Source organism: Actinocorallia aurantiaca (genome assembly GCF_039533685.1).
Lineage (GTDB): Bacteria > Actinomycetota > Actinomycetes > Streptosporangiales > Streptosporangiaceae > Actinocorallia > Actinocorallia aurantiaca.
In genome coordinates this window covers 740,803-781,181 of record NZ_BAAATZ010000006.1, presented here as the reverse complement: position 1 = coordinate 781,181, position 40,379 = coordinate 740,803, and the positions used below count along the sequence as shown (strand labels likewise).

Annotated in this window: 43 protein-coding genes and 1 pseudogene (1 of these 44 running past the window's edge); 26 read left to right on the top strand and 18 right to left on the bottom strand. The window is 69.3% G+C overall.

Translation table 11 applies throughout. The annotated features are described in order from the left end of the window. Positions 1–655 precede the first annotated feature (655 nt). Both ABD327_RS10610 and ABD327_RS10605 read right to left on the bottom strand, forming a co-directional pair. Positions 656–1,051: a hypothetical protein gene (locus ABD327_RS10610; protein ID WP_344450096.1), complete on the bottom strand. Its 396-nt coding sequence runs from the start codon at positions 1,049–1,051 to the stop codon at positions 656–658. 545 nt (positions 1,052–1,596) lie between these two features. Then, positions 1,597–2,085, bottom strand: coding sequence for a DUF1579 family protein (locus ABD327_RS10605; RefSeq protein ID WP_344450095.1), 489 nt, complete (start codon positions 2,083–2,085; stop codon positions 1,597–1,599). A gap of 88 nt (positions 2,086–2,173) precedes the next feature. On the opposite strand from ABD327_RS10605, the gene ABD327_RS10600 reads away from it, so the two are divergent. Further along, positions 2,174–2,512, top strand: a complete 339-nt coding sequence (locus tag ABD327_RS10600) for an ArsR/SmtB family transcription factor (RefSeq protein ID WP_344450094.1) — start codon at positions 2,174–2,176, stop codon at positions 2,510–2,512. Next, positions 2,509–2,976, top strand: a complete 468-nt coding sequence (locus ABD327_RS10595; protein ID WP_344450093.1) for an SRPBCC family protein — start codon at positions 2,509–2,511, stop codon at positions 2,974–2,976. Before ABD327_RS10600 ends, ABD327_RS10595 begins: the two co-directional genes overlap by 4 nt. A gap of 67 nt (positions 2,977–3,043) precedes the next feature. On the opposite strand, the pseudogene ABD327_RS10590 reads toward ABD327_RS10595, so the two are convergent. The 3 genes and pseudogenes from ABD327_RS10590 to ABD327_RS10580 form a co-directional block, all read right to left on the bottom strand. Further along, a pseudogene (locus tag ABD327_RS10590) lies at positions 3,044–3,199 on the bottom strand (IS3 family transposase); the annotation flags it as partial. Between the two features lie 76 nt (positions 3,200–3,275). After that, positions 3,276–3,833 carry a hypothetical protein gene (locus tag ABD327_RS10585; protein WP_344450092.1) on the bottom strand — a complete coding sequence of 186 codons (558 nt, stop codon included), beginning with the start codon at positions 3,831–3,833 and terminating at the stop codon, positions 3,276–3,278. Between the two features lie 86 nt (positions 3,834–3,919). After that, the gene (locus ABD327_RS10580; RefSeq protein ID WP_344450091.1) at positions 3,920–4,162 is read right to left on the bottom strand and encodes a hypothetical protein; all 243 of its coding nucleotides are present in this window, start codon (positions 4,160–4,162) and stop codon (positions 3,920–3,922) included. 250 nt (positions 4,163–4,412) lie between these two features. Here ABD327_RS10580 and ABD327_RS10575 point away from each other — a divergent pair, with 250 nt between their 5' ends. The 4 genes from ABD327_RS10575 to ABD327_RS10560 all read left to right on the top strand — a co-directional run bounded on the left by ABD327_RS10575 (position 4,413) and on the right by ABD327_RS10560 (position 8,153). Continuing rightward, positions 4,413–5,495, top strand: a complete 1,083-nt coding sequence (locus ABD327_RS10575; protein WP_344450090.1) for a DUF5753 domain-containing protein — start codon at positions 4,413–4,415, stop codon at positions 5,493–5,495. A gap of 105 nt (positions 5,496–5,600) precedes the next feature. Then, positions 5,601–6,437 (top strand): SAM-dependent methyltransferase, encoded by an 837-nt coding sequence (locus tag ABD327_RS10570; RefSeq protein ID WP_344450089.1) that lies wholly within the window; start codon positions 5,601–5,603, stop codon positions 6,435–6,437. Positions 6,438–6,768: 331 nt separating this feature from the next. Then, positions 6,769–7,956, top strand: coding sequence for a cytochrome P450 (locus ABD327_RS10565; protein ID WP_344450088.1), 1,188 nt, complete (start codon positions 6,769–6,771; stop codon positions 7,954–7,956). Beyond that, entirely contained in the window at positions 7,950–8,153 is a 204-nt protein-coding gene (locus ABD327_RS10560) for a ferredoxin (protein ID WP_344450087.1), read from the top strand. Before ABD327_RS10565 ends, ABD327_RS10560 begins: the two co-directional genes overlap by 7 nt. Before the next feature lie 27 nt (positions 8,154–8,180). On the opposite strand, the gene ABD327_RS10555 is transcribed toward ABD327_RS10560, so the two are convergent. Both ABD327_RS10555 and ABD327_RS10550 read right to left on the bottom strand, forming a co-directional pair. After that, entirely contained in the window at positions 8,181–8,702 is a 522-nt protein-coding gene (locus ABD327_RS10555) for a pyridoxamine 5'-phosphate oxidase family protein (protein ID WP_344450086.1), read from the bottom strand. Positions 8,703–8,746: 44 nt separating this feature from the next. Next, positions 8,747–9,409, bottom strand: coding sequence for a DUF899 domain-containing protein (locus ABD327_RS10550; protein ID WP_344450085.1), 663 nt, complete (start codon positions 9,407–9,409; stop codon positions 8,747–8,749). 96 nt (positions 9,410–9,505) lie between these two features. Here ABD327_RS10550 and ABD327_RS10545 point away from each other — a divergent pair, with 96 nt between their 5' ends. Both ABD327_RS10545 and ABD327_RS10540 read left to right on the top strand, forming a co-directional pair. Then, positions 9,506–9,970 (top strand): winged helix-turn-helix transcriptional regulator, encoded by a 465-nt coding sequence (locus tag ABD327_RS10545; protein ID WP_344450084.1) that lies wholly within the window; start codon positions 9,506–9,508, stop codon positions 9,968–9,970. 79 nt (positions 9,971–10,049) lie between these two features. Beyond that, positions 10,050–10,505: a MarR family winged helix-turn-helix transcriptional regulator gene (locus tag ABD327_RS10540; RefSeq protein WP_344450083.1), complete on the top strand. Its 456-nt coding sequence runs from the start codon at positions 10,050–10,052 to the stop codon at positions 10,503–10,505. A 16-nt stretch (positions 10,506–10,521) separates the two neighbouring features. On the opposite strand, the gene ABD327_RS10535 is transcribed toward ABD327_RS10540, so the two are convergent. Continuing rightward, positions 10,522–10,998 (bottom strand): nitroreductase family deazaflavin-dependent oxidoreductase, encoded by a 477-nt coding sequence (locus ABD327_RS10535; protein WP_344450082.1) that lies wholly within the window; start codon positions 10,996–10,998, stop codon positions 10,522–10,524. A gap of 142 nt (positions 10,999–11,140) precedes the next feature. Here ABD327_RS10535 and ABD327_RS10530 point away from each other — a divergent pair, with 142 nt between their 5' ends. Both ABD327_RS10530 and ABD327_RS10525 read left to right on the top strand, forming a co-directional pair. Then, on the top strand, positions 11,141–12,340 hold the full coding sequence (locus ABD327_RS10530) for a cytochrome P450 (protein WP_344450081.1): 1,200 nt from the start codon (positions 11,141–11,143) through the stop codon (positions 12,338–12,340). 83 nt (positions 12,341–12,423) lie between these two features. Then, positions 12,424–13,179 carry a TioE family transcriptional regulator gene (locus tag ABD327_RS10525; RefSeq protein ID WP_344450080.1) on the top strand — a complete coding sequence of 252 codons (756 nt, stop codon included), beginning with the start codon at positions 12,424–12,426 and terminating at the stop codon, positions 13,177–13,179. On the opposite strand, the gene ABD327_RS10520 is transcribed toward ABD327_RS10525, so the two are convergent. Further along, entirely contained in the window at positions 13,172–14,113 is a 942-nt protein-coding gene (locus tag ABD327_RS10520; protein WP_344450079.1) for a permease prefix domain 1-containing protein, read from the bottom strand. The genes ABD327_RS10525 and ABD327_RS10520 overlap by 8 nt on opposite strands. Beyond that, the gene (locus ABD327_RS10515) at positions 14,110–14,448 is read right to left on the bottom strand and encodes a PadR family transcriptional regulator (RefSeq protein WP_344450078.1); all 339 of its coding nucleotides are present in this window, start codon (positions 14,446–14,448) and stop codon (positions 14,110–14,112) included. Before ABD327_RS10515 ends, ABD327_RS10520 begins: the two co-directional genes overlap by 4 nt. 190 nt (positions 14,449–14,638) lie before the next feature. Here ABD327_RS10515 and ABD327_RS10510 point away from each other — a divergent pair, with 190 nt between their 5' ends. Then, positions 14,639–15,481 carry an undecaprenyl-diphosphate phosphatase gene (locus ABD327_RS10510; RefSeq protein WP_344450077.1) on the top strand — a complete coding sequence of 281 codons (843 nt, stop codon included), beginning with the start codon at positions 14,639–14,641 and terminating at the stop codon, positions 15,479–15,481. 3 nt (positions 15,482–15,484) lie between these two features. On the opposite strand, the gene ABD327_RS10505 is transcribed toward ABD327_RS10510, so the two are convergent. Further along, on the bottom strand, positions 15,485–16,228 hold the full coding sequence (locus tag ABD327_RS10505) for a maleate cis-trans isomerase family protein (RefSeq protein ID WP_344450076.1): 744 nt from the start codon (positions 16,226–16,228) through the stop codon (positions 15,485–15,487). A gap of 270 nt (positions 16,229–16,498) precedes the next feature. On the opposite strand from ABD327_RS10505, the gene ABD327_RS10500 reads away from it, so the two are divergent. The 12 genes from ABD327_RS10500 (at position 16,499) to ABD327_RS10445 (ending at position 28,943) form a co-directional block, all read left to right on the top strand. After that, positions 16,499–16,945, top strand: a complete 447-nt coding sequence (locus ABD327_RS10500) for a phage holin family protein (RefSeq protein ID WP_344450075.1) — start codon at positions 16,499–16,501, stop codon at positions 16,943–16,945. After that, positions 16,942–17,607 carry a DUF3618 domain-containing protein gene (locus tag ABD327_RS10495; protein ID WP_344450074.1) on the top strand — a complete coding sequence of 222 codons (666 nt, stop codon included), beginning with the start codon at positions 16,942–16,944 and terminating at the stop codon, positions 17,605–17,607. The genes ABD327_RS10500 and ABD327_RS10495 overlap by 4 nt, the downstream gene beginning before the upstream one ends. 24 nt (positions 17,608–17,631) lie before the next feature. After that, on the top strand, positions 17,632–18,675 hold the full coding sequence (locus tag ABD327_RS10490; RefSeq protein WP_425547086.1) for a YihY/virulence factor BrkB family protein: 1,044 nt from the start codon (positions 17,632–17,634) through the stop codon (positions 18,673–18,675). Between the two features lie 74 nt (positions 18,676–18,749). After that, entirely contained in the window at positions 18,750–19,997 is a 1,248-nt protein-coding gene (locus ABD327_RS10485) for a serine hydrolase domain-containing protein (protein WP_344450072.1), read from the top strand. Between the two features lie 178 nt (positions 19,998–20,175). Then, positions 20,176–21,264 carry a DNA alkylation repair protein gene (locus tag ABD327_RS10480; protein ID WP_344450071.1) on the top strand — a complete coding sequence of 363 codons (1,089 nt, stop codon included), beginning with the start codon at positions 20,176–20,178 and terminating at the stop codon, positions 21,262–21,264. Between the two features lie 212 nt (positions 21,265–21,476). After that, entirely contained in the window at positions 21,477–22,574 is a 1,098-nt protein-coding gene (locus ABD327_RS10475; RefSeq protein WP_344450070.1) for a zinc metalloprotease, read from the top strand. Continuing rightward, positions 22,571–22,888 (top strand): hypothetical protein, encoded by a 318-nt coding sequence (locus ABD327_RS10470; RefSeq protein WP_344450069.1) that lies wholly within the window; start codon positions 22,571–22,573, stop codon positions 22,886–22,888. The genes ABD327_RS10475 and ABD327_RS10470 overlap by 4 nt, the downstream gene beginning before the upstream one ends. A 10-nt stretch (positions 22,889–22,898) precedes the next feature. Further along, on the top strand, positions 22,899–24,893 hold the full coding sequence (locus ABD327_RS10465) for a DNA/RNA non-specific endonuclease (RefSeq protein ID WP_344450068.1): 1,995 nt from the start codon (positions 22,899–22,901) through the stop codon (positions 24,891–24,893). Positions 24,894–24,918: 25 nt separating this feature from the next. Further along, positions 24,919–25,866: a hypothetical protein gene (locus ABD327_RS10460; RefSeq protein ID WP_344450067.1), complete on the top strand. Its 948-nt coding sequence runs from the start codon at positions 24,919–24,921 to the stop codon at positions 25,864–25,866. After that, positions 25,863–26,774 (top strand): hypothetical protein, encoded by a 912-nt coding sequence (locus ABD327_RS10455; protein WP_344450066.1) that lies wholly within the window; start codon positions 25,863–25,865, stop codon positions 26,772–26,774. The genes ABD327_RS10460 and ABD327_RS10455 overlap by 4 nt, the downstream gene beginning before the upstream one ends. 160 nt (positions 26,775–26,934) lie before the next feature. After that, positions 26,935–28,005 (top strand): ligand-binding sensor domain-containing protein, encoded by a 1,071-nt coding sequence (locus tag ABD327_RS10450; RefSeq protein ID WP_344450065.1) that lies wholly within the window; start codon positions 26,935–26,937, stop codon positions 28,003–28,005. Positions 28,006–28,046: 41 nt separating this feature from the next. Further along, the gene (locus ABD327_RS10445) at positions 28,047–28,943 is read left to right on the top strand and encodes an LLM class flavin-dependent oxidoreductase (protein WP_344450064.1); all 897 of its coding nucleotides are present in this window, start codon (positions 28,047–28,049) and stop codon (positions 28,941–28,943) included. Positions 28,944–29,082: 139 nt separating this feature from the next. Here the strand turns inward: ABD327_RS10445 and ABD327_RS10440 are convergent, their stop codons facing one another. Together ABD327_RS10440 and ABD327_RS10435 are read right to left on the bottom strand one after the other, a co-directional pair. Further along, positions 29,083–30,663 (bottom strand): hypothetical protein, encoded by a 1,581-nt coding sequence (locus ABD327_RS10440; RefSeq protein WP_344450063.1) that lies wholly within the window; start codon positions 30,661–30,663, stop codon positions 29,083–29,085. 156 nt (positions 30,664–30,819) lie between these two features. Then, positions 30,820–31,602: an SAM-dependent methyltransferase gene (locus tag ABD327_RS10435; protein ID WP_344450062.1), complete on the bottom strand. Its 783-nt coding sequence runs from the start codon at positions 31,600–31,602 to the stop codon at positions 30,820–30,822. A gap of 202 nt (positions 31,603–31,804) precedes the next feature. Between ABD327_RS10435 and ABD327_RS10430 the strand changes: the two genes are divergently transcribed. Beyond that, the gene (locus tag ABD327_RS10430; protein ID WP_344450061.1) at positions 31,805–32,773 is read left to right on the top strand and encodes an SDR family oxidoreductase; all 969 of its coding nucleotides are present in this window, start codon (positions 31,805–31,807) and stop codon (positions 32,771–32,773) included. A gap of 27 nt (positions 32,774–32,800) precedes the next feature. Here the strand turns inward: ABD327_RS10430 and ABD327_RS10425 are convergent, their stop codons facing one another. Next, positions 32,801–33,505: a dienelactone hydrolase family protein gene (locus ABD327_RS10425; protein ID WP_344450060.1), complete on the bottom strand. Its 705-nt coding sequence runs from the start codon at positions 33,503–33,505 to the stop codon at positions 32,801–32,803. A gap of 104 nt (positions 33,506–33,609) precedes the next feature. Next, positions 33,610–35,010, bottom strand: coding sequence for a MocR-like pyridoxine biosynthesis transcription factor PdxR (gene pdxR, locus ABD327_RS10420; RefSeq protein ID WP_344450059.1), 1,401 nt, complete (start codon positions 35,008–35,010; stop codon positions 33,610–33,612). Between the two features lie 46 nt (positions 35,011–35,056). Between pdxR and ABD327_RS10415 the strand changes: the two genes are divergently transcribed. After that, positions 35,057–35,509, top strand: coding sequence for a carboxymuconolactone decarboxylase family protein (locus tag ABD327_RS10415; protein ID WP_344450058.1), 453 nt, complete (start codon positions 35,057–35,059; stop codon positions 35,507–35,509). A gap of 142 nt (positions 35,510–35,651) precedes the next feature. Continuing rightward, a complete protein-coding gene (locus ABD327_RS10410) occupies positions 35,652–36,878 on the top strand; it encodes an MFS transporter (protein ID WP_344450057.1) in 1,227 nt (408 codons plus the stop codon). A gap of 114 nt (positions 36,879–36,992) precedes the next feature. Here the strand turns inward: ABD327_RS10410 and ABD327_RS10405 are convergent, their stop codons facing one another. From ABD327_RS10405 to ABD327_RS10395, 3 genes are all read right to left on the bottom strand, one after another. Further along, a complete protein-coding gene (locus tag ABD327_RS10405; RefSeq protein ID WP_344450056.1) occupies positions 36,993–37,352 on the bottom strand; it encodes a hypothetical protein in 360 nt (119 codons plus the stop codon). Positions 37,353–37,584: 232 nt separating this feature from the next. Next, positions 37,585–39,210, bottom strand: a complete 1,626-nt coding sequence (locus ABD327_RS10400; RefSeq protein ID WP_344450055.1) for a protein kinase domain-containing protein — start codon at positions 39,208–39,210, stop codon at positions 37,585–37,587. Then, positions 39,207–40,379 carry the final stretch of a type I restriction endonuclease subunit R gene (locus tag ABD327_RS10395; RefSeq protein WP_344450054.1) on the bottom strand. 1,947 nt of this gene lie beyond the right edge of the window, so 1,173 of the gene's 3,120 nt are visible here — the last part of the coding sequence; its start codon lies off the right edge, out of view — the gene reads right to left on this strand; the stop codon is at positions 39,207–39,209. Before ABD327_RS10395 ends, ABD327_RS10400 begins: the two co-directional genes overlap by 4 nt.

Below are 40,379 nucleotides of genomic sequence, written 5' to 3'. Positions count from 1 at the left end.
AGGTTCTCCCGCAGTTCCCGTGCCAGGATGTGCAGCAGACTGTACCGCCGCCCAGAAATCAACGTTGCCTTTCGGGCTCGGCAGCATTGATAGTAGATCTAGGAGATGGGATACGTCGGGATCAGTGCTGATGTCACTGTGAGGACTCATGGTTCAGGACTGCCCTAGTATCATGATCAATTCCCAGTATTTGCCAGATCTGGTCACGGCATTGACTTCTAAAATCCGGCAAATCCCGCATTTAGATCGGCCTACCGCGTGAGTGGCAAGCTGGGAGGACGAGCAGGATTGCGAAAGGCTGCTGCGGACTTCCGGCGCTGGTCAGGGCGTGTTTATGGTTGGCAGGGATCTTGGGCTGCTTCGGAGAAGTAGGTCCGTTGCGAGTGCTGGCCGGATCGAGCTCGAAGCGGGGTCTCGCGACCCCCAGCCCCCTGCGGACCGGAGCGCTCGCCCGCGTGAATCCCTCTGCCAAACCGTCCTAACCGTTCGCGTGGCCGAGCGCGCCCCCGAACGAGCGTGCCAGGTAACTGGCCGGCGATGGTTGCTAGTACACCAAGCCTGGACCGATGTGGACGGGCATGGGCATGGGAGAAGCTGAAGGTCAGGTCAGCAAGTAGATCTGGACGATTGTGGATGGCTCTGATATTGCTACGGATCAGATGTCAACAGAAGAACTGCCCGCTTGCCCAGTAACCGAAGGTGTTGTTCTGATGGGGACTTGGTGGCGTTCGAGGTGCCTCTGAGCGTCGGCGTGCAGGGCTCTTAGGCGCGGCCAAATAGGGACGCCCTGGTCAGTATCGCGATGGTTGAGAAATGGTTGTGCGACTTGCATGAGCCGGACGAGGGGCAGAGCCCATATTTCCATAACATCTTTACGGCGGATGTATCTATTCTTGTAATAGATCCCGAGGACGTCGAAGTAGGCGAGCGAATTGTTGATCAGCTCGTACTCTTCTGGTGTCAAATCTTCAACACTGCGCCCGTCTTTGGCCATCTGATAGAGCAGACGGCGACCTCGCTGTCTGTCTGGGCTGACGAGCTGTTCGTGCATGCGAAGGAATAGATCTCGCTTGTCCTTCCGTCGACCGTGTACGAAAACGTACAGGCTTAGCACCAGCGCGACGCATGACAGAGCGATAGACATCCTAAGCCTCCAGGCTCTTGGTAGTTGCGATCTTCTAGGAGCAGCCGGTCAGCGGTTTAGACGTTCTAAGGGAGGCTCGCGGATTCTAAAGGTAAGGTGATTGAGCACAAAGGGTTAGGGGCCCGCCGACAGCGACAAGCAGGTAGGGAGAAGCAGGCACGGCTGCTGACCGAAGCTGAGACGGTGTGAGTGTCTAACTGGGTGACAACCGAGGCGTACGAGGGCGGACGCTGCCGGATGCTGAGGAACCGCTGATGCTGGCAGAGGGCTCGCGGGGGCTGCTAGAGATCTTGGGGAAGATGCTTCGCATCGAAGGGGTCAGGGGTTCGAATCCCCTCATCTCCACCCAGGTCAAAGGCCACTTCCGGCTCTCGGAAGTGGCCTTTTTAGTGCCCTGAGTGACTACGGGTTTCGGGCGAACAGGGGGTCCATGGTCTCGGCGCCTTCGAGGATCACGGGGCGGGGACAGCGCTGGAGCCGGGCATCTTCGTGAAGCTCATGTCCATCCAGTGCCGCCAGTTCGAGCCGTCGTCGGTGCGCTCCCATTCGGCCGTCATGGAGTCGCCGTCTTCGGCGATCACCAGCGTCGCCCGCTCCGTCTCGCCGGCGAACGTCCAGACGCCGTCGTCGTCGACGCTCGCCCGCATGGTGACGAACTCGCCGTGGTTGTCGAAGGAGCGCATGGGGTAGGTCCGGCTCGCCGGATCGTAGGGTCCGATCATCTCGATGACCTCGACGTGCTCATCATTCATGCGCACGTCCACACGGTGGATGAGGAAGTGTTCGCCCGCCAGCCACTCGTAGATGTCCGATCCGACGATGCGGATCTCCGGATCCGTCGGGGTGGCCGTTGTCCGCCCCTGCGAACGCCAGCGGCCGACGAGCGCGTTCAGCCGTCGGTTCTCCGGTCGCGGCACATGGGTGCTGTCATCTCCTGACATGGCGGATCCCTCGTCCTCGAAAGTATGTAAGATATTGCTTAAACACTTACACACTGTCCCGGCAGTGCGCAAACGAAGGCGGTGACCCATGGACGACGCGCTTCGCGCCGTGGCGGACCCGACCCGCCGCGCCATCCTCGTCCTGGTGCGGGATCGCGAGGTGTCGGCAGGCGAGATCGCCGAGCGCTTCCCCGAGATCAGTCGCCCCGCGGTGTCCCAGCACCTGCGAACGCTGGCGGCGGCCCGCCTCGTCGACGTCCGCCGCGCAGGCAACCGCCGCTTCTATCGGCTGCGTCCGGAGGGACTGGCCGAGGCGGTGACGTTCCTGGAGACCATGTGGTCCGCCTCGCTCAGCCGCCTCCAGCACGAAGCCGAGCAGGAAGAACACGCGCACACCGGCGACCAGGACGCGAAGGGATCGTTGTGAGCAGGACGATCGAGCAGACGCTGCACATCCGCGCGCGCCCCGAGACGGTCTGGCGGTTCTTCACCGACCCGGCACGCCTGGCGCGATGGTGGGGAACGGCCGAACTGGACGCCGGCCCCGGCGGCATCTTGCAGGTGGCGATGCACGAGGGTCCGCGCCCGGTGATGCGCGGCCGGTTCGTGGAGCTCGTGCCGTACGAACGCCTCGTCTTCACCTTCGGCTGGGAGGCCACCCCGGGCGCACCCGACATCCCACCGGAGTCCTCCCGAGTCGAAGTCACCCTGACCCCGGACGGCGACGGCACCGAGCTCACCCTGCGCCACAGCGACCTGCCGACCGTACTCGAGGAGGAGACCGGCGACGGCTGGGCGCACCTCCTCCACCGCCTGGCCGAAACGGCTGAACCCGGCGACCAGCCGCTGGACCAGGCACCAGGCCCGTGTGAGGAGGGCGAGCGGTGTTGAGCGTTGCGGGAGCGGCACCGTGCCCAGCGGTGGCGGGGCCGTTTTCTCAACTGATGTCGCCCCGGTTTCACGGACTCGCTGGTGAGGAGATCGGGCTCGACCGGGTGGTGGTTTCGAACTGTATCGGGGTCATCCAGTCCAGGGACGAGTGGCGTCGGCGGCGGTTGTAGAACCCTTCGATGTACTCGAAGATCGCGTTGGCGAGTTCGATGCGGGTGCGCCGGCGCTGCCGGTCGATCCAACGCAGTTCTCCGTCTCCTTGCCACGTCGGCTGGTCGTCAGGCGAACTACCCGGGGCTTCACAGGCCCCAGATCCAGGCCGGGGTGCGGCGGTGTTCTTTCGCGGTGATGCGGATGGGCCGGTAGGAGGAAGGGTCTAGGTGGCGGCTGTGGCGGGTGGCGTGCTGGTAGAGGGCGTTGGAGACGATCATGCCCAGGGCGGTGTCGGTGGTGCGGAGGGCTCGTTTGAAGGTGGCGCAGTCCAGGAGGCGGAAGAGCAGGATGAGGTCGTTGCTGGTGACGCCGTGGGCGTCGTGGTGGACCTCGCCGTAGTGGACGGCCAGGCGTAGGCGGAGCGGGGGCGCGGGGTCGTCCCCGTGGGGGCGGCGGAGGAGTGCGCGCAGGTGGTGGGCCAGAGGGTCCAGGAACAGGGTGGGGTCGGTGTCGGTGGGGGCGACTACCAGGGCGCCGTCGCCGCGGTCTTCGCGGTGGCATTCCCACCAGGGCAGGCCGGTCAGGTCGAAGGCTTCTTGGATGTGGTCGTACAGGCGGTTCCGTGCCTGGATCTGGGTGCGGGCGTCTGGACAGGCGGTGCTGAAACCGATGATGTCGGCGGCGAAGAGCGCGGACTTTCTCACCGTTGGAGCCCGGGAGGGGATTTCGGTCATCGGTGGAGGGAGAGGGGAGAGTCGGGGGCGGCTGGGTCTGCGGGGAGGGGGAGTGGTCATTTCGTGGGGCTCCCCGCATAAGGGGCTTCTAGCTGGTCGTCTTCCCAGAATGCCTCGATTTCGCCGGCCGAGAGTTCGGCTACGGGTACGGGGCGGAGGGTCCGGCCGGTGCGGATCGCCCAGACGGTGAACAGCGACAGGGACATGAGGGCGGCGTCGTTCGGCTTGGACGGGTCGGCGAGGGCGGGGTCGTCGAAGCCGGGGAGGACGGAGGGCGGTGGTGTGGCGAGTCGCAGCACGGGGCGGTCCCTTCTTCGGATGCCGCCCAGAGTGCAGGCCCGCACGGCTGCTCCGCCCCAGGAACGATCATCTCCGGGACTTCCGGATAAAAGCGGGAATCGCGGCATAGCCGACATACCCGCCTAGCATTAGCAAGCCCGGCCAAGCGGTCATATGCCTATTTAGTTTGGCGCTGGATGTCGGGTGCGGCAGGCCTTGCCGGGTGGGACCATGTGCGGGTCGATCACTGCAAGACCAGGATGTGTCGCCATGAACGAGCAGGAACGGGTCGCGGTCGCGAATGGATTTCGCGCCGCACTGGGTGTCGCGGTGGATCTCGCCACGCCCGAAGGGCTCCTGTCGCTGCAGAAGTTCTCGGAGAAGGCGCAGCGGATCCTGGCGCGGCGGAACATCAAGATCATGGTATTGGCTGATTCGACGGTTTCGGACAACCTGAACAAGTCCACCAGCCGACTGCCGAAGCGGTATTTCGTGCAGTCCCTGATCAGGGTCCTGCGAATGGCGATCGGGGAATGGGGCGGAGACCCCGACATGATCGGGACGTTGAGGCAGTGGACGATCTGGTACAACGACACGGTTCTGGCGATGTCCAGCGGGCGGCCCGCGCCCGAGATCGTCCTTCCGCGCCAGGTCGGCACGCGTGTTCCTCTGAGCCTGGTTCACGGGGGCACTGATGTAGGGAAGGGGCTCGGAGGCTCCTGGAGGGCGGACCCGCCGCCGGATCCGTGGGAGGAGTACGGCGACGCCGCGCCCGATCGGTTTCGGCGCTACCTCGATCTGGAGAGGGAGGCCCGCGTTTTCAAGGTCTACGAACCCCGGACAGTCCCCGAGCTGCTGCAGACGCGGGACTACGCCCGCGCGGTGATCGCTCACGCGCTGCCCGACGCCTCCGAGGAGACGGTCCGCCGGCATGTCGCCCTGCGGATGCGCCGCTTCGAGCTGCTGTACCGCAGGCCGGACAGGCCCGTCGGATGGTTCCTCCTGGAGAAGGCCGCGCTCTTCCACCCGGCCGTTTCGCCGGAGGTCATGCAGGACCAGTACCGGGCCCTCCTGCGCGCCATGAGTTCCCGGCGGGTGACCCTCCAGGTGCGGACGTCCCTGCCGCGCAGATCCGCACCCGCCGGTGAGGCGATGACGATTCTGCGGTTCGCCGATGGAGGCCGCTCTGACATCGTCTACCTTCCGGCGGACGGGCCGACGGGAACGGCGCGGGGAAGCATTCTGGACCAGCCGGAGGACTTTCAGGAATACGCGGTGAAATTCGCCAACATCGGCCGTGATTCCAAAGGCGAGGACTCCAGCAGGACATTCATCGAAGGGCTCCGCACCTGACGGCGGGAATTCGTCTCAGCCACTGGAATATGCCTGGTGGCGTACGGGATCTTGGGGCAAAATCACCCGAACACGATGATTGCACCCACGAGTACGGAGGCTGCCATGGGGACCGGCGATGACTCAAAAAGCTTTTTCGACGAAGCCGAAAAAGACCTGAGCGGCGGTATCGACACCACGGTTCCCCACTCCGCACGCGTCTGGAACTACTGGCTGGGCGGCAAGGACAACTTCCCCGTCGACCAGGAGGCCGGCGACCAGTACTTCGACGTCTTTCCGGGGATCGTGGACATCGCCCGGCTGAGTCGCCAGTTCCTCGCCCGCGCCGTCGGTCATCTCGCCACCGACGAGGGCGTCCGCCAGTTCCTCGACGTCGGGACCGGCCTGCCCACCGTCGACAACACCCACGAGGTCGCCCAGCGCGCGGCTCCCGACGCGAAGATCGTCTACGTCGACAACGACCCCCTCGTGCTCGCCCACGCCAACGGGCTGCTCAACAGCACGCCCGAGGGCGTCACCGCCTACATCGAAGCCGACCTGCACGACCCGGCCGACATCATCAGGCAGGCCCGCGAGACCCTCGACTTCGAGCAGCCCATCGCCCTCATGCTCATGGAGATCCTCGGTCACGTCCCCGACGACGAACGGGCACAGGAGATCGTCCATCAGCTCGTCGACGAGCTTCCCTCGGGGAGCTTCCTCGTCATCGCCGACGGTACCGACACCATCCCCGACACCCTCGACCAGGCCCAGGACGAATACGACGAGGGCGGCGCCGTTCCCTACGAACTCCGCAGCGCCGACCGCATCCTGCCCTTCTTCGCCACCGTCGACCTCCTCCCTCCCGGCCTCGTGCCGTGCCCGCAGTGGCGTCCCGAGATCGAGCCCGTCGGGCCGGTGCCCCCGGTCCAGCCGCTCGGCGGCATCGGACGGAAGAGCTGAGGCGGCAGGACGCTCCGGCCGTGTGGCGACGTCGTCGCGCCGGGCCTGCCTCCTGACTCCGCGCAGCGGCCCGGCTCGCACACGGGAGGGACGATTTCCAGGCGACGCGCGTCCTGAATGCGGTTATTCGGAGCCCGAGAGGTCCTGGGCATGGCAAACCGTGTATTCAGGCGTCGAGCTTTCGATTCGGTGTGACAGGTTCGAATCAGGTTAGGACGTACCGGGTGGCCGGTTTCAGCCTCGCACTGGGATGAAATTTTCGTTTTGAGAGTATTCTCATCGTTTTCCCCCGGCTTTACTGTCCTGAATCAAAGGACAGAAAGCGGGTGGCATGGAACAGCTGGAAGTTCCCAAGATGCCGTGGAAGCGAACGAACGGGTTCCATCCTCCGGAGGGCTTCGCGCAGCTCCGCGAGGGGCCGCCCGTGCGGGTGCGGCTGCCGAACGGGCAGGTCGCCTGGCTGGTGACGAAGCATGCCGATGTGCGGGCGGTGCTGAGCGATCCCCGGGTGAGCGCGAAGGACTCGCAGCCTCAGTTCCCCATGCTCATCGATCTGCCTCCGGGTGAGGGGATGTTCTCGTTCCTGCGGATGGACGATCCCGACCACGGGCGGTTGCGCCGGCTTCTGACGGCGGAGTTCACGATGCGGCGCGTCAACGCGATGCGGCCGGGGGTCGAGCAGGCGGTGGACGACCTCCTGGACGCGATGGTCGAGGCGGGGCCGGCGGCCGACCTCGTCAAGGACTTCGCGCTGCCTCTGCCCTCCCAGGTGATCTGCCAGCTCCTGGGCGTGCCCTACGAGGACCACGAGTTCTTCCAGGATCGCAGTGCGGCGGTGCTGGACCTGGCCGCGCCGCCCGAAGAGGTGGGCAAGGCGATGGGGGAGCTCGGCGGGTACCTGGCCGCCCTGGTCGCGGAGAAGGTGCGGACGCCGAGCGACGATCTGCTCGGGAGGGTCGCGGCCGCGATCCCCGAGGAGCGGCTGACGGAACGCGAACTGGTCGACATGGCGCTGCTGCTGCTGGTCGCCGGGCACGAGACGACGGCCAACATGATCGCGCTCGGGACGCTGACGCTGCTGCAGGAGCCCGGCAGGTGGGCGGAGCTGCACGCCGACCCCTCCCTCATCGGCTCCGCGAGCGAGGAGCTGCTGCGTTACCTGACGATCGTGCAGTTCGGGCTGGCGCGGACGCTGCTGGAGCCGCTCACCGTCGGCGGGGTGACGATGGGCGCCGGCGAGGGCCTCATCGCCTCGATCGCCTCGGCCAACCGGGACGGCGCGCACTTCCCCGACCCGGACTCCTTCGGCCTCGGCCGGGAGCAGGGCCAGCACCTGGCGTTCGGGTTCGGGATGCACCAGTGCCTGGGGGCCGCACTGGCGCGGCTGGAGATGAACATCGCCTTCGACCGCCTCACGGCGCGTTTCCCCGAATTGCGCCTGACGATCCCTCTCGAGGACGTGCCGTTCCGGTACGACCAGTTCGTCTACGGCATCGGTTCTCTGCCCGTCACATGGTGAGACTGCACGCGGATCCGGACCGGTGCCGCGGCACCGGCCAGTGCGTCTTCGTCGCCCCCGACCTGTTCGACCAGGACGACGGCCCCGAATACAAGGTGATCATCTTGGATCCCGAGCCCGCTTCCTCCCAGCTGCTCCTCGCCACCCGCGCCGTTCTCGCCTGCCCCAACCTCGCCCTCACCGTCTCCGACGGCTGACCGCCCCCTCGGCCGGGGATGAGGGAGTCATCCGAAGCGCCAACGTGTGGCGGTCAGGCCGTCTGCGCCGTAGCCGTAGGCGCGTACCGGAGTGATCCGGTAGAAGGCGTATTCGGGCGAGCCGGGAAGGTCGTCGTCCTGGACACGGCTGCCTCGTACCGTGAACTCCCACTCGTACTTGGCCTTGAAGGCCGCCGCTACCCGGTGCAGCAGGGCTTCGTCCTCCTCCCGGGCGGCGGTGCCTTCGATCACCAGGTCGAGGGCGGGGTCGGCGACGGTGATGACGCAGCGGGGGTTGCGGGCCAGATTCGCGGCCTTGCGGGAGGCCGGGCGGGTGGCGAACCACGGCGCCTCGTCCGCCCAGACCGGCATCAAGGGCATCGCGTGGGGACGGCCGTCGGGGCGTACGGTCGACAGCCAGCCCTTCGGAGCCGATCGCAGGCAGGCGCGGGCCTGCTCCCACGGTTTCACCGTCGCCGGTTCCGTGCTCATCGGGGTGGCGTCGCTTTCGCCGAACAGCAGTTCGGCGATGGGATCGGTGCGGGTCATGGCCGGCTTCTCCTCGGTCGGTGCGGATCTTCTCGGTTCGGGGGTCAGCGCGGATCGTCGCCGTATTCGTCGTGGAGGCGCCACCAGCCGTAGGGCGGGGTCTGCGGTCGGCCTTCGGGGGATTCCTCCCAGATCTCCTGCCTGCCGAACGGCGTCAGGTCCAGGAAGGTCCAGTTGCTTCCGAGGCGTTCGACTCCTCGTCCCGTGGTGGAGTAGGTGCGGTAGACGTCGTCGCCGTCGCGCAGGAAGACGTTGAGCGCGAATCCGTCGCCGGCTCCGACGTCGTCGTTGAAACCGGTTCCCAGCGAGGAGAACCACGGGACCGTCCAGCCCATGCGCTGCTTGAACCGCGTGATCTCGTCCAGCGGGCCGCGGGACACCAGGGCCAGCGAGACGTCCCGGGCGTGCAGGTGGGCCGGATGCCCGATGTTGTCGACGAACATCGAGCAGCCCGAGCAGAAGTCGTCGGAGCCGTGCCACATGAAGCAGTACGTGATGAGCTGGCTGCGGCCGTCGAACAGGTCGAGCAGGCTCGCCGGGCCTTCGGGGCCGTGGAACCGGTAGTCCTCGTCGACGCGGACCATCGGCAGGCGGCGCCGTTCGGCGGCCAGGGCGTCCATCGCCCGGGTGAGTTCCTTCTCCTTGGCCAGCAGCGCCTCCCGCGCGGCCTGCCATTGCCGTTCCGAGACGACCTGAGGGTGCTTCACGGCTGTTCCTCCAGTGACTTCCTTGAAGAAAGGGACTGGGTCCGACCCTACTCCAGTGACTTCCTTCAGGGAAGTGACTGGCTTTAGACTGCGCCCATGCAGCGAACCCGGTTCGGAGACATGGCCTGTTCGGTCGCCCGCACGCTCGACGTCATCGGAGAGCCGTGGTCGCCGCTGATCCTGCGCGACGTCTATGTCGGCATGGGCCGCTTCGACCAGCTTCAGCGCGACCTGGGGATCTCCAGCAAGGTGCTCACCGAACGGCTGAAGTGGCTGGTCGGCAACGGCGTACTGGAGCGCCGGGAGTACTCGAGCCGGCCCCCGCGCCACGAGTACGTGCTCACGGCGAAGGGGGAGGAGCTCTGCGACCTGCTCCTGGCGATGGTGCGCTGGGGCGACCGCTGGACGGCCGGCGAGGCGGGCCCTCCGGTGCTCTACCGGCACCGTGCCTGCGGTCGGATCGCCCATGCCGAACCGCACTGCTCGGAGTGCGGGCGACCGATGCACGCCACCGACGTCGACGTGTTGCCCGGCCCGGGCGCGAAGGCGGACCCGGCCTGAAGGAGAGTTGACTTGAAGGAAGGTTGAAGTTCTACCGTGATGACCGTTCCGTTCGGGAAGCCCGGAAAGTGAGGCCGTCATGGTGTTCAAGGAGTACCCGGTTCGGGAGCTGGCCGCTCAGCCCATCGGTTACTGGAGCGGGGAGACCTACCGCAGGGTGGTCGGCGCGCTGCGGGAGCAGTTGGCCGTGGAAGGGCTCACCCAGCCGCACTGGTGGACGCTCAACCACGTGGCGGGAGCGCCGGGGACGTGGACTCGTCCCGCGCTGTCGCGCAAGCTGGAGGTCTACGACGATCTCGGCATCGACTTCGACGGCGTCTACGACGACCTGGTGTCCCGGGGGTGGATGCGGGAGGACGGCGGGTCGCTGACACTGACCGAGGAGGGCGAGGCCGGTCGGCTGCGGGCCAAGGAGCGCAACCTGCGGGTCCACGAGCGCACGCATGAGGGCATCGAAGCGGCCGACTACGCCGCGGCGGTGAACGTGCTGAGGCGCATGGTGGACAACCTGGGTGGTGACGGCGACCTTCCCTGAAGCCCCCTCCGGGGCTTCAGCGCGGAGTGAGCTCCACGAAGGGGATCAGTTCGCGGCCGACCTGCTCGTAGTCGGGCGGGGTGCCGTCGACCCGGATGCCGCAGACGCGCATGAGGCGGCGGGCCAGGCGCGGGTGGCGGGCGGCGTACTCGACCATGGCGCGACCGGAGCGGGAGGGGTCCAGCGGGCGGGCGGTCGCCGAGTACAGGCGGCGTCCGATCTGGACGGTCACCTCGGGGTTGCGCAGGATGTTGCGGAACCACTGGGAGCCGCGTCCGAAACCGGAGGCGACCCGGACGACGTCGCCGTCCCTTCCCGCGACCTCCAGGACCACCTGCCGGGGCCGTCCGCTCTCGCGCCCGAGGTGGGTGAGCCGCAGGAACCGGCCGCCGAGCACCCATCCGAGTCCCGCCCGGTACAGGGTGAGCGGCATGCGCGCGGCGAGCTTCTTCATTCCTGAAGGAGACGGCGTCTCCTTGACCTTCTCTGCCATGTCCTCTCCTTTCTCCGGACCTACCATCCCCCTTCCCCGGAGTCCGGGCGCCGACCCGGTGAAACCGCCCGTCCCTCGGATATCCGAAAACTCGTGGCGTCAGCCTGTTGATCCGCGGGCGGATGTGTTTCAGATTGGCGGCATGAATGCTGAGGTCTTCCAGGGTTATGAGCAGCTGTCGGGCGAGTCGTGGCGGGATCCGTTCGGGATGTACGCGGCCCTGCGCGACCACGATCCGCTGCATCACGTCGAGCGAGGGGACTACTGGGTCCTGTCGCGGTTCGCGGACGTGTGGCGGGCGGCGCGGGACACCGCGACGTTCTCCTCCGCCGAGGGGCTGACCTTCTCCTACGGCGAGCGGGAGCGGATCGGCCTGCAGGAAGCGGCGCCGATGGTGATGCTGGATCCGCCCGAGCACACCGAGTTCCGCAGGCTGATCAGCCAGGGCTTCACGCCCCGGCGGGTGACCTCGATCGAGCCGCAGGTGCGGGCGTTCGTGCGAGAGCGCCTGGACGGGCTGGCCGGACGGGACGAGGCGGACATCGTCGCCGAGCTGTTCAAGCCTCTTCCCAGCTTCGTCGTCGCGCACTATCTGGGGGTGCCGGAGGCCGACAGGTCCAGGTTCGACCGGTGGACGGAGCTGACGGTCGCCGCCAACGGCGGCGGAGACGTCCTGGCCGCGGGGGACGCGGTCGCGGAGCTGTTCGCCTACTTCAGCGACCTCGTCGAACGCAGGCGGGCCGAGCCCGGAGACGACACGATCTCCGCGCTGAACGCCGTCTTCGGCGACGAGGACCCGCTGGGCCTGCTGCGCATCCTCGGTTTCGCGTTCACCATGGTCGCCGGAGGCAACGACACCACGACCGGCCTGCTGAGCGTCGGCTGCGGTCTGCTGTCGGCGCATCCCGACCAGAGGGACGCCCTGGCGAGGGACCCCTCCCTCATCCCCGACGCCATCGACGAGCTGCTGAGGTTGACGAGCCCCGTCCAGGGCCTGGCCCGAACCGCCACCCGCGACGTGGAGCTGCACGGCAAGGTGCTCCCGGCCGGACGTAAGGTGCTCCTCCTTTACGGTTCGGCCAACCGCGACCCCCGCGAGTTCGGCCCGGACGCCGAAGCCCTCGACATCACCCGCGGATCCCGCCGGATGCTGGCCCTGGGTCACGGCGCCCATCACTGCCTGGGCGCGGCGGCGGCCCGTCTCCAGGCCAGGGTCGTCCTGGAGGAGCTCCTCTCGCGCTACCCGCGCTTCGAGGTCGACACCGACCGCGGAGTCTTCGCCTCCGGCCACTTCGTCCGCCGCTTCCAGTCCCTGCCCTTCCGTCCGGGCCCGCCGGAGTGAGGACCGGGAGGGCACGGTCTGGCCTTGCGGTGCGGTTTCCCGTACCTTCGACCGGACCGTTGAACCTCCCCTTGAGACTTCTGATGAGCGACTCGAGACTCCGACCCGTTGACCTGGCCCGGGAGCACGGGCTTTCCACGCAGGCCGTCCGGAACTACGAGGACGCCGGGATCCTGCCGACGGCGGAGCGGAGCCCTCACGGATACCGGCTGTACGGACAGGTGCACGCGCAGGCGCTCAGGACGTTCCTCGCGCTCGTTCCCGGACACGGGCACCAGACGGCGGCCGACATCATGCGGGCCGCGAATCGGGGAGACCTGGAAATGGTCTTCCGGCTGATCGATCAGAGCCACGCCGCGCTTCTCCGCGACCGGCAGACCCTCGACGCCGTCACGCGCGCGCTGGGCGACCTCACCTCGCAGGAGGCTCCCGACCTGATGAGGGGTGACGTTCACATCGGATCCGTCGCCCGGCGGTTGGGGCTCCGGCCCGCGACGCTCCGGAAGTGGGAGAAGGCCGGGATAGTCCACCCGGAAAGGGATCCGGCCACCGATTACCGCACCTACACGGCCGCCGCGGTGAGGGACGCGCATCTCGCTCATCAGCTTCGGCGCGGCGGCTATCCGCTGGAGCGGATAGCTTCGGCGATCGAGCAGGTGCGCAATGCCGGAAGCGTCGAAGCGCTGGAGTCGACCCTCGAAGACTGGCGTTCCGGGCTCGCCCGGCGGAGTCTCTCGATGCTGAAAGCCTCGGCCGAGCTCGCCCGCCATCTCGACATGGAGTCCCGCGAAGCGGGGGCAGGGCGGTCTCCGGGAGGGGACGGGGTGAAGCTCAGCTGAGGGCTTCCCGGAAACGCTTGACCGCGTCGATCGCGCTCACGGCGAGCACGCCCAGGATCGCGATGGTGTAGAGCGAGTCCGGGACGGTCCAGCCGCCGTTGACGGTCGTGAGGAAGTCCGGGTTGAAGAACATGCGCTGGTAGAGGACCCAGGCGAGCGGGAGCGCGAACAGCGCCTCGGCGACGGCGTAGCCGACGGCCAGCGGGACGGTCCACCGGTGCACGGCGGCCCGGACCAGCTCGAAGGTCACGACGCCGGCGAGGCCCGCGAGGATCGGCCAGATCCAGCCCGACCACAGGGCGGGGTCGAGCACCGGGATCCCGTCGCCGTCGGCCTGGTAGGGCTTGAAGACGTGCTGCCAGACGATCAGTGCGAGCAGCAGGCTGTTCCAGGCCGCCGAGGCGTAGGCGGCCGCGTCCTGCCTGCCGGTCTCCGGCAGGTCGGACAGGTCGTCGGGGGTCCAGGCGCCGGGGCCGTAGACCGAGCGTTCGAGGGTGCGCGACCTCTCCACCACGACGAACACCAAGGTGAGCCAGGCGAACATCTGGGCGCCGACGGTGAGCACCGCGCCGATGCCGCCGGCGAGCGCCGAGGCGATGTCGCCGCCGTCGAGGACGTCGATCACCACGGACGCGGCGGCGACCACCGGCAGCACGGCGGACAACAGGACCTTCAGCAGCCGGATGTACGCCGGGTAGAACTCGGGCCCGATCAGGGAGAGCGGCCGGTCCGCGTAGCGGGCGGCGAGCCGGATCGGGTCGCCCATCTCGATGAGGACCTCGCGCTCGGCGGAGGCGGGGTCCTCCGCCCTGCGTGCTTCGACGGTGTCGGCGATCGTGGCGCGCAGTTCGTCGGCGACGTCGTCGCGCTGGTCGGTGGGGATTCGCCGGACGACCTCGTGTACGTAGCGTTCGGTCAGCGTGTTCGCGTTCAATGCTTCTCCTTCGTCAGTCGTGAGATCGAGGCGACGAGGTCCCGCCATTCGCGGACGAGCCCGGCACGCACCAGGGAGCCCTCGGGGCTGACCCGGTAGAACTTCCGCGGCCGGGACTCGTCGGTGTTCCACTCGCTGGTGAGCAGCCCCTGCTTCTCCAGCCTGCGCAGCAGCGGATAGAGGGTGTTGCCGTCGACGGCGACTCCCGCGTCGTTGAGCGTCTCCAGCAGCGCGTAGCCGTACTGCGGCTCCTTGAGCAGCGACAGGCAGGCCAGCACGACGGTGCCGCGACGCAGCTCCTGGGCCTGGCTGCTGATCAGTTCTTCGGAGGACACGAGCAGCACTGTACTGTGTGGAACACACTAATGCCCAGCACCTTCCCCCCGGCACCGTCGCCGGACGTACATGTCTTGATAAAGCGCCGTACACCGTTTGGTCGCCTATCGAGTCGTACGGTTACGGGCTATCTCGTCCGGTTCCAACGTCCGGGGCGAGGGTCGGTCCTGGTGGGGGAGCACGTCGTTCATGTCCTGGTTCGAAGCCGTCGTCCTCGGGTTGCTGCAGGGGCTCACCGAGTTCCTGCCGATCTCCTCCAGCGCCCACCTGCGGGTCTTCTCCGCGCTGGCGGGCTGGGACGATCCGGGCGCGGCGTTCACGGCCGTCACCCAGCTGGGGACCGAGTCGGCGGTGCTCATCTACTTCCGCAGGGACATCGCGGCGATCGTCAGGGCCTGGACGGCGTCGCTGTTCGTGAAGGAGCGGCGGAGCGACCCGAACGCCCGCATGGGGTGGTTCGTCATCGTCGGGTCGCTGCCGATCTGCGTCCTCGGCGTGGCCTTCCAGCACACCATCGAGACCTCGCTGCGGGACCTGCGGATCATCGCGACCACGCTGATCGTCTTCGGTCTCGTCCTCGCGGTGGCGGACCGGTCACTGGCCGGGCGCCGGGCCAGGAAGATCACCGAGCTGACGTTCCCGCACGCGCTCGGCTACGGCTTCGCGCAGTCGCTGGCGCTCGTCCCGGGCGTCTCCCGCTCCGGCGGGACGATCAGCGCCGGCCTCCTGCTCGGGTACGAGAGGGAGGCCGCGGCGCGGTTCTCGTTCCTGCTGGCGATCCCGGCGGTGCTGGCGTCCGGCGTGCTGGAGCTGTTCGAGATCGGTGAGGGACCGGCGCCCTCCTGGGGGCCGACGCTGCTGGCCACGGTCATCGCCTTCGCGGTGGGCTACGCGGCCATCGCCTGGTTCCTCAAGTACATCTCCACCCACACGTTCACGCCGTTCGTGGTCTACCGGGTGGCGCTCGGCCTGCTCATCCTCGGCCTGCTGTTCTCCGGCGCGCTCAGCCCGGACGCGGGTGTCATCGGTTAGGGATCAGTGCTCGCGGAGCAGGCTTCCGTGGCCTTCGACGCGGTCGTCGATGCCGTGCTCGCGCAGCGCGTGCCACAGCGTCGCGGCGTTGATGGCGACGACGGGCTTGCCGAGTTCGGCCTCCAGCCGCTCCGAGAGCGCGACGAACGACAGGTTGGTCCCGACCTGGACGATCGCCTCGACGTCGGGTCCGTCCAGTTCGGCGACGACCTCGCGCAGGCGCTCGTCGGGGACGCGGGCGATGTCCATCGCGGTGGGGCAGCGCAGCCCGGTGATGGCGGCGACGTCGAAACCGGCCTCGGTGAAGAACCGGCCGACCTCCTTGTCCGCGATCGGCTGGTAGGGGGAGAACACCGAGATCCGGCGGCATCCCAGCTCCCGGAGAGCGGCCCGGCAGGCGCTCGCGCCCGTCGTGACGGGGAGGCCGGTGCGTTCGCGGAGCCGCCGTTCGAAGGCGGCGTTCCCCTCGGTTCCGCCCCAGAACGTCTCGGCGGACATTCCCATCACCATGCGGTCGGGCTCGGCGGTCAGGACGTCCCGCACGGCGGTGTCGATGGACGCCCGGATCTGCCCGAGCAGCCCCTTGAAGTCCTCGTCGTCGCCCATGACGGGGTTGGGGATGTGCATCGATCCGGCGCGGTAGGCGACTCCGTCGATCCCGGCCGTCCAGTAGTCGTGTTCGACGACGGTGTTGGTGCTGGGCACGATGACCCCGAAGACGGCGCGAGGCCCCACGGCGTTCGTCACAAGATCTCCTGATACGTCCGACTAAAGGAAACGAGGTTTCCCTATTCGGACTTTATCGGGAGATCGTCTGAGGTTGTCCGGCACGGCCGCGGACGACCCCCGTGACCGGGGCGTGACCTTACCCGGAGTGATTTAAACCCCTAAGTCCTGTAATGCGAAACATAGGGCGAATTTTGACACCCCCGGTTTGTCGGGCCCTGAACGGGAACGGCTGATGTGCGGCCGCTTTCGTTCAGCCGGCCGCCGATCGTCAGGGGGAGGCGAGAACACATGACCGAGGGAACCCAGCGGCGGGCCGCCGGAGCCTGGGCCTGGCCCGAGGACCAGCGCCAGGACGAGGCCGGGGTCGGTGAACTGATCCAGCGGGCCACCGACCAGGTGTCGGACCTGGTGCGGGCGGAGATCCGCCTGGCCACCACGGAGATGAAGGACAAGGGAAAGCGCGCCGGAGTCGGAGCGGGGATGCTCGGCGGCGCCGGCGTCATCGCCGGTTACGGGGTCGCGGCGCTGCTCGTCGCGGTGGTCGCGGCACTGGACCTGGCGATGCCGCTCTGGGCGGCGGCGCTCATCGTCGCGGTGGTGCTGCTGGCCGTGGCGGCCGTGGTCGGCATGCGCGGGCGCAAGAAGGTCACCCGGGCCGTTCCGCCGGTTCCGGACAAGGCCGTCGCCAGCACCCGCGAGGACATCAACGAAATCAAGGAGAGAGCACACCGATGACCAGCACTCCCGGAGAGAACGGAAGCCGGCCCGTCGCGGCGGGGAACACCACCCGGTCCGGCGCGACGGCGCTCGGCACCCAGCACACCGGCCCGGAGGGCGCCGAGAACGTGACGCAACTGCGCGAGGGCATCGAGCAGACCCGCAAGGACCTCGGTGACACCGTCGACGCGCTGGTCGCCAAGACCGACGTGAAGGGCCGCGCCCAGGAGCAGGTCCGCCAGGTGAAGGCCACGGCGCAGGAGCGCCTGCAGACCGCGCGCGGCAAGGCCGAGGAGCTCGGCGCCCAGGCCCGCCAGACCGTCACCGATCCCGAGAACACGCCCAAGGTGAAGGGCGGGGCCGCGGCCGCCGCGGGAGTCGCGGCCGTGGGCGTGGCGGTCTGGGTGCTGCGACGCCGCCGCAACCGGCCCAAGACCCCGTGGGACAAGGCCGCCCTGGCGGTGCGGGAGGCCGCGAACCGGGCCAGGGGTCCGGTCGGCCAGACCGTCAACGCGATCGTCACCAGCGACGTCACCGTCCGGACGGTGGAGAAGGCCCGGCAGGCCGCCGCGGCTCCGGAGGCCAAGCCCCGTGCCGAGGGCGCCGGAGCGACGCTCGGCACGCTGCTGGTCCTGACCATCCTGCGACGGGCCGCCCGGCGGATGCCCGCCGGGAGCTGATCAGGCGGGGTGGCGATCATGCGGATGCATCGGAAGGACCGGCCGGAGGCGCCGGAACGGGAGCAGCAGGCGGAGGAGCCCGAGGCGCCCACCGACCTGCCGGCGCCGTCCTGGTGGGCGGCGGTGAAGCGGACCTTCGGGGAGTACAAGAGGGACGACCTCGGTGACAGGGCGGCGGCGCTCACCTACTACGGGGTGCTGTCGATCTTCCCGGCCATGCTGGTGGTCGTCTCCCTCGTCGGGCTGGGCGGGACCTCGGTCAGCGAAGGGCTGATCAAGAACCTCGGCGACCTGGCTCCCGGGCCCGCCAAGCAGATCCTGGTCAACGCCCTCACCGAGCTCCAGCAGAGCCAGACGGGGGCCGGCTTCGTGGCCCTGCTGAGCCTCGCGCTGGCGCTCTGGTCGGCGTCGGGGTACGTCGCGGCGTTCATGCGGGCCTCCAACGTCGTCTACGACGTGCCGGAAGGGCGCCCGATCTGGAAGACGCTGCCGATCCGCGTCGCCGTCACGCTGGTCACGCTGACCCTGCTCTCGATCTCCGCGATCGCCGTGGTGGTCTCCGGCCCGCTGGCCCAGAAGGCCGGAGACCTCATCGGGTTGGGCTCGGAGGCGGTCACGACGTTCAACATCGTCAAGTGGCCCGTGCTGGTCCTGATGATCAGTTTCCTGTTCGCCCTGCTCTACTGGGCCTCGCCCAACGCCAAGCAGGGCTTCAAGTGGGTCACTCCGGGCGGGCTCGTGGCGATCCTGCTCTGGCTGGTCGCCTCGGCCGGATTCGCCTTCTACGTGGCGAACTTCTCCTCGTACAACAAGACGTACGGGAGCCTCGCCGGGATCATCGTCTTCCTCGTCTGGCTGTGGATCTCCAACGTCGCGATCCTGTTCGGCGCCGAGCTCAACGCCGAGCTCGAACGCGGGCGGGCCATCACGACGGGGCACCCGGTGAAGGAGGAGCCGTACATGGAGCTCCGGGACACCCGGGCGCTCGACGAGGACGACCTGCCGGCGAAGGCCCACGACCCGGACGAGCGGGACGACCCGGACGAGAAGCGAGGCCACTCACGGTAGACAGTCCGATCCCCTGGGTAGTTTCATGATCGGAATGGGACTCCGTTCCGATCATCGGGGAGAGGCGGCTCGTGATGGCGCTCGGATTCAGGCACCGGGGGTTTCCGGCGGCGGCGCTCGGTCTGGCGGTGCTGATGTCGGTTCCGGCCTGCGGCGAGAACACGCCGCAGGCCGAACGCGCGGGGCTCGGGGTCACCACCGTGAGCCCCGCTTCCGACGTCCTGTCCTCCCAGGTCTCCGAGCGGCTGGACCAGGCCGTCGGCAAGGTGCTCAAGGAGACCAAGGCTCCCGGGGTCATCGTCGGCCTGTGGATGGACGGCGGCAGCTACGTGCGCGCGTTCGGGGTGTCGGACACCTCGAACAAGGAGCCGATGTCCTCGAAGCTCTTCATGAAGATCGGCAGCGAGACCAAGACGTTCACCGTCACCGCGCTCCTGCGGCTGGTCGACCAGGGCAGGCTCCAACTCGATGATCCCGTCTCCAAGCACATCTCGGGCGTGCCGAACGGGAACAACATCACGCTCCGGCAGTTGGCGGGGATGAAGAGCGGGCTCTACCCCTACACCTCCGACCCGGGGTTCCAGAAGGCGGTCCTGGCCGACCCGCAGCGCGCCTTCACCCCCAGGCAGCTGCTCGGCTACTCCTTCAAGCACCCGGCGGTCTTCAAGCCGGGCGAGAAGTTCCAGTACAGCAACACCAACACGATCCTGCTCGGCCTGGTCGTCGAGAAAGTCGGCGGCAAGCCCCTGCGCGAGTTCGTGCGTCAGGAGGTGCTCGTCCCGGCTAGGCTGAGGCAGACGCTCTTCCCCAAGGGCACCGAGTTCCCCCGGCCGCACGCCCAGGGCTACACCCGGCAGGCCGCGGGCGGGAAGATCACGAACGCCACCGACTGGAACCCCTCCTGGGCCTGGGCGGCCGGAGCCATGATCTCCACCCTGGAGGACATGCGGAGCTGGTCGCAGACCCTGGCGATGGGCACGATCCTGACGCCCGCGACCCAGGCCGAGCGGATGAAGGACCCGTACGAGGTCTTCCCCGGCCTGCGTTACGGCCTCGGCATGTTCGAGGTCCGAGGCTGGCTCGGGCACAACGGCTCGCTGCCCGGCTACCAGACCGTCGCGGTCCACCTCCCGGCCAGGCACGCCACCCTCGTCGTGCTGACCAACACCGACGACAGCCACAAGGGCCGCGACGTGGGCACGCTGTTCGCCAACGCGGTCACCCGGATCGCCACCCCGGAGAACGTCTACAACCTGCCGGCCGTCCGGTCGGCGTCGGCCTCTCCGTCGGCGTCTGCCTCCCCGAGCCGGAGCGGCGGCTGACCGAAGGCGGACGAGGCGGCCGCGACGGTCTCGGTAGAGGGGGCGGAAGGCCTCCGGAATCTGTTCGGCATCGGCTCCTTTCTGGCGACGGGGTCATGTCACCCCACGAATGTGAGAAAGCCTGTGAACGTTCTGGGAACGGGCGGGAAATGTCAGTGCCGCCTGTGACGATGCCGGGGTGGCGGAACCCCTGAAGGAAAAGATCAACGAGGCGTCGGTGGGCACGCTGGCCGACGGGGTGGCGGCGGTGTGGGCGCCCTTCGAGCGCGAGGCCTTCGTGAAGGAGGCCGTCTCCGGGCTGGACGGGCTGGAGCTCAAGGCCCGGGTGCGGCGGGTGTCCGAGGCGCTGGACGGGCGGCTGCCGCTCCCGTTCCCCGAGGCCGCGGCCGTCCTGCGGGAGAGCGCGGGCAGAGTGCGTTACGACCTCTGGAGCGGCTGGCCCGCCACGGACTACGTGGGGGAGCGGGGGCGCGGGCACCTGGGGCCTGCGATGGACGCCCTCGCCTCCATCACGCCGTTCAGCACCGCGGAGTTCGCGGTCCGCCCCCTCCTGGACCGCCACCGGGAGGAGGCGCTGGAAATCCTGTACGGCTGGGCGGGCTCCCCGGACGAGCACCTGCGGCGGCTGGCCTCGGAGGGCACGCGCGCCCGTCTGCCCTGGGGCTCCCGGGTGGGCTGGCTGATGGAGCCGGGGCCGACGGTCCCCCTCCTCGACCGGCTCCGCGACGATCCCAGCGAGTACGTGCGGCGTTCGGTGGCCAACCACGTGAACGACCTGGCGCGGGACCATCCCGGGTTCGTGGTGGGGCTGCTCTCGCGCTGGCGGGCCGAAGGGGGCTCGCATGTGGAGGGCGTGCTCCGACACGCGCTGCGCGGCCTGCTGCGCGCGGGGGACGCCGGGGCGCTCTCGCTGGTGGGCGCGGTGCCCGGCAACGGCACGGTCGAGCGGCTGGAGATCGCCGATCCGCTCGTGCCGGTCGGCGGGCTGCTGCGGTTCACGGTGACGCTCGGCGCGCGGGAGCCGGGGCCGCTCGTCCTGAAGTACCTGATCCGCCGGGACGGCTCGCGGCGCACGTTCCATCTGGGCAACCGCACGGCCGCCGGAGCCGACGAGCGTCTCACCGTCGTCAAGACGCACTCGTACCGGCCGGTCACGACCCGCCGGGAACCGCCCGGGCCGCGCGTTCTGGAGATCATCGTCAACGGTGAGGTGCGGGCGAGCGCGCCGTTCACGGTCGTGAGCCAGACGGGAGTCGCAGAACGGTAGAGGTGCCGAGAAGGCCTCTGGAATCTGTCTGGTATCGGTGTCCCTTTTCGGCGACATCGGTCATGTCAACCCATGAAAGTGAGAAAATTCTGCCCTAGGGAATTGGTGGGGCGTTTATTTATATCGGGGCTTTTCCGCAAATGTTAGGGGTATGACCGGGAAGTCGGTAAGGAGAAGCAGGTCGTCTTCGGGCGGCTTGGGAAGGATCTTCCATGACAGAACCCGGCCATGTCCCTGCGCCTACACGAGACCTGTGCGGGACCATGCTCGTCCACCGCCGGCTGCTCAACGAGAGCATGACCTACCGGGCGCAACGAGCACGGATCGAGAACAGGGCGCTCCAGTACGAGAAGGAGCAGCTCATCCCGTCGCGCACGGAAGTGGTCACCCTTCCGGTCGTCGTCCACGTGGTGCACCATTCGAAAATTCCCGAACAGAACATCAGCGATCAGCAGATCCACAGCCAATTGGCGGTTCTGAACCGGGATTTCCGGGCCGCCAATCCCGACACGTCCAAGGTTCCGGAAGCCTGGAAGTCGCTGGTGGCCGACGCCCGCGTGGAGTTCCGCCTCGCGGACCGGGATCCGTTCGGCAAGCCGACCGACGGGATCATCCGCGTCGAGACGGACGAGCGGAGCTTCGGCACCGACGACGCGGTCAAGGCAGGGGCCACCGGCGGCGCCGACCCGTGGCCCGGCGACCAGTACCTCAACATCTGGGTCTGCCAGCTGCGCGGTGGCCTGCTGGGATACGCGCAGTTCCCCGGCGGCCCCCCGCAGACCGACGGCGTGGTCGTCCTGCACTCGGCCTTCGGCACCACCGGGACCGCCGCGCACCCCTTCGACGGCGGACGCACCGCGACGCACGAGATCGGCCACTGGCTCGACCTCTTCCACATCTGGGGGGACGACGACGGCGCGTGCAGCAACGGCGACCGGGTCGCCGACACCCCGAACCAGGCCGACGGGAACACGGGGACACCGGTGTTCCCGCACATCAGCTGCGACAACGGGCCGAACGGGGACATGTTCATGAACTACATGGACTACGTCGACGACAGCGCCATGTTCATGTTCACGCGGGGCCAGAGCGAACGGATGAACGCCTGCCTGGAAGGGGCGCGCGCCTCCTTCCTGGTCACGTCCCGCAAGGCGGGGCCCGTCGGGGAACCGGAGATGGCGGCGGCCGGCGCGAACGGCGCCGCACGCGACATCGACGTGAAGCGGCTGCTCCAGGACACCGAACGGCTGGCCAAGGAGGTCCTCTCCGAGATACACGACGCGATCGGGCTCGTCACCGGCCGCAGATGAGCGGCTCGTCACCCGACGTCACCGGCTCCTGGCTGCACTCCTTCGAGGAGGACACCGGGACGACGGCCGTCTACCGGCCGTTCGACCACCCCTTCCGCCCCGCCCGGCGTCCGCGCCGGGGCCTGGAGTTCCGCCCGGACGGCACGTTCGTCGAACGCCGTCCCGGACCGGACGACCGGCTGCGCGAGGTGGAGGGCCGCTGGGAGCGGCGCGGGGCCGACCGGGTGGGCGTCACCTTCCCGGAGGGGCGGGGCGCGCCTTTCGGGATCACCGTCGTGTCCCGCACGGAGGACACGCTCGTGATCGAGAAATGAGGGCTGGGCCATGGTGGAGACCAGGAAGCCGGAGCGGCAGAACGAGGCGGCGACCCAAAGGGTGCGCGAACGCGCCGCCGAACGCCATCAGAACGAGTCGACGCTGGCGCGACCGGGCGGTGTGGCCTCCGCCGACTCACCTGAGCGCGTCAGCAAACGCATCGGCAGGCTGAGCCGCTTCTACGGCGATGGCGACCTGCTGTCGCCGGAGATACCGAAGGCCGCCGCCCAGCTGGAGAAGATCATCAATACCGCGGACTTCGTGGGCGTCCGCTACCTCGACGCCGGGGTGGCCGCCGCCCGCGGGGTGGGACGGGTGAACATCCGCGACGACCAGGGCAGGCTGCTCGGCTACGGTACGGGGTCTTTGGTCTCCCCGGCGCTGCTGCTGACCAACCACCATGTGCTGCCCGACGCCGAGACGGCGCGCTGCAGTGTCATCGAGTTCGACTACCAGGACGGGATCGACGGCGAACCGCTGCCGTCCAAGGTCTACGGGTTGGCCCCGGACAGGTTCTTCCTCGCCGACGCCGACCGGGACTTCGCGCTGGTCGCCGTCGACGCTCCGGCCGGGGAGCTGGCGGGGTTCGGGTTCAACCGGCTCATCGAGTCCGAGGGCAAGGCGATCATCGGGGAGTTCGTCACCATCGTGCAGCACCCGCGCGGGGAGAAGAAGCAGGTGGCGCTCCGGGAGAACCGGATCGTGGACGTCCCCGCCGACTTCCTGCACTACACGGCGGACACCGAGCCGGGATCGTCCGGATCGCCGGTGTTCAACGACCAGTGGGAGATCGTCGCGCTGCACCATGCGGGAGTACCGGTCTCCGGGAACGGAGACGGCGACGGGCGGTTCGTCAACGAAGGCATAAGGATCAGCCGGATCTGCCGGTTCATCCGTGAAGCCTCGCTGCCGCCGGAGAAGCGGGCGCTCGTCGACGAGGCCTTCGCCGCCGAGCGGGCCGCCGAGCGGCTGGCGTCCAAGACGTCCGCGGCGATGGGACCGGCGGCGGCACTGCCCTCGATCACCGGGGTGGCCGCACCCGAGGTGTCCGTGGGCACCCCCCTCGCGCCCGCCCCTGACGGGCAGTCGGTCTCCCGGATGGACGGGGAGGTGAGGCTCTCGGTGCCGCTGGAGGTGACGGTCCGGCTCGGAGACGTGGCGCCGGTCGGAGCCGAGATGGCGAGGACCGCGCGGGACTACACGGACCGGGAGGGATACGATCCGGGATTCCTCGCGCACCGGCTGCCCGTGCCCGCTCTGTCCGGTGAGCTGGAGGCGGTCGCGTCCGCCGAGCTGAAGTACCACCACTTCAGCATCGTCATGCACCGGAAGCGTCGGCTCGCGCTGTTCACCGCCTGCAACATCGACGGGAAGCTCGCCCGAAGGCCGCGCCGGCAGAACGACCACTGGATCAGTGATCCCCGGCTGCCCTCGGACGAGCAGACGGACGAGGAGGCCTACCGGCATCCGGACCTGGACCGGGGGCATCTGGTGCGCCGCCTCGACCCGGCCTGGGGGACCGAGTCCCAGGCCAAGGCCGCCAACGACGACACGTTCCACTTCACCAACGCCACTCCGCAGCACCACGACTTCAACGCGGGCCGGACGCTGTGGCTCGGCCTGGAGGACTACGTGCTGAACAACGCCGACAACCACGACCTGGCCGTCAGCGTGTTCACCGGGCCGGTCCTGGCCGAGGACGACGAGGAGTTCAGCGGCGTCCGGCTGCCCCGCCAGTTCTGGAAGCTCGTCGCGATGGTCAAGGCGTCCGGGGAGCCGTCCGTCACCGGCTACCTTCTCAGCCAGGCGGCGCTCATCGAGGACCTGCTGACGCGTGAGGCGTTCTCCTACGGGGCGTACCGGACGTTCCAGGTCCCGGTGTGGAAGATCGCCGGGCTCACCGGGCTGGGGCTCGGTCCGTACATCGAGGCCGACCCGCTGGAGAGGCTCGAGACCACCCCGCTGCCGAGGGAGATCCTCCGGCCCGAGGACCTGGTGCTCTGACGGGCCGTCTCGGAGGGGGGTGAACATGGGCGTTCTGAAGAACAAGAAGGCGCTGCCGGCGACGCTGGTCGCCGTGGTCTTCGCCGGCAGTGCGATCTTCGTGGTGCTCTTCATGCTCGCCAAAAGGCCCAAGGGGGAGACGACCTGGCAGCTCAACGGGGCGAGGATCGACAACGAGTACACGATCAAGGGCCGGTCGGAGAAGGGGTTCGACGGAGACCAGGCCTGCATGCAGTTGAAGAACATCGGGAAACATCTGGCGGTCACGGTGAAGAAGGTGACGGCGGGGCCGCCGGGCGTCTACGAGGAGAAGACCTGCCAGGGAGAGGCGGCTCCCGGCGGCGGCGGACGCAACGGCCTCTCGCGGCTCGCCCGGATCGAGCCGTGCGCGACGGGCCTCATCCTGCGGCAGGGGGAGAACTGCTCGCTGGGCGTGAAGCTGGTCACGGGCGGCAGGCCCGGAGGGAAGCTCGACGTCAGCACCGAGGTGATGTGCCCGTCCAGGGAGGTCCCCCCGTGCCAGTTGCTGCGCGAGGACCTGAAACCGACCGCGCAGAAGCCGCTCGCGCTGACCGTCGACCAGAAGAGCGGCTTCCCCAAGTCCGACTCGGAGTTCAAGGTCACCACGCAGAAGGCGGAGCTCACCGCCGTCGAGGCGGAGCCGGGAGGAGAGACGTCCCCGACCGGGCCCCTCCCCGGAGCCCCCGGGCCCGGCACGGAGTCCGGGCCGGGAGGAACCCCGGGTCCGGGGCAGGAGACCGGGACGGCGCCTCCGGGGGAGTCGACGCCTTCCGAGCGAACCCAGCCCGTCGAACCGGGGAGCGACCGGACGGAGACCGAGGGTCCGCCGTCCGAAGAGCCGTCGACCCCCGGGGACGGGTCTTCCGAGGGAGAACGAACCGGAGAACCGGACGAGGGTGAGACGAATCCGGACGATGGGCAGGATCCCGGAGGACAGGTGCCTCCGTCATGACGGAGCAGGAGACACGGAAGGAGCCCGAGCCCAAGCCGCTCATGGCGCGGCTGGCGCCGATCATCGGCATCGTGGCGCCGACGACCCTGGTCACGGCCTTGCTCCTCTACTTCGGATATCTGTCGACCCAGGCCAGGTTCCGGTACTTCGGGGCCGACCTCGACCTGATCAACCTGACGACGACCGATCTGCTGTTCTACGGGTCGGACGCGGTGTTCGCGGCGGTCGTGGTGCTCGCGCTCGCCGTGCTCTTCGGGGCCGGGGTGTATCTGGCGGGGAAGTGGCTCGTCTCCGAGCCGCGGAGGGACGCGGCCGTCGGCTGGACCAGCCTGGCGCTGCTCTACCTGGGCCTGCTGCTGCTGGTGGGAGCGCTGGTGGGCATCTTCACCAAGGCGACCCTGACGAACCGCCCCATCGAGGTACCGCTGGCGCTGATGCTGAGCGCGCTGATGCTGAGGTACAGCCTCTGGCTGTGGCAGGCCAGGGTCGCCGACCGCGAGAAGCCGTTGTGGACACCGCCTCCCGAGGCCGTGGACCTCATCCGCGGTGCGCTTCTCGTCCTGCTGATCGCCGGTCTTTTCTGGATGTGCGCGCTCGCCTCATCTCTTTATGGGGGGAATCGGGCGGCCGACATGGTCAAGGAGCTTCGGTCCTATCCGGGCGTGCTCCTTTACACCCGGGACGCCATCGACAGCCCGCCCGTCGGAGTCACCTACACCGACCTGGGGAAGAAACAGAGTTTCCGGCACCGGTACCACGGCCTGCGCCTGCTGGCGGAGTCCGACGGACGGCTCTTCCTCGTTCCCGTCCGCTGGTCCCCGACCACCAGCCGTGTCCTGGTGGTCGAGAACTCCTCCGACACCAGGCTCCAGCTCATTCCTCCCAAAGGGAGTCATGTACGCCGCTGAACCGGAAGGGAGGGGCGGTTCACCGTCGCCAAGGCGCATTCCTAACGGCCGGTCATGACCCGGCGGGAGCCAGACGGGAGTCGCAGAACGGTAGAAGCGGCGATCCCGGGTGATGCAGGATGGGTCCTTCTGCATTTCGGCGAGGTGACCGGGAGACAACATGGCAGTGAATACGTCCCTGTCCGTCCGGGTGCGCCGGTTCGGGGTCGTTGTGAGTGCCGTGTCCGTGATCTCCGCCGGGGTCCTGGTCCTTCCGGCGAGTGAGGCGGTGGCCACGCCGCGCTGGCGGGTGGCCGAGAAGGTCACGCTGGAGATCGACGGCGGGCTCGCCAACTTCGACGGGCTCACCGCGGTCTCCCCGAAGCTCGCCTGGTCGGTGCTGGGGCACGGGATGGGCGCGGCCGGGACGGTCCTGCTCCGCTGGGACGGCACGAGGTGGAACAGGCAGGAGCTGCCCGAGGACCTCGCGCGCTCGTCCGTCAGCGACCTCGGCGCCTCGTCCGGCGGCAACCTGTGGCTCGCGGGGCAGAACGAGGACATGACGCGGTCGCACCTGGCGCACTGGGACGGCCGCGGGTGGGAGACCAAGCCGCTTCCGGAGGGGGATTCGGTCGAACGCATTTTGGTGCGCGGCGTCAAGGACGTCTGGTACTTCACCCTCAAGGGCAGGGCGGGGCACTACGACGGCAGGAAGTGGCGCACCTACAAGATGGGTTTCACCGCTTTCTCGGCCGTCGGCTCGGGCCGGAAGGTGTGGGCCGTGGGCGGCCACACCGAGACCGGGACCCCGCACGCCTCGGTGTGGAACGGCAAGAAGTGGAAGGCGACCCGCGTCTCCGGCGAAGGCGCGCTGTACGGGGTGACGTCGTCGGCGGGCAGGGTCTGGTCGGCGGGCATGGTCTCCGGCAGGTCCGCGCTGCTGCGCTGGAACGGCAAAGCCTGGAAGAAGGCCAAAGCTCCCCGTATCGCGGTGAAGGACCTGGTCCCCGACGGCTCCGGCGGGCTGTGGGCGTCGTCCTGGCCCGCGGACCCGGCCGGGCAGTCCGGGATCTACCGGTTCAAGAAGGGGCGTTGGGCTCAGGCCTCCATCAAGGGCATGCCCGGCAGTAAGAACCCCCTGGCCGTGAACCGGATGGTGCGCGTCCCGGGCACGAAGACGTCCCTGTGGGCGGTCGGCGGGCACGACGACGGCAGGACGGACACCGACGCCCTCATCATGCGCTACAGCTGACTTCGGGAATCTTTGCTCCGGCGGGTGCGGTTGAACGGAACATGCCGGACTACGGGCACGATCTGATCTTCGGTTCCTTCCTCACGCCCGCCAACACGGCGCCCCAGGAGGTCGTGCGGCTGGCGAAGGCAGTGGAGACGGCAGGGCTCGACCTGGTGACCTTCCAGGACCACCCGTACCAGCCGGGCCTCCTCGACGCCTGGACGCTGATGTCCTACGTGGCGGCCCAGACGGAACGCGTGCACATCTCCGGGAACGTCGTGAACCTGCCGTTGCGTCCGCCGGCCGTCCTGGCCCGGGCCGCGGCGAGCCTGGACCTGCTGAGCGGCGGCCGTTTCGAACTCGGCCTCGGCGCGGGCGCCTTCTGGGAGGCCATCGAGGCCATGGGCGGCCGCCGCCTCACCCCCGGCCAGGCCGTCCAGGCGCTGAGCGAGGCCATCGACGTCATCCGCGGAGTCTGGGACACGGGGAACAAGGCGCGTCTCCGCGTGGAGGGCGAGTTCCACCGGGTGGACGGCGCCAAGCGCGGCCCCGCCCCCGCCCACGACATCGGGATCTGGCTGGGCGCCTACCGGCCCCGCATGCTCCGCCTGACCGGAGCCAAGGCCGACGGCTGGCTCCCGTCCCTGTCCTACATGAGCGGCCTCGACCAGCTCGCCGAATCCAACTCCGTCATCGACGGCGCCGCCCACCAGGCGGGTCGCGCCCCCGCCGAGATCCGCCGCCTCCTCAACATCGGAGGCACCTTCGGCCCGTCCGCCTCCGACCGCCTCCTGCACGGCCCGCCCGACCGATGGGTCGAACAGCTCGCCACCCTCACCTTCGAACACGGCTTCAGCGGCTACATCCTCCAGAGCGACACGCTCCTCGACATCATGCGCTTCGGCCAGGAGGTGGCCCCCGCCCTCAGGGCCCTCGTCACCGCCGAACGCGTCTGACCGCAGCGGGTTCGGGAACCCGGGACGCGGCCGGTGACCTCGTGGCCTCGGGCTCTCCGGTGCGGAGGTCCCGGCGGGTTCGATGCTCCGCACGGCTCGTTCTTCCACAGGCTGTGGACGGCGCCGGAGCGGGGAGCCCTCAGGGAAGGGCGTCCAGGAGGGTCCGGGCCGCGGCGCGGAGGGACTCGTCGGCGGCGATGTCGGGTGCGGAGTGCTTGCGGGGGGCGCGGTGCTCCGCGGTGGCGTAGGCGCGGAGGCATTCGAGGTGGGCTTCCGTCAGGTTCCGGGCGCCCAGTTCGGCGATGACGTCGAAGGCGGGCCCGGGGTCTCGGGCTTCTCGGGCGTGGAAGAGGAGAAGGGCCAGGAGACTGGACGGAGAGCATCCGGGGGGAAGGCCGCCGTTCGGGCCGCCGTTCGGGCCGCCGTTCGGGCAGATACGGAGCAGGGCCCGGATCGTCGCCGGTAGTTCGTAGAGGTCGTACAGGTGCCGGGCCACGCGTTCGGCGAGGGGACGGGCGGCGGGGCCCAGCATCCGGGCGGCGCGGATCGCCTTGGTGGCGGTCGCGGGGACGGAGAGGGCGGAGGCGAGGGTCGGGAGCACGTGCCCGGCCTCGCCGGTGAGGTGCCAGACCGCCACGGCCACGTCGATCTGCCAGGGGATCCTGCGGGGCTTGTTCCGGGTCAGGAGGGGCAGCAGGACGGGCAGGAGGGGCCGGGCGGCCTCGCGGAGTTCGCGGCAGGTCTCGGCGGCGCCGCAGCGCAGGGCTTTGTCGCCGGTGGTGAAGGCCTCGTGGAGTTCGGCCAGGACGGGGCCTGCGTCGTCGGTGAGCCGCCACAGCGCGCGGGCGGCGTCCAGGCGCTCCTTGGCGTCGCCGTCGGAGACGAGCCGGCGCAGGGCCGCCTCGGCCTGAGGGTGCTCGGGGGTGGACCGGGCTACGGCGGAGAGAGTGACGGCCACCGGCGAAGTCCGCACGGGCAGGGCGGCGCAGAGTTCGGGTACCGCTTCGTGCGCGTCGGTTCCCCAAGCGCGCAGGAGTTCCAGGAGGGGGAGTTCCGCGTGCGGGCTCTGCGACGGTTCTCCTTCCGTCGCGGGAGTCCACTCCCGTAGCCGTTCCCTGATCGAGGACAGCAGGCCCGGGTCGAACGGCAGGCCGTGCTCCACCGCCGCGCGCAGTGCGCGGGGCCGCTCGGGCAGGTCCGCGGCGAGGAGGGACGCGCTCCTGCCGTCACCGAGCCGGATGAGGGCGGTGAGGGCGTGGTCGGCGTTCTCCGGCGAGGGGCCGCCGGCCAGGTCGGCGATCAGGTCCGCCGTGCCCGTCTCGCCGAGCCGTCCGAGCAGGTCGGCGGCGTTTCCGGGCAGGCGGGAGACCCAGGGGTGGACGGGGCCCGTGCCGTGCCACGTGAGCACGGCGGTCAGGGCGGGAAGCAGCCGCGCGGAGGCGGACCGGAACTCCTCGCACAACCGCTCCGCCGCCCAGAAGGCCTCGTACAGGCCCGTCCCGTCGCCGGAGCAGGCGCGCAGCAGCTCGGCGCCGACCAGGTCGCAGGCCGGTTCCCACTCGTCCCGCCGTGACAGCGCGGCGACGGCGGAGTCCAGCGCGGAGGGGGTTTCGGGAAGGGAATCCGGCGGGGGCACCGCCTCCAGCGGGACGGTGCGCTTCCCGGCACCGGGATCCGCCAGTATCTCGACCGCCGCGGCGGCCTCCTTCACGGCGTCCACCCGGCGAGGCTATCCGGAACGCCCGCCCGAGCGCCGGGAGACTCGCGCGATGCCCCGCGTTCCCCGCACGGAGTTCTGACGGCAGCGGCCCGATACGTCCCGTGCGGACCACTGCCTTCCATAACGTCGGGTTATGGGTACGTCGGTGCGGAGAGGTCAGGGCTTGCGGCCGATGGCGCAGACGACGGGCAGGCCCTTGCGCTCGACGGGGGCGCCGGGCCAGTCCTCGTAGAGGATGAAGCCGGGGCCGACGAGGTCGAGCCCGTCGAAGAAACTCCTGACCTGGTCGGTGCTGCGGATTTTGTAGGGGATCGCTCCGGTGTCGTCGTAGCCCTGCTGGGCCTCGTTCAGCGCGGCGTTCTGGTCGTGGCTGTCGTACAGGGCCAGGAAGCTGCCCGACGGGAGGCCGGCGAGCAGGCCCCGCACGATCGCGAGCGCCTCGTCGTCGTCGGGGATGTGGCCGAGGCAGCCCATCAGCATCAGCGCGATGGGCCGGTCGAAGTCGAGGGTCGCCTTGGCCCGCTCCAGGACGTCGGCGGGGTCGCGCATGTCCGCGGCGACGAAGTCGGTGGTGCCTTCGGGCGTGCCGGCCAGCATCGTCCGGCCCAGGGCGTGGACGAACGGATCGTGGTCCACGTAGACGATCCGCGCGGCCGGGTCGAGCCGCTGCGCCAGCTGGTGGGTGTTCTCGACCGCGGGCAGTCCCGCCCCCACGTCGAGGAACTGGCGGACGCCCTCCTCGGTGACCAGGTGCCGCACCGCCTGCGCGAGGAACGCCCGTCCCGCCCTGGCCGTGTCGACGATCTCCGGGTACACCGCGACGTAGGCGTCCCCGGCCTCCCGGTCGACCTCGTAGTTGTGCTTGCCGCCCAGCCAGTAGTTCCAGATCCGCGCGGAGTGCGGAACGCTCTCGTCGATCTCGAATCCGTCGTCGGCCACGGTCGCTCCCTTGCACACTGTGACGTGTTCGAAGTGGATCACTCACCGCAAGGCTGTCCGCTTCGCCGGAAAATTACAAGATCCGGTAGAGAATCTCTTTTGTTGTTATTCAGGGTGGGTTGTGGCGCTATGGGGCAGGGGATGGTGAGGCGGGGTCAACCGCCGCGAACAGGATGATCTTCTGCGTCAGGGGGCCGTGGAGATGAAGGTCAGGGGCAAGGTCGTGGTCGTCACCGGGGCCTCCAGCGGCATCGGGCGGGCGACGGCGCGGGCGTTCGCCTCCGCCGGAGCCTCGGTGGTGCTCACCGCACGGCGGGCGGAGGCGCTCGAACAGGCCGTCCGCGAGTGCGAGAAGGCCGGCGGGCGGGCCCTGGCCGTACCGGCCGACACGACGGACGCGCAGGCCGTGCAACTGGTGGCGCGGCGGGCCGCGGAACGCTTCGGCCGGATCGACGTGTGGGTCAACTGCGCCGCGGTCGGCGTCTTCGGCCCGTTCGGCGAGGTGCCGCTCGCGGACATCCGCCGGGTGCTGGACGTCAACGTGATGGGCTATGTGCACGGGGCCAGGGCGGCGCTCCCGTACCTGCGCCAACAGGGACAGGGCGTGCTGGTGAACGTCTCCTCGATCGTCGGCGGGGCGGCCCCGCCGTACGCGCACGCCTACACCATGTCGAAGTTCGCCGTCCGCGCGCTGAGCGGGAGCCTGCGCGCGGAACTGGCACTCGAAGGAGCCCGGAAGATCCGGGTGTGCACGGTCATGCCCGCCACGATCGACACCCCGTTCTTCCAGCACTCGGCCGACTACACCGGCCGCAGGGTGGTGGCGATGCCGCCGGTGTACACCCCCGAGCGGGTCGCGCGCGCGATCGTCAACCTGGTGCGGGTGCCCCGCAGGGAGGTCGTCGTCGGCCCCCTGGGCCGGTTCCTGGTGGCGCAGTCCAAGGTGCTGCCCGGCCTCACCGAGCGAATGATGGCGGTCCAGACGGACCGCTCCCAGCTGTCCCGGACCGAACCGCAGCAGGACACCCCAGGCACCCTGTACGACCCGGAACCCGGAACCGGCTCGGTCGGCGGAGGCTGGGGCGGCAGGCGCAGGACGGCAGTGCGCCGGGCCGCCACCGCCGCCGCCCTGGCCGGCACGGCGGCGGGAGTGCGGCGCGCGCTCCGCTGAAGCACGGGAAGCGGGGCCCGTTCGGGTTCAGCCGAGTCGCCGGTGCAGGAAGTCGAGCGTGCTCGCCCAGGCCTGCGAAGCGGACTCGGCATGGTACGAGGGCCGCGTGTCGTTGAAGAACGCGTGGCCCGCCGGGTAGATCCGGATATCTGGGGTGATGCCCGACTGCTCCTTGATGGCCGTGCGCAGTCGTTCCAGTGTCTCCGGCGGGATGCTCTGGTCCTTCTGCCCGTAGTGGCCGAGCACCTGAGCCCTGAGCCGGGAGAAGTCGGGAAACTCCCGGAGGCCGCCGTAGAAGGGCACCGCGGCGCTGACACGCGGGTCGGCGGCGGCCAGGTAGAGCACGAATCCGCCGCCCATGCAGAACCCGACCGCGCCCACGCTCTCGGAGGTCACCTCGGGCATGCCCAGCAGGTGGTCGACTGCTCCGGACAGCAGGTGGACGCCGCGCTCCACCGGCAGCGCCCGGGCCATCCGGGCCGCCTCGGCGGAGTCGTGCGAGACGTTTCCGCCGAAGAGGTCGGGCGCCAGGGTCACGAACCCCTCCCCGGCCAGCCGGTCGGCCACGTCGGCGATGTGGTCGTTCAGCCCCCACCACTCCTGGATGACGATGACCCCCGGCCCCCGTCCGCTCGGCGGCAGGGCCAGATACCCGTGCGCGCTCCCCTCGGTGCTGGGGAAGGTCACGTTCTGCCGGGCGGGCGCCCCGCTCGGTTCAGGCTTCTCGGACATGGGTCAAGAATGCCCGCGATCGGAGATCCGTCACCTGGTGTCCCTCCTGGACCTGGCAATGTGCCGGCCAGGTTCGGGGTGAGCCCGTACGGCCGGTGCGCGGTCTACGGCGCGGGCGGAAGGGCCAGGCACAGGGCGTGCAGGGCCGCGGGGAAGGCATGTTCCGGTGGGGTGCCGTAGCCGACGACGAGGCCGTCGCGGGGCGGCATGGCGCTGTCGGGGTGGCGGTAGGGGGACAGGCCGTCCAGAGCCAGGCCCTGGCGGCGGGCGGCGGTCAAGGACGGTCGTTCCGTGCCCGGAGGGAGTTCGAGTACGGCGTGGAGTCCGGCGGCTATGCCGCTGACGTGGACGTGGGGGGCGTGCTCGGCGACGGCGGCCACGAGGGCGTCGCGGCGGCGGCGGTAGATGCCGCGCATGCGGCGCAGATGCCGCTCGTAGGCGCCGCAGGTGATGAAGTCGGCCAGGGTGAGCTGGTCCCACGCGCCGGACCAGAGCTCGCGCTGTCCCTTGGCGGCGAGGACGTCGTCGATCATCCGGTCCGGCAGGACCATCCAGCCCAGGCGCATGGCAGGGGACAGGCTCTTGCTGGCCGAGCCGAGGTAGACCACCCGGTCGGGGTCCAGGCCCTGCACGGCGCCGATCGGCTGCCGGTCGTAGCGGAACTCGCCGTCGTAGTCGTCCTCCAGGACCAGGCCGCCGGCCGTGCGGGCCCAGTCGACGACCGCCGCGCGGCGGGCGGCGTGCAGCGGGCCGCCGGTCGGGTACTGGTGGGCGGGGGTGAGCAGGACCGCGGCGGCTCCGGTGCCGGGCAGGTCGCCGACGCGGGCGCCGTGCTCGTCGATGGGCAGCGGCACGGTGCGTGTTCCGGCGTCCGTGAGGAGCTCACGGTGGAACGGCAGGCCGTAGGACTCCACGGCGACGGTGTCCGGCAGGACTTCGCCGAGCAGCCGCAGCGCATGGGCGAAACCGGCGCAGACCACGATCCTCTCCGCGTCGGCGCGCACTCCCCGGGCGCGCGCCAGGTAGTCGGCCAGGGCATGGCGCAGTTCCGGACGGCCGCGCGGGTCGCCCACCCCGAAGGCCTCACTGGGAGCGGCGGTCAGCGCCCGGCGGGCGGAGGTCAGCCAGGCGGCCCGGGGAAAGGCCGAAGCGTCGGGGGAACTCGGCCTCAGGTCATGGACCGGACGGCGGGAGGACGACGAAGGACGCCGCCGGCCGGGCGGGGGAGGCGCGGCACGCCGGGCGACCCGGGTGCCCGAGCCCTGGCGGGCGGTCAGCCACCCTTCCGCGACCAGCTCGGAGTAGGCCTCGGCCACGGTGTTGCGGGCGATGCCGAGATCGGCGGAGAGCGACCGGTAGGAGGGCAGCCGGGTGTCCGGGAGCAGGCGGCCCGAGCGGATGGCCTCCCGCAGGGCGTGCATGAGCTGTGAGCGGCGGCTCCCGACACCCGACAACTCCAGGTGCAGATCACTGCCCGACGGTGAATTGACCCCTGAATCCGGCACGGAAATGCACCATACTCCCGGCCACTGACGCCCCTAGCTTTGAGTCATGACAACTTTTCAGGTTCCCCAGCGCATGGACTTCTCCCAGGTCGCACCCAAGGTCTTCAAGGCCGTCCTGGCCCTGGACGCCGCCGCCCGCGAGGGGCTCGACCCGGTGCTGCTGGAACTGGTGCAGATCCGCACCGCCCAGATCAACCGCTGCGCGTACTGCATCGACTACCACACCTCCGACGCCCGCAAGGCGGGCGAGAGGGAGGAGCGGATCTACCAGCTCAGCGCCTGGGAGGAGTCCGGCCTCTACACCGTGAAGGAGCGCGCGGCACTCGCCCTCACCGAGGCGATGACACGGCTGCCGGAAGGCGTCTCCGACGAGGTCTGGGAAGAGGCCGCCGAGGAGTTCGGGGAGAAGGAGCTGGCCCAGCTCATCGCGTTGATCTTCACGGCCAACGCCTGGAACAGGATGAACGTCACCACCCGCAAGACCCCCGGAGCCCTGTGACCGGGCACCGGCGGACCACGACCGGGTAGCCGGATCCCCGGCGGCCCGAGCGGGCCTTCTCACGGGCGGTGCCCACCCCTTCCGGCGTGGTCACCGCCCGCGTCATGCCCGAACCCCCTGATGAGAAAGGCCGCGACGCATCGTGACCATCGCCGACCCGACCCCGCCCGCCACGACGGCCGGCGGCCACTCGCCCGTCAGAGGCTGGCTCGCCGTCCTGGCGGTGACGCTGGGCATCTTCTCCCTGATGACCTCCGAACTCCTGCCGGTGGGACTGCTCACCCCGGTCGGCGACGCGCTCGACGTCTCCGAGGGCAGGGCCGCCCTGATGGTGATCGTCCCCGGCCTGGTCGCCGCGGTGTCCGCACCCCTGGTCACGGTGGCCACCGGACGGGTCGACCGCAGACTCGTCCTGGCCCTGCTGATCGGCCTGATGGGAGCGGCCAACCTGGCGTCGGCCTTCGCGACCGGTTTCGCCGTCGTGCTGGCGGCCCGGTTCCTCATCGGCGTCAGCGTCGGCGGCTTCTGGGCGCTGGCCGGAGGGATCGCGCTCCGGTTGGTGCCTCCCCACCACGTCGTACGGGCCACCGCCGTGATCTTCGGCGGAGTGGAGGCGGCCTCCGTGCTCGGCGTCCCCGCCGGCACCCTCATCGGCGACTTCAGCGGCTGGCGCACCGCGTTCGCCGCGGTCGGCGTCCTCGGCCTGGTCGCGCTGGCCTGCATGCTCTTCCTGATGCCCCCGGTGCCTCCGCAGCGCACCATCGGCCCGGCCGACCTGCCCCGGACCCTCCGCGGCAACGCCGCCCTGCGCGCGGGGCTCGCCATGACCTCCCTGCTCATCACCGGGCACTTCACGGCCTACACGTTCCTGCGGCCGATCCTCCAGGGCGACGGCGTGGACGGCGACCTGATCGGCGTCCTGCTGCTGGTGTTCGGCGTCGCCGGGCTCTGCGGCAACTTCATCGCGGGAGCCCTGGTGGAAAGGCGGCTGCGCCAGACCGCCCTGGGCATCTCGGTCACCCTCACGATCGTCATGATCGCGGTAGCGGTGAACGACAACACCGTTCTCTCGGGCGGGATCCTCCTCGTCGTCTGGGGCCTGGGCTACGGCGCGGTCCCCGTCACCGTCCAGACCTGGATCCTCAAGGCGGCCCCGGACGCCCCGGAGGCCGCCAGCTCCCTCAACGTGTCCGCCTTCAACCTGTCCATCGCGGCGGGCGCACTGCTCGGAGGGATCGCGGTGGACACCTTCAGCACCGGCAGCGCGCTGTGGATCGGCGCCGCCCTGACCGTCCTCACCGTCTTCGCCGTCGGAGCCGTCCGCCGGAACACCGGAGCCTCTCCCGACACCCGGAACATCCCCGGCTGACGGCCCAGGCAGGCTTCTCAGATCGGGAACGCCCGCGATCGGCGATCCGTCAGCAGCACGTGAAAGGCCCCGGAGCTCTAGCTCCGGGGCCCTTCACATGGAGACCCGAACCGGCTACCAGTTGTTGTGGCCCCAGTTGTTGCGGCCCCAGTTGTTGTGGCCCCAGTTGTTGCGGTTCCAGTTGTTGTGGCCCCAGTTCTTGTGGCCCCAGTTGTTGTGGCCCCAGTTGTTGTGACCCCAGTCGTTCCAGTGGTTGCGGTGCTTCCAGTGGTTGCGGTGCTTCCAGTTGTTCCCCCACCAGTCGCACTTCCACCTGCCGTGGCTCCACCAGCAGTCCTTGGCCTGGGCCTGAGACTGGGCCGACGTCGACGTGGTGACGGCCGTGGTGGTGCCGGCTTCCGCTGTGGCCGCGATTGCGGGGGCGCCCATCAGAGCCACCCCGAGGGCCGCGACACCGAGTGTCTTCTTGATCATGTGCATCTCCAGAGTGAGGATGCGATCGAAGGATTCTTCTCTGTCTCGTTCGGTTACCGAGGTTAGGCGGCCCGCACCTGATAGCGAGTATCAGCGAATTTGGACGACGCCCTCCATAGGGTCAAAAAAAGCCGAGATCGGATCTCTTGTCCAAAGAATCGTTGAATCTTCTAGATATCTCATGAGAGACCATGCATCGGTTTCCCTTCCATATCGCGGAACCCCGCTCGGCTCAGGCTTCTCGGGTACGGGCCGAGGACGCCCTCGGCCGGGATCCGTCCTGCGGCGGCTCTCCGGATCCGGTGCCGGAGAGAAGGCGGGTGAGGCGGTTCAGGTAGGCGTCGAGGTCGGCCAAAAGCACGGGGGCCTCTTGCGGGCGGTGGAGGGCGATGGCTTCCCGCATCTGGGCGGCGGTTTGGAGGAGGAGGTCGCGGCTGCGGGCGGCGGCGTGGAGGCGCATGAGGGAGGCGAGGGCATCCAGGTGGCGTTCGATCGCCTCGTCGTCGGCGTGGTCGAAGCCGGATCCGACGACGTACTGGAAGGCCTCGATCGCCGCGGTGACCTCGCCCAGTTCGGCCCTGCACTGGGCCAGGTAGTAGCCGGCCATCAAGGCGTCGGGGTCCTGCGGGCCGTAGCGGCGGGCGAAGCGGGAGCCCACCTCAGTGAAGAGTTCGGCGGCTTCGGTGAAATGCCCGGCGATGAAGAGGACATGGGCGAGGCGGAAGGACAGGTCGTCGGCCAGTTCGGGGTCGGCGGCGCGGGAGAGCGCCTCTCCCAGGAGGTCGATGGCAGGGGTGAACCGCTGCTCTTGCAGGAGGCCGTCGACCCTCTCGGCCAGTTCCTCGACCTCCCGTTCGGTGATGGGAGGCGGCGGGGACGGCGTCCTGATGGGTGGGGCGGCCGTCCGGCGCCCGCGCAGGGAGCCTCCCAGCGGGCGGGTGAATGGGAGGCAGGGATCGAGGTCTGCCAAGTCGCCGAGGGGTCCCGGCAATCCCGACGTGAGGGGCAGGAGCCGTTCGTAGACCTCCTCCGCCTCGGGCCGGTCGTCGGGGAGCTTGCCGAGCATCTCCAGCAGCAGCGTCTCGACCTCCCGCGGCACATCGGGCCGGAGGTTCCTGATCGGCTCGGGTTCGGAGTGCACGTGGTGCCACAGGTGCGACAGGGCGGAGGTCTCCGTGAAGGGGGGATCCCCGGTGAGCGCCTCGTACAGGACGCAGGCGAGCGCGTAGACGTCCGAGGCGGGGCCGACGGCGTTCGCCAGGGACTGCTCCGGCGACATGTACGGGGGTGTGCCGACGGTCATCCCGACCTGGGTGAGGCGGGGGTTGTCGCCGGAGCCGAGCAGCGAGGCGACCCCGAAGTCGAGGACCTTGACGACGCCGCCCGGCGTCAGCATCAGGTTGGCGGGCTTGACGTCCCGGTGGACGACGTCGCGCCGGTGCACCTCGTGGAGGACGGACGCGATCTGCGCGCCGATCGCCGCGACCCGCGCGACGGACAAGGGTTCGAACTCGTGGTCCGTCTCGTCGATGAGGGTGCGCAACTCCCGGCCGCGCAGGAGCTGCATGACGACGAACAGCCGCCCGGTCTCCGGGTCGGTCCCGGCGTCGTACACGGCGGGGACGCCGAGGTGTTCGATCGCGGCGGTCGTGCGGACCTCGCGCAGAAACCTCTCCCGGCGGATCTCCAGGGCCTCCATGGGAGGGGAGAAAGCGGCGGGCCGTTCGGCGAGCATCATCTTCACGACGACGCGCCGGTCGTCGAGCCGCTCGTCGTAGGCCTCCCAGACCTCGCCCATACCGCCCGCCCCGATGGGGGCGCGCAGCCGGTAGCGTCCGGCGATCAGCCGCCCGTTCACTCGGGACGGTCCCCGTGCTTCTCGCGGATCTCGGCGAGCCTGGCGGCGGTGGCCCGGCGTTCGGCCTCTTTGCGGACGGGTCGGCGGATCATGTCGTAAGCCTGCCGTTTGGCGACCTGCTTGAACAGGCGGTTGACGTTCTCGTCCTCGAAGTAGCGGACGAGCAGGGCGTCGTTGGAGGCGGCCTGGTCCATCATGATCCGGTCGGCGTCCTTGTCGACCTCCCGGTCGAAGACCCCCCGCTCGTTGTTCAGTGCGATGGCGTGGAGGGTGGGGTCCTCGGCGATGGCCAGCGCGAACTGCCCGACGATGATCTTGTCGGCGGTGGAGAGGCCAGCCCCGTACTCGGTGTTGATCTCGTCGATGAGCTCGGCGAGGGTCTGCTCCTCGGGGTCGTGACCGGGCCCGGTCACGCCGTTGATGAGCCCGGTGACCTCCTGGTCTCCGGCGGCCTCCAGCCCCAGGTCGTGCTCGCCGCTCTTCACGATCTTCAGGTGGCTCGGCTCGATGTCGCCGACGTCGACGGAGGCCTCTTGGCCCCGCGGCGGCAGCTTGTTCAGCAGGAACCGGCCGTACTCGTAGAGCCGTTCCAGCTCGTCGTCGCCGAAACCGATCACCTGGGAGAGGAAGCCGTAGGCACGGGTGAAGTCGCGCAGCGCGCCACGGAACTCCTCGGCCTTGTCGGGCTCCTCGGCGGCCAGCCCGGTGAACCTGTCGACGGCGGGTTCGACCCAGCGGTACAGCTTGGCGTGGGCCTTGACGAGCTCTTTCTCGTTCGCGGCCCGGGAGCGGGCGGTGAGGTAGGCGTCGATGAACGCCTGCATCTCCGATTCGACGAGCAGCCGGTAGGCGAACACTTCGCGCTGCTTCTCGTACAGCAGGTTCGGGTCGGTCGGTTCGGTGATCGTCGTCTCGAAGAACGGCTGGAAGTACTCCTGGACGTCCTCGGCCTTGTTGGCGAAGTCCATGACGAACAGGTCGTCCTGGCCCTTGAGCGGGTGGGTGCGGTTGAGCCGGGACAGCGTCTGCACCGCCGCGACGCCCGACAGCGGCTTGGCGACGTACATGGTGGTCAGGAACGGCTGGTCGAAGCCCGTCTGGTACTTCTCCGCGACGACGAGGAGACGGTATTCCTGCTTGGGGACGGTCTCGGCGTTCTTGTCGTCGGC

Bases quoted from the DNA above. Each gene is read 5' to 3' on its own strand.
- ABD327_RS10430 (WP_344450061.1), top strand. From the start codon at position 31,805: ATGAAGGTCAGGGGCAAGGTCGTGGTCGTCACCGGGGCCTCCAGCGGC.
- ABD327_RS10530 (WP_344450081.1), top strand. From the start codon at position 11,141: ATGAATGCTGAGGTCTTCCAGGGTTATGAGCAGCTGTCGGGCGAGTCG.
- ABD327_RS10415 (WP_344450058.1), top strand. From the start codon at position 35,057: ATGACAACTTTTCAGGTTCCCCAGCGCATGGACTTCTCCCAGGTCGCA.
- ABD327_RS10470 (WP_344450069.1), top strand. From the start codon at position 22,571: ATGAGCGGCTCGTCACCCGACGTCACCGGCTCCTGGCTGCACTCCTTC.
- ABD327_RS10405 (WP_344450056.1), bottom strand. From the start codon at position 37,352: ATGATCAAGAAGACACTCGGTGTCGCGGCCCTCGGGGTGGCTCTGATG.
- ABD327_RS10485 (WP_344450072.1), top strand. From the start codon at position 18,750: ATGGCGCTCGGATTCAGGCACCGGGGGTTTCCGGCGGCGGCGCTCGGT.
- ABD327_RS10500 (WP_344450075.1), top strand. From the start codon at position 16,499: ATGACCGAGGGAACCCAGCGGCGGGCCGCCGGAGCCTGGGCCTGGCCC.
- ABD327_RS10475 (WP_344450070.1), top strand. From the start codon at position 21,477: ATGACAGAACCCGGCCATGTCCCTGCGCCTACACGAGACCTGTGCGGG.
- ABD327_RS10605 (WP_344450095.1), bottom strand. From the start codon at position 2,085: ATGTCAGGAGATGACAGCACCCATGTGCCGCGACCGGAGAACCGACGG.
- ABD327_RS10465 (WP_344450068.1), top strand. From the start codon at position 22,899: ATGGTGGAGACCAGGAAGCCGGAGCGGCAGAACGAGGCGGCGACCCAA.
- ABD327_RS10535 (WP_344450082.1), bottom strand. From the start codon at position 10,998: ATGGCAGAGAAGGTCAAGGAGACGCCGTCTCCTTCAGGAATGAAGAAG.
- ABD327_RS10545 (WP_344450084.1), top strand. From the start codon at position 9,506: ATGCAGCGAACCCGGTTCGGAGACATGGCCTGTTCGGTCGCCCGCACG.
- ABD327_RS10455 (WP_344450066.1), top strand. From the start codon at position 25,863: ATGACGGAGCAGGAGACACGGAAGGAGCCCGAGCCCAAGCCGCTCATG.
- ABD327_RS10445 (WP_344450064.1), top strand. From the start codon at position 28,047: ATGCCGGACTACGGGCACGATCTGATCTTCGGTTCCTTCCTCACGCCC.
- ABD327_RS10555 (WP_344450086.1), bottom strand. From the start codon at position 8,702: ATGACCCGCACCGATCCCATCGCCGAACTGCTGTTCGGCGAAAGCGAC.
- ABD327_RS10570 (WP_344450089.1), top strand. From the start codon at position 5,601: ATGGGGACCGGCGATGACTCAAAAAGCTTTTTCGACGAAGCCGAAAAA.
- ABD327_RS10510 (WP_344450077.1), top strand. From the start codon at position 14,639: ATGTCCTGGTTCGAAGCCGTCGTCCTCGGGTTGCTGCAGGGGCTCACC.
- ABD327_RS10495 (WP_344450074.1), top strand. From the start codon at position 16,942: ATGACCAGCACTCCCGGAGAGAACGGAAGCCGGCCCGTCGCGGCGGGG.
- ABD327_RS10540 (WP_344450083.1), top strand. From the start codon at position 10,050: ATGGTGTTCAAGGAGTACCCGGTTCGGGAGCTGGCCGCTCAGCCCATC.
- ABD327_RS10610 (WP_344450096.1), bottom strand. From the start codon at position 1,051: ATGCACGAACAGCTCGTCAGCCCAGACAGACAGCGAGGTCGCCGTCTG.
- ABD327_RS10560 (WP_344450087.1), top strand. From the start codon at position 7,950: ATGGTGAGACTGCACGCGGATCCGGACCGGTGCCGCGGCACCGGCCAG.
- ABD327_RS10525 (WP_344450080.1), top strand. From the start codon at position 12,424: ATGAGCGACTCGAGACTCCGACCCGTTGACCTGGCCCGGGAGCACGGG.
- ABD327_RS10490 (WP_425547086.1), top strand. From the start codon at position 17,632: ATGCATCGGAAGGACCGGCCGGAGGCGCCGGAACGGGAGCAGCAGGCG.
- ABD327_RS10460 (WP_344450067.1), top strand. From the start codon at position 24,919: ATGGGCGTTCTGAAGAACAAGAAGGCGCTGCCGGCGACGCTGGTCGCC.
- ABD327_RS10425 (WP_344450060.1), bottom strand. From the start codon at position 33,505: ATGTCCGAGAAGCCTGAACCGAGCGGGGCGCCCGCCCGGCAGAACGTG.
- ABD327_RS10565 (WP_344450088.1), top strand. From the start codon at position 6,769: ATGGAACAGCTGGAAGTTCCCAAGATGCCGTGGAAGCGAACGAACGGG.
- ABD327_RS10575 (WP_344450090.1), top strand. From the start codon at position 4,413: ATGAACGAGCAGGAACGGGTCGCGGTCGCGAATGGATTTCGCGCCGCA.
- ABD327_RS10600 (WP_344450094.1), top strand. From the start codon at position 2,174: ATGGACGACGCGCTTCGCGCCGTGGCGGACCCGACCCGCCGCGCCATC.
- ABD327_RS10450 (WP_344450065.1), top strand. From the start codon at position 26,935: ATGGCAGTGAATACGTCCCTGTCCGTCCGGGTGCGCCGGTTCGGGGTC.